Below are 57,671 nucleotides of genomic sequence, written 5' to 3' on the forward strand. Positions count from 1 at the left end.
TCCGACAGGGTCAATACGGCTATTTTATCCGTACCTGACCGGTGGGTCACTTTGTTGCATTTCGTTTGGGAATTGGCGTTGGACTTGATTTAGGGACGTCAGAAATTAAAGCCGTGGTGATTGATGACCGGGGCCAGATTCTGGCCAGTGAAGGCGAACCCTTGACCGTGCAGCGCCCGCATCCTTTATGGTCGGAGCAAAATCCCACTGACTGGTGGCAGGCGACACAACGGGTTATTGGCCGCCTGCGCCATAAAATACCCCAGCGCTGGGGTGAGATCCTCGCGATTGGTCTTTCGGGTCAAATGCATGGCGCGGTGCTGTTGAGCCGCGAGGATCGTATCTTGCGACCGGCTATTTTGTGGAATGATGCGCGCTGTGCCGAAGAGTGTGATGAGTTGACCCGCAATGCCCCACAGTTGCATCAGATTGCCGGAAATCTGGCGATGCCAGGCTTTACTGCACCGAAACTGCTGTGGGTTGCTCGCCATGAGCCGGAGGTGTTCGCACAACTGGCGACGGTACTGCTACCTAAAGATTATCTGCGCTGGATGATGAGTGGCGATAAGGTCAGTGATATGTCTGATGCCGCCGGAACGTTATGGTTGGATGTCGCCAGGCGCGACTGGTCGGACTCTCTCCTGGCCGCCTGCGGATTATCCCGCGATGTGATGCCGCGCTTGATTGAAGGTAATGAACCCAGTGGTTACCTGAAAGCAGATATTGCGCGCGAGTGGGGCTTAGCCGATAAAGTGATTATTGCTGGCGGTGGTGGCGATAACGCAGCCAGTGCTGTTGGGATTGGTGCCATCAATCCTGGTGATGGCTTCATCTCTCTGGGCACGTCCGGTGTATTGTTTGCCGTTAATGATTGCTACCGGCCCAATCCACAATCTGCCGTTCATGCCTTTTGCCATGCTTTGCCGCATCGCTGGCATCAGATGAGTGTCATGCTGACCGCAGCCAGCGCCCTGCGCTGGTTGTGCCAATTGCTGGGAACCAATGAAACCACCCTTCTATCCGAGGTTGCGCAACTCAGTCGCTCAGAGCAGCGGCTGGCACCAATTTTCCTGCCTTACCTTTCAGGCGAACGCACCCCCCATAACGATCCGCTGGCAACCGGTGCGTTTCATGGCATGACTCATGCGACAGACCGTGCGGCGCTGGGATATGCCGTGCTGGAGGGGGTGACTTTCGGTATTGCTGATGGCCTGGCGGTGTTACAGCAGGCCGGTACCCAACTGAGCCAATCATCGTTGATTGGTGGTGGTGCACGCAGTGTGTGGTGGGGGCAATTGATGGCTGACACCCTTAACCTGCCAATTGTCACCCACAGCGGTGGGGAGGCTGGTGGGGCTTTAGGTGCCGCACGTTTAGGGTGGCTTGCCAGCGGCGGTGATGAGCAGGAGGTGTGCAGCAAACCACAAATCGACCAACGCTTCATCCCCGATGTTAACCGGCAAGATGCCTTGTTTGCCCGCCTTGAACGCTATCGACTGCTCTATCAACAGCAGCGGCAGTTACGCCAACAACAGCCGCAATAACCATCTAAAAAATAAAGATATAACAAGCCCGGGCGAGCCTATCGCCCTTTTCTCTGTCCCTATAACCGTTGCTCCTACCAGCAACTCAACCAGCCGGCGCTCAAGCGCCAGAGGAACTTACTATGTAAAAAAAACCTACCCACTGGTTTGGTTTGCCAATGAATTTGTTCTGGGGTTACATTGCCATTGCCATTTTTATGAGCGGCGATGGATTTGAAATGGCCTTCTTATCCAAACATATTACTGATATGGGCTTTTCTCCGGCACAATCAGCCTTTGTGTTTACACTCTATGGCTTAGCTGCTGCCATTGCCGCCTGGAGCTCTGGTGTGGTTGCAGAGATCATCACGCCACAACGCGCCATGCGGATTGGTTTTGTGCTGTGGGTGGTCATGCACTGCTTATTTATGGTATTCGGTTTAGGCATTAAAAGTTATCCACTAATGTTGCTGTTCTATGGTATTCGTGGGTTGGCCTATCCGTTATTTATCTATTCATTTGTTATGTTAATTGTTCAAAATGTCCCTAAACAGCAACTCTCTTCTGCCATGGGTTGGTTTTGGGCGATGTATTCCGTCGGTATCGGTGTCATAGGGAGCTATTTGCCCAGTTTCACCATTCCGGTGATTGGTGAAACCGGTACGTTGTGGTTTGCCATTGTCTGGGTCATGGCCGGCGGTATGATGGCGTTGATATTACTGCGCAATGTTGGCACTGCCAGCCCTAAAGCATCACTCTCAAATAAAGAAAAAATCAAAGAGTTGTCACGGGCCGTCACTATTCTGTTTACCAATAAAAACATCTTCTTATCCTGTTTAATCCGCATCATCAACACCCTGTCATTATTTGGTTTTGCCGTTATTATGCCGCTCCTGTTCGTTGGCCGACTTGGTTTTACCATGTCTGAATGGCTGCAAATCTGGGCGGTGTTCTTCTTCGTGACAATTTTCACCAATATTATGTGGGGGATCTTGGGCGAAAAAATTGGTTGGATGCGGCAGGTGCGTTGGTTTGGCTGTATCGGTTGTGCCCTTTCCAGTCTGGCGTTCTACTATATTCCGGTTCATTTCGGCCATAATTTCTGGGCGGCCCTGATCCCGGCAGTAATGTTGGGGATAACCGTAGCCGCTTTCGTTCCGATGACTGCAGTATTCCCGGTATTAGAACCGGAACACAAAGGTGCAGCCATCTCGATTTATAACTTGTCTGCGGGTCTGAGTAACTTTGTTGCCCCGGCGATTGCCTCGCTGGTGTTACCTTTCTTCGATATTGTTGGCGTGGTGTGGGTTTATACTGCGCTGTATCTGATTGCTGCTGTGCTGACCCTGATTGTTAAAGTTGAGCAACCAGGGCATGCAGATACCTATTATCGCAAAGAATCACTCTATAGCCTCGCTGGGCATCCTGCTACGGCCAGTTTACACCCTGAGCGCTAGCGGGTTATTTTTTAAGCTAAGGCCAATACCGTCGAAATCAATATTTCAGCAACCCGAAGTTTAGACATAAAAAACGCCCGTGCTGAGACGGGCGTTTTCCATAGCGTCATTGATACCATCATCGCAACAATTAGCGCTGCATCCACTGGCCATTAATACCGCGCACATATTCACCGGCAGCCGCACGGTTAACTAACTTTTGCCCTGCCAGCTTGGCAACATCTTCAGTTGAAATATGGTTTTTCTGCGCCACTTCCTGATATTTCTCTGTTCTGGCAATATTGATTTGCTCTACCAACGCCAGTGTCTCAGGATCTTTTTTGACCGGAGCCAAATAACCACTAAGGGTTTCGCCAACCCGCCCTTGCTGCTTTGCCTGTTCCACGGTCAGGGCGAAAGCCATGGCGCTGAACAGCAAACTGCCACTCAATATCGTCCACCCCAACATCACTCGAATCAGCCTTAGCCTGCCACCAATCCAGCCTGAATTTTGCTTTTTCATTGTGGCTCCTTAAAATAGATTGGATTGATTTTTAAGCAAGTTTTCCACATCTTTATCAACTTTTATCTGGATTTCATGCTCAATCTTGACGTTCATATTGATAGTGATCGGTTTTTCCGGTGTCGCTACCTCAAGGCGTAAACAGCCACTGAGCATCAAAACACCCAAAGCTATTGCCACATGTTCCCCTGTCAAGATCTTCATTCCTTCGTCCTCGCCGGTATCACTGTTGGTTGTAAAGAAAGCGTCTGTTGTAGCCACTCTTGTAAATTGTCACCAAAACGCAGGCTACGCCAGAGTTGGAACACATTTTCCTGATGCTGATAATTCAATACTATCTCACGCTTTGAGTTTTTTTGCGTATTCACACCATGAATCTTCGAGCGTAATGTCAATTGCCCCAAATTATCCAGATCCACTTTGGCATAAGATTGATAAATCTCCATATAGCGTAACCAATCAATCGCAGCACCGGCGACAAAGTTACTATCACCGATTGAATTGGCCAGATCTTGATCGAGGCGCAATGTCACCCTGCCATCGTTAGCAATCCAACCATTACGCACCAACCACTGTGGGTTATTGAGATAAAGAGGCAATTCCCCGTTGACCTTCCCCGACATCGCAAACTGTTTCGGTTGTAGCACGGTAAATAGCTCACTCAAGTCAATGGCGGTTAATTTCAGCACGGCGGCGTCGTGTTGCGGTAAGCGTAACGCGGACAAACTCAGATGGCCGTTAAGAATGTCCATACCGACGTTACTCAAAGTTAACGGTGCATCATCAGAATAGGGATAAGTACCTTGTAAATCAGCAGTTATATTCTGCATTTCAAACAAGTTGCTTATTGAGGCGATACGCAACATCACCGAGTCTTTCGCGCCCAACTGCCAGTGGTGATTCTGCAAGCGATACGACATGACAAAATCTAACCCGCTCATTTCTCCGTCTTTCAGCCACATCCCGCCATTCTTCACCACCCAGTGACCACCGGCGGTAAAGCCTTGTTCTCGGGCTGCCGAAAAGGCCGCCTGAGCATACAGCTCTCCATCACGCAGTTTGATGCCTAACTCGGATGCGATAAGCGGCTGGAATACGGTTAACGATTGTTTCGGCCACCAGCCCTCACCCCGTAACCGCTCGCCATCCCAGCGGCCGCGCAGTGGGATCGGCCCGATAGGCTGCGCCTGCAATTGCCCCTGCCACAGAAAGCTGTTTGGTTCCCGACCATTGAGTTGCAAAGATAATTCAGCGGGAGGTAGATAACCGCCCCCGTCGCTGAACGACACTTTTTTCGCCCCTAACGCAAAACCGGCAATAAAGGCTGGGTGATGGTTATCGCGCTGCCAGGTGAGTGGTTTCACCAATGTCAGTCTTGGCGCCTCAACCTTAACCAGGCCATATTGCAACCGATCAAAACCGGTCGAGAGCTGGTCAACGGTGATTAATGTATCGCGCCAACTCCCCTTGCCCGCCATATCCCAGCGAGCAGCCAGTGGCGGCAGGTGACCATTGCCCCAGTAACGCCACTGCCAATAACCTTTATCCGGCCAAAACTCTTGCGCCTGACCATCCAAATGCAGGTTGAAATTACCCCAATAGCTGTCTTGTGCATCAACGATGGCTTGTAGACGCCCGCTAACCCCGGCAGCCGTGACCTTGACACCAGCCAATGGCCAGCGAGCATCTCTTATCCGCAATTCAGGCGTCACATTGCCATGCGCGCGCAGTAACGCCCCCGGGTGCAGCACCCACGTTGGGTTCAACACCGAACCACTGAGCAGCCCTGGAATGGTGGCATTAAGCACCATTTTCTCCAGATTAGCCTGACCACTGAGTTGGAATTTTAAATCGCTGTTTATCATGCTCAGATTACCCGGCCCGAGGGTCAATACGGCATTACCCTTACCACTCTGCCCAGAGGTAATCACATTAATTCGCGCGTCAACTGAGGTCTGATCCAACCCTTGGTCCCAGTCATGTAACGTCAGGTTAATACCGCCACTTAATGGTTGCTGCGCGTATGGCCATTGCCACTGTCCGTTAACTAGCTGAATTTGGTTTACCGCAACACGCCATGGCAACCGTGCGAGCGGCACATCATCGCCACGCTCAGTGAGCGTCAGCACACCTTGCTGCTGTTGCCAACTCAAGTTTAGAAGCAGTGGTTTAGACAGATAACCGGTGGTTAGCATCCCCTGTAATTCACCCTGTTCCGGCCAATCATCCAGTGACAAAGGAATCTTTATTTTTCCACTGAGTTCGAAAGGCTGCGGGGTACCAGGAACCGCAATAGAGAATTGATGCAAACTCAGTTGTTGATCCTGATCAAGGGTCGCGGCAAAGCTCAGTTGCGGCCCCTGATAACGTAACTCTTGAATCAATTTAAGCTTATCGGGCGAGGTGAGGGTCAGTTTACCGGCATATTGCTGCCAGGGCGTAATCTGCAAATTGCTGATATCCAGATCCAATACCGATAACTGCTGTTGCCAGTAAGCTAAATTCAGTGGTGCGCTGTCGCCATTAGTCGGTAATTTACTCAAACAAGCAGTATCCAACGCAACATTACCGGCCGCAAGTTGCCAGCGCCCCTGATGGTAGCCGACACTCAATTGATTCATATTTGCGAGGGTGCAGTCTTGTATCGAATAGCGCAATTGCTTGATACGCAGTGCGCCGTCACGCCATACCGGTGGCGTAGCCAGCGTTATCTGACTCCCCACGGGTAACCAATAATGTGCCACTTTGGGTAACCACTGTGGCAGGGTTTTCCATAATGCCATCAGAGAAATTGCGCTGATTAATAACAACCAACCCACTATTTTTGCGCATTTAGCCATGACTCGCCTTGTTTTATCCCCAACCAGACTTACGGTGTGCTTTAATCAAATCACTGCAAGATACCATAATAGATAACGCTACCCTTGCAACTCAGACAAAACTGTTGCCATTGAAAGTTGGAATAAAAACCTTATCTCTTTGGCATGAAAAAGTTACAAGTGCTCTATTTAACTTATTATTGTGGCAAATTGTATGATTTATTCAAATCTGTTAGATTGATCACAATATTTTAGCGGAGATATCGCGATGAAATTAGCCGTTTACAGTACTAAACAGTATGACCGTAAATACCTCGAATTGGTCAACAAAGATTTTGGCTTTGAATTAGAGTTTTTCGATTTTCTGTTAACGCCAAAAACAGCAAAAATGGCTGCTGGCTGTGATGCGGTCTGTCTTTTCGTCAACGATGATGGTTGTCGTGCGACATTGGAAGAACTGAAAAGTGTCGGCGTCGAGATTCTAGCGTTGCGTTGCGCTGGTTTCAATAATGTGGATCTGGAAGCCGCGAAAGAACTGGGAATTCAGGTAGTTCGTGTCCCTGCCTATTCACCTGAGGCGGTCGCTGAACATGCTGTGGGTATGATGATGAGCCTTAACCGCCGAATTCATCGTGCTTATCAGCGCACCCGTGATGCCAACTTCTCGCTGGAAGGACTGATCGGCTTCAATATGCATAACCGCACTGCCGGGATTATCGGTACCGGTAAAATTGGTGTGGCAACCATGCGCATTCTGAAGGGTTTTGGTATGCGTCTGCTCGCTTTTGACCCCTATCCAAGTGCGCAAGCTCTGGAACTGGGTGCTGAATATGTCGATCTCAAAACGCTATATGCTGAATCTGATGTTATTTCCTTGCATTGCCCGATGACACCGGAAAACCATCATCTGCTTAATAAACAATCATTTGATCAAATGAAAAACGGTGTAATGATCATCAACACCAGTAGAGGTGGTCTGATTGACTCTACCGCAGCCATTGATGCCCTAAAACAGCAAAAAATAGGTTCGCTCGGCATGGATGTGTATGAAAATGAACGTGACCTGTTCTTTGAAGACAAATCCAACGATGTGATTCAGGATGATGTTTTCCGCCGTTTATCTTCTTGTCATAACGTCTTATTTACCGGGCATCAGGCGTTTCTGACCGAAGAGGCGCTGACCAGTATTTCGGCCACCACAATGCAGAATATTGCCCAGTTGAAAAAGGGTGAACCCTGCCCGAATATTATTACCGCCTGATTATTTATACGTTATAACAAGCGGCAGCATGGGATACCCAATAGATTTCGAGCACAGGCAGGCGGCAAACAGAAGTAGCCAATACACCTGAGACTTGAAAGATGGCGGGTATCAACGTGCCGGACAAGCGCCGCGCATTAACGCCCATTCTTCACAACGTTTACCATCGGGTAACTGACACATCCCTACGCTGCCACCATTGAGTTGTTTGGCAATGGTTAATACACCACCGGCATTGGCACAATTGACTGCCGCCGGATTGGCCATATTAATATTATGGTGGACACTGGCGCTGGTGGCTTGTTGCACGGGTTCATAGGCATCAACATTATTTAAAGCTGTATCCGTTGGGTCATTGCTGCTACAGGCGGCTAAAAAGAACACAGCGCCACCCACAAACATTGATAATACTTTCATTCTTCTGCTCCGGCATGAGAAAGGCATAAATCTATTGTTTAATGCAATTTCGTCTACGCTAATTGGCTTATATAATATCTGTTATAATTAAAACACAACATAAATAAGCGCAAATTCGATAATTAAACTTAACCTGTAACAAGGTGAATAGCCGAATTATCAAGGTAGTTTGCTGTTAAAAATTTGGCGAAATAACCAAACCGAGACTAATTAGATAGAGAATCAGTTACCTACGATTTGGATAAAAATAAAACGGGAATAACTATGATCACTGATTTACTGCTACGAATAGCCCTTGCCGGATTGCTGGGTGGGTTAATAGGTATTGAACGTCAATTGCGGTCAAAAGAAGCAGGATTGCGTACTCATATCCTGGTTGGCATCGGCAGTGCCATGTTTATGATTGTTTCAAAATACGGTTTCGAGGACTTACTGACACTGGAACACGTCAGTTTTGACCCTAGTCGAGTCGCAGCACAGGTTGTCAGCGGCATGGGGTTCCTGGGAGCCGGGACGATTATGATTCAAAAGCAGATGGTTAAAGGCCTAACAACCGCAGCCGGTATGTGGGTAACAGCGGCTATCGGCCTGGTGATTGGTAGCGGCCTGTATGAAATTGGCATCTATGGCACGCTAATGACACTGGTGGTACTGGAGATCTTCCGCCAATTGAGTAATCGCCTGCTTGGCCAGCACCATTATGTCTCGATCAAACTGTTACCCGAAAGTGTGCCACTTATTCTGGTCGCATTGCAAAAACTGCGACTGCGACCAATTAACCTGTCAGTGGTACAAAAACGTGAAGAGAAGGATACCGATTGTGAACTGACCATGGAAGTGACTTTGTCACCTAGAAAAAGTCTCGATCAGTTTTATGAGACGTTATTGTCTATTGATGGCATACATCAATTAGACATTAAATAGTTGAAAAGGACGTTGTCCTACCTTTCAGTGACACCGACCATCACTCATTAGCGTGTTATCCCGCCCCACCACGATAACGCGCTAATAGATGAGTTCCGCCTGTATCCTACAGGCGTGATTAATGCATGGGTGTCTTAGACAGCAGATTAATCACCATAACCCCCGCAATGATTAGCGTCATCCCGGCAATGGCTGCCCAATCAAGCTTTTGTTGGTACATAAAGGTAGCGGCGATCGACACCAAAACAATACCCAACCCTGACCAGATGGCATAAGCGATACCTAATGGCATGGTTTTAACCACCTGCGAAAGCCCCCAAAATGCAATGCCGTAGCCAATAACCACCACAATTGAGGGTACCAATCGGGTAAACCCATCAGATGCTTTCAGCATCGTAGTAGCCACCGCCCCATTCCCGAACGAAACGCAACAATTGCCATCATTAAATACATGAAACCGCTCATCATCATTTTCTCATTTCAGTATTGGGTCAACATTATGCCCGTCCCATATTAAATGTTCATTAAATCTAATTCAGTTTCACAATTATTTTACAAAAGCACCCATAGGTATTGCTTCACCAAGCGATATCTGAGCAGTGCAATAAATAGTTTTCTAATTGTAATAATTATTATCCGAATAACATCTATATAAGCTTTGCCTGCGCTACTGGCTTATTTTCTGCATTTTAACTGAAAGCATTTATCCCCCCAGCCACACAAATTCGATAACTGACAAAAATGCACTCTGCTAGAATTTCAGTATTAGTTCAAATAATTCGTTAACCGTCAGAGGCACCCATTACTACTTTGGTCTCTGCGTGACAAGCAATGTGAAGGTATAAATTAATGATTACTACTGACGGTAACAGTGCAGTAGCTTCTGTGGCCTATCGCGCCAGCGAAGTTATTGCTATCTACCCTATTACACCCAGTTCTACCATGGCAGAGCTTGCTGATGCATGGTCAGGTGATGGTAAAGTCAATATTTGGGGAGACGTTCCCCGCCAATTCCCAAACGAAATGCAACAAAGTGACCCACCGGTCAGGTACGGATAAAATAGCCGTATTGACCCTGTCGGAGACCCTGTTGCATGAAGGGAAAACATTTGACTCAGCATGAGCGCTTTTACATCGAAAAACGAAAAGCTGAAGGCGTTAATCAGTCCTGCATTGCCAGAGAACTGGATGTCTCTCGCTCTACCCTGAGCCGGGAGCTCAGACGTAATACGGACCCCGCCTTCAACGGACTTTACTCCTCCAGACGCGCTGATGCCTTAGCCAGACAACGGCGGGGCGACACCTCGGCACACAATGCCTGTGTCCCTCTGTGCCAGCAGACACAAGACTTTCTCCGGCAGGCGCTGGCTGTACATACCTCCCCTGAGGTTATCTGTGGGAGACTGAAAATCCAGTTTGATATCGCCGTCAGCAAAAATACCCTCTACCGCTATATCCGTTCGGACAGACAGGCTGGCGGTAAGCTTTACCTTCAGCTCCCTCACCGGGGTAAACGCTATCGCTATGATACGGGTGAGCCCGGACGCACGCCCATCCCGGACAGGGTTGGCATTGAGCACAGGCCTGCTGAGGCTGAACTCAAACAGGTTCCCGGGCATGTTGAAATCGATACGATTTTTGGCAAAGACCAGAAGTCATTCCTGCTGACGGTCGTGGACAAAGCCACAAAGCAGGTCATTATCCGTAAACTCCCCAATAAGTGCGCTGAGAGCGTCGTGGAAGCGTTCAGGGACATCGTGGCGAATACTTTCTGCGAGTTTAAAACCCTGACGGCAGATAACGGACCCGAGTTTGCGAAACATAAGGACATCACTCAGGTAACGGGCGCAAAGGTTTACTTTGCCCGGCCTTATCATTCCTGGGAGCGGGGGTTGAATGAGCATACCAACGGTCTGATACGGCGGTTTTATCCGAAAGGAACCGATTTTAATGGCGTCAGCGATGAAGATATTGCGAGACTGGAGCACATCCTCAACACTCGGGGGCGCAAATCTCTGGAATACAGCTCACCGAATGAGGTATTTTTAGAGTATCTACTCGCTGCATAACGCATGATGGTTTGTTGCGTTTCGTTCGGGAATGGGGCATAAAGAACAAGCTGAACTGCTTGGATGCAAAAAAGGTATTGCCGCCATGCATATCCTGAACCGAGGCATTTTGCAGGATGGCCGCGTATACACATTCAGTGATATCGTGGATATCGACTATTCCTGCACCTATATTATTCCGTTTAATCAGGATAACCTGAAGTTCCGCCAGAGCTGAATCAGCTCAGACCCACTATGGTGTATGAATTGTTCCGTTAGGCAAACGGCTTTGTGTCCATTCATGAGGCCGATAAACAACCGGGAATTCATCGGCTAAACGAGTATCAAAATCAACACCTATCCCCGCCTGTTCAATTGGATACAAATAGCCTTCTGTCGGCTGAACGGCGCCCGGAAATACACTCAGGGTATTCGCCGGATAGGCCACGAACTCCTGAATTGCTGCATTGTGCAAATAGATATTTAAATGGGTGTTAACCGCAGCACCAATCGGTGTCATATCTGGCGGGCAATGCCATGCCAGGCGAACCCCAAAACTCTGACAGAAGCTGCCAAGTTTTAATGCCGGGGTAATTCCGCCAATCTGTGATACATGACAACGCAGGAAGTCGATCCGGCGATTGATTATCAAGTCTTTCCACTCTGCCGGATTGTTAAATAATTCACCCGTAGCAAGTGGTACCGCGGTTTGATTACGGATCTGTTCCAGCCATTCGTTCTGATTCGGCGGCAAAATATCTTCAATATAATAAGGGCGATAAGCTTCTAACTGCTTGGCGAATTGAACCGCTTGTTGTGGGAATAAGCGCTCATGCACATCATGTAAAATATGGAATTGATTGCCGTATTTTTCGCGTAGCGCTTTAAACATCGCCAACGTGTTATCCATATATTGGTCTTGATCGTAGTATGCGCCGATTGTTGGCTGGCGGGTCGCATGCAGATCCTGAGCATTCCCCCCATAGAACCCCAACTGGCAGCGTATATGCCGATAACCTTGCGCCAGCAAGTTATCCACCTCAACATACAACCCATCCAGTGAGTCACTGGCGGCATGACTATAGGTGGCAATGGCATCTTTAGATTTGCCACCAAACAGTTGGTAGAGCGGCATATCCGCCAGCTTGCCTTTAATATCCCATAATGCCATATCAATCCCGGCAATCGCGTTATTGATCACCGGCCCATTTCGCCAATAGGCATTGACCATCATCATCTGCCACAAATCTTCAATATTATTAGCGTCACGCCCCAGTAATAGTGGCCGGAGATATTCATCCACCATCACTTTAACGGCAAGGGGGCGCTGCTGAAATGTGGCGCAACCCAGGCCAACAATCCCTTTATTAGTTTCAATCTTAACCACAACTAAATTATGGCGATCGGGCCGGGTTATCTGACATTCAATGCCAGTTATCAACGTGGGTTGCATGCAATGCTCCTTTACAACACTCAGATTGCGACTCTTCAACGTGGCAACCAATGATGCATGAATAAATAAATTCGTATGACGTATTCGCTAATTTCACCTTATTTACACTGACCTTGTAAACCTAAAATTCAAATGTTTTTTTTGGTTCGTGAATTACGCAAATTACCGCAAAAAACCATACCAATTAATAGAAAAAGCATCTAAGAACACCCTAACCATCGAATAATGTGATGTAAGCCATGATTTATTGGTTTGTTTTTAACTTTCAGTAAACTTATTATCATTCACAGTGAATAAAAATAATGGCTCAGGTGCGAGGGTTTTATGGGAAGGACTGAGGTATGTCAGTTAATAATTAAACTGGTCGGTGGTCAGGATAATATAAATAAAGTCTGGCATTGTATGACACGGCTGCGTTTTGATTTAATTGATGATAGTAAAGTCGAATGGCAGAAAATCAAACAATTACCCGGTGTATTAGGTGCGCAAAATCAAAGTGATCAAGTACAAATCATTATCGGCCCACAGGTAAATGCCTGGTATCAAGATATTGTTGATAATATGTCACCTGATGAGAATGTTCCCTCAAGCGCGACTACGGCAATAACACCTAAAGCACGGAAAAGTCTGGTTTCACTGTTTATGGATACCGTTTCTGGGGTATTCGGCCCTATCGTTCCGGCGATTGCCGGGGCGGGGATGATTAAAGGCTTACTGGCAGGGTTGATCGCCTTAAAAATCATCTCAGCCAAAAGCGACACCGTGATGATTATCGATTTAATTGCCAGCGGGGTATTCTATTTCCTGCCGTTCTTCCTTGCCGTTTCTGCGGCTAAGATATTTAAAACTAATGAATATCTGGCAGCGGCGGTGGCAGCCTGCCTGATGTATCCCACACTCATTGATGCCGCCAAAGCGCTGGCCACTCATACCCCGGGCGCGGTGAGTGTCATCTATTTTATGGATATCGTGCCGGTATCGGTATTTAACTATTCTGCCAGTGTTATCCCCGTTATTTTCTCAATTCTGGCGCTGAGTTATATTCACCGTTGGGTCGATAAAATTATGCCCGATGTGCTGAAAACAGTATTTACCCCGACACTAACCCTTTTTATCACCGCATTGGTTTCATTGACGTTTATCGGCCCGGCCGGCATTTATTTAGGCAAACTGCTGGCATTCGGTATTCAGGGATTATTTGATATCTCATCGGTATTTGCTGGTTTTATCGTCGGTGCCATTCGCCCGATTGCTATTCTTACCGGAATGCATCACGCCATGACCCCCATTGCATTGCAAAACTTTACCGACAAAGGTTTTGATATGTTAATGCCAATGATGTTTATGGCAAACATGGCCATTGCGGGTTCAACATTTGCTATCTATTTCCATGTCAAAACCCGGCAAGAAAAAACCGTGGTGCTGTCTGCCGCCGTTTCTGGCTTATTGGGCATTACAGAACCCGCACTGTTTGGTGTGCTAACCAAATACAAAAAAGCCTTTATTGCCACGACGATAAGCAGCTCGATTGCCTCTGCATTTATCGCCTTTTTCGGCGTAAGGCTGTACGGCTATATTTTATCAAGTATATTCAGCTTACCGGCCTATATTGGTCCTTACTTTATCTACATCCTATTGGGTGTCACCTTGTCGCTCGGCCTGTCATTTATCCTCACTTATCTGCTGGTAGTGCGCACTGAAAAAAGATTGGTCGCAGTTGAATCGCAATAAATAGTTGAAATTAAAGCCGGCGTCATGGGCGGGCGATATTGTCCGCCCATGTCAATTTGTGATTTATGTCACTTTTTTATGCAACGCAGTGGATATTTTCATTCATTTGTTTTTATAATGTTCTGCACTTTACCTACAAGAATCTACTTCTGATAAAAAGTGAGTGCACAGCATGATTGATCCCTGCCTCCCCCTGACCGACATTCACCGCCACCTTGATGGCAATATCCGTGCGCAAACTATTTTGGACCTGGGTCGCCAATTTAATCTGGCCCTGCCGGCTGATGAACTAGCCGAACTGCGCCCGCATGTGCAAATCACTAAAACTGAGCCAGATCTAGTCAGCTTCCTGCAAAAGCTGGATTGGGGGGTTGCGGTGTTGGCCTCACTTGATGCTTGCCGCCGTGTGGCCTACGAAAATGTCGAAGATGCCGCTAATGCCGGTTTGCATTATGCCGAACTGCGCTTTTCACCCTTCTATATGGCAATGAAACACCAATTGCCGGTCGCCGGTGTGGTCGAGGCCGTCATTGATGGGGTGCAGTCCGGTTGTCGTGATTTTGATATTGATATCCGCCTGATCGGGATCCTCAGCCGCACTTTTGGTGAACAAGCTTGTTTGCAAGAACTTGATGGTTTACTGGCACATCGCGAGGGGATTACTGCGTTGGATCTGGCCGGTGACGAACTGGGCTTCCCTGGCGGTTTGTTCCGCAGTCACTTTAATCGCGCACGCGATGCGGGCCTGCGTATTACCGTCCATGCCGGTGAAGCCGCTGGCCCAGAAAGTATCTGGCAAGCTATCCGTGAGTTAGGTGCTGAACGTATTGGTCACGGTGTGAAAGCCATTGAAGATAGCAAATTGATGGATTATTTGGCTGAACACAACATTGGGATCGAATCCTGCCTGACCTCTAATATTCAGACCAGTACCGTCTCTTCGTTAGCCACTCACCCGCTGGCAACCTTCCTGCGCCATGGCGTAATGGCATCGATCAACACCGATGACCCTGCGGTACAAGGGATTGAAATTGCTAATGAATATCACATTGCCGCACCTGCTGCAGGCCTAACAGCGCAAGAAATCCGCCAGGCACAACAAAATGGCCTGACGATGGCATTTATCACAGAGCAGGAAAAACAGGCACTGCGCGACAAAATCCGTGGCTAAATCGGTCAGGGATTAACTAAAAACGCCGGTATTTCATAGAAGTAGCGGCGTTTTTTATTGCAGATCGCAACCGGCTACTTGGTTTCTGCCCGCGCCGCCGTCGCCAAAGATTCAGTCGCCTCGGCATGCTCTCTGGCGACGCGTTTCGCGTAACGCTGTGCCAGGACGGCACATACCATCAATTGAACCTGATGGAATATCATCAAGGGTAATACCATCACACCGACTACTGAGGCGGGAAACAACACGTTAGCCATCGGGATACCATTGGCGAGGCTCTTCTTCGATCCGCAAAACACAATGGTGATTTCATCGGCAGTATTGAAGCCCAGCCAGCGGGCTGCCATGGTGTTAATGACTAATACCAGTGTCAATAGCACCATCGAACAGACCAGAATTGCCAGCAGTGACCAACCATCAATTTGATGCCAAATCCCCTGCACCACGGCTTCACTGAACGCAACATACACCACTAATAGAATGGATGACCGGTCAGTGATATTAACCAGTTTTTTATGGCGCTCAACCCATTTAGCTATCAGTGGGCGCGATAAATGCCCAACAATGAATGGCACCATCAGTTGCATGATAATAGAGCCTATCGCATGCAACGTGTCGGTATCACCCCCTTGGGTGTGCATCAACATGCCCACCAGCAGCGGTGACAGGAAAACCCCCAAAATACTGGATGCCGAGGCGCTACAAATTGCCGCCGCCACGTTACCTCCCGCGACGGAGGTATAGGCAATAGCTGACTGAACCGTGGCAGGTAACGCGCACAAATAGAGGAAACCCAGATACAGTGTTGGTGTTAACACGCCAGGTACCAACACATTCATTCCCAACCCTAACAGCGGGAATAAGGCAAAGGTGCTGAGAAACACCACCAGATGCAGTTTCCAATGCCCCATGCCTGAAACTATGGCGGCGCGGGATAACTTGGCACCGTGCATAAAGAATAATAATGCAATGGCCGCGGTCGTCAGGTGTTCGAACCACACCTTAACTTCCCCTTCACAAGGGAAAATAGAAGCAATAATAACGACCAGAATCAGCACTAATAAAAATTTATCTATCCGTAAGCGTTGTAACCATGACATGCCACTGTATTCCTTCAATATAACCTTGGTTCTTGACGTTGCAGAGGGGGGAGCGCCCCATTCCCGAACGAAACGCAACAAACCATCATGCGTTATGCAGCGAGTAGATACTCTAAAAATACCTCATTCGGTGAGCTGTATTCCAGAGATTTGCGCCCCCGAGTGTTGAGGATGTGCTCCAGTCTCGCAATATCTTCATCGCTGACGCCATTAAAATCGGTTCCTTTCGGATAAAACCGCCGTATCAGACCGTTGGTATGCTCATTCAACCCCCGCTCCCAGGAATGATAAGGCCGGGCAAAGTAAACCTTTGCGCCCGTTACCTGAGTGATGTCCTTATGTTTCGCAAACTCGGGTCCGTTATCTGCCGTCAGGGTTTTAAACTCACAGAAAGTATTCGCCACGATGTCCCTGAACGCTTCCACGACGCTCTCAGCGCACTTATTGGGGAGTTTACGGATAATGACCTGCTTTGTGGCTTTGTCCACGACCGTCAGCAGGAATGACTTCTGGTCTTTGCCAAAAATCGTATCGATTTCAACATGCCCGGGAACCTGTTTGAGTTCAGCCTCAGCAGGCCTGTGCTCAATGCCAACCCTGTCCGGGATGGGCGTGCGTCCGGGCTCACCCGTATCATAGCGATAGCGTTTACCCCGGTGAGGGAGCTGAAGGTAAAGCTTACCGCCAGCCTGTCTGTCCGAACGGATATAGCGGTAGAGGGTATTTTTGCTGACGGCGATATCAAACTGGATTTTCAGTCTCCCACAGATAACCTCAGGGGAGGTATGTACAGCCAGCGCCTGCCGGAGAAAGTCTTGTGTCTGCTGGCCCAGAGGGACACAGGCATTGTGTGCCGAGGTGGCGCCCCGCCGTTGTCTGGCTAAGGCATCAGCGCGTCTGGAGGAGTAAAGTCCGTTGAAGGCGGGGTCCGTATTACGTCTGAGCTCCCGGCTCAGCGTAGAGCGAGAGACGCCGAGCTCTCTGGCAATGCAGGACTGATTAACGCCTTCAGCTTTTCGTTTTTCGATGTAAAAGCGCTCATGCTGAGTCAAATGTTTTCCCTTCATGCAACAGGGTCTCCGACAGGGTCAATACGGCTATTTTATCCGTACCTGACCGGTGGGTCACTTTGTTGCATTTCGTTTGGGAATTGGCGATAGAGCAAAAACAAAAAAGCCTCCACGATGGGAGGCTTAGGCGTTATTTTTCGTTTCTATTCTTACGCGCAAGCCTCCTGAAATCAGGCGCTAAAGTAAAAAAAGAAGCGAAAAGTAACTGCATGCATCATAAAAGTGACCTTCTTACCAAGAAGATAAAGATTAAAAGAGGGAGACAAGCTCCCTCTTCAATTCTGACTTACGCCAGAGCTACTTTCGCTTTTTCGACCAGTGCAGAGAATGCCACTTTATCGAATACTGCGATGTCAGCCAGGATCTTACGGTCAATCTCAACAGAAGCCTTTTTCAGACCATTGATGAAACGGCTGTAAGACAGACCATTCTGACGAGCAGCTGCGTTGATACGTGCAATCCACAGTTGGCGGAATTGACGCTTCCGTTGACGGCGGTCACGGTAGGCGTATTGGCCTGCCTTGATTACTGCCTGGAAAGCAACACGATAAACGCGCGAACGGGCACCGTAGTAACCTTTCGCCTGCTTTAATATTTTTTTGTGACGTGCACGAGCTACCACACCACGTTTTACGCGAGCCATTTACTTCTCCTATCGTCTTAATTCAAACCAAAATTACTTATGCGTATGGCAGACATGCTACGACCAAACCTAGATCGTTCTTAGATACCATGCCCTTTGGACGTAAATGACGTTTACGCTTAGTAGCTTTTTTGGTCAAAATATGACGCAGGTTGGCATGCTTACGCTTAAAACCACCGGCACCGGTTTTTTTAAAGCGCTTAGCGGCGCCGCGTACTGTCTTAATTTTTGGCATTGAATATATCCACTTCGCATTGTTAATTACAACGAGCTAGCTAGGCGAACAGACCCCTACTCTGCAATCAGAAAGAGGCCTATTACTTGAGTGCCTTACTGTCTCTTCTTAGGTGCGAGCACCATGATCATCTGACGGCCTTCGATACGAGTCGGGAAAGACTCCACGACAGCCAAATCAGAATCTTCAGTCAGATCTTTTTTGACACGGTTAAGGACTTCCATGCCGATCTGCTGGTGCGCCATTTCACGCCCACGGAATCGCAGGGTGATTTTGGCTTTATCGCCATCTTCCAGAAAGCGAATCAGGTTGCGTAGTTTGACCTGATAGTCGCCATCATCGGTACCAGGACGGAATTTGATTTCCTTGACCTGTATGACTTTTTGCTTCTTCTTCTGTTCTTTTGTCGACTTGCTCTTCTCATAGAGGAATTTGCCGTAATCCATGATTCGGCAAACCGGCGGCTCGGCATTCGGACTGATTTCTACTAAATCAACACCAGCTTCCTCAGCTTTTTCAAGAGCTTCATTCAGACTGACAATGCCAATCTGCTCACCATCGACGCCTGTTAAGCGAACTTCTGTGGCGCGAATCTCTTTGTTGATGCGATTAGGACGCGCCGGTTGAACTCGTTTTCCGCCTTTAATACTTTATTCCTCCAGTTGATGAAGACTACGGCTGCGAATTTCTGCTAGCAGCTGGTCTACGACCACGTTGACGTCCAAGCTTCCTAAGTCTTTACCACGGCGGGTACGAACGGCAATTTTGCCTGATTCGACCTCTTTATCGCCACAGACCAACATATATGGAACCCGACGCAACGTATGTTCACGAATTTTAAAGCCAATCTTCTCATTTCTCAAGTCCGCTTTTGCCCTAATCCCTGCATCTTGCAGTTTTTTGGTCACTTGTTGGACATAATCAGACTGACTATCGGTGATATTCATCACCACGACTTGTACCGGAGCTAACCACGTTGGGAAGAAGCCTGCATACTCTTCAGTTAAAATACCGATAAAGCGCTCCATTGACCCCAAAATAGCCCGGTGAATCATTACTGGCACCTGACGATCGTTATTTTCGCCGATGTAAGACGCACTTAAGCGGCCCGGTAATGAGAAATCGAGCTGTACGGTACCACACTGCCACGCGCGATCCAAACAATCATGCAAGGTAAACTCAATTTTCGGACCGTAAAACGCTCCCTCACCCGGCTGATAATCAAATGGAATACCATTTTCAGTCAGCGCAGCGGCCAAATCATCTTCGGCACGGGTCCACAGATCATCACTCCCAATCCGTTTTTCAGGGCGGGTAGACAGCTTAACCACAATTTTCTCGAAGCCAAAAGTGCTGTACATGTCGTACACCATCTTGATACAGCTATTCACTTCATCGCGAACCTGCTCTTCGGTACAGAAAATGTGTGCATCATCCTGAGTGAAACCACGGACGCGCATTAAACCATGCAGTGCGCCTGAAGGCTCATTACGGTGGCAGCTACCGAACTCAGCCATACGCAATGGCAAGTCACGGTATGATTTCAACCCTTGGTTGAAAATCTGCACGTGCCCTGGGCAGTTCATTGGCTTGATGCAATACTCGCGGTTTTCAGACGATGTGGTGAACATATGCTCAGCATAGTTTTCCCAATGTCCGGTTTTTTCCCACAGTACGCGGTCCATCATAAACGGCCCTTTCACTTCCTGATACTGGTACTCTTTGAGCTTGGTCCGCACAAAAGTTTCCAGTTCACGGAAGATAGTCCAACCGTCGTTATGCCAGAACACCATACCTGGTGCTTCTTCCTGCATGTGGTAAAGGTCCAATTGCTTACCAATCTTACGATGGTCGCGTTTGCCCGCTTCTTCCAGACGTTGCAGATAAGCATTTAGTTGCTTCTTATCACCCCAAGCCGTGCCATAAATACGTTGCAGCATTTTATTTTTGCTATCGCCACGCCAATAAGCACCGGATGTTTTCTGCAATTTAAAGTGATGGCAGAAACGCATATTCGGTACGTGCGGGCCACGGCACATATCAACGTATTCTTCATGGTGATACAAACCAGGATGATCATCGCGGCTAATATTCTCATCGAGAATCGCCACTTTATAATCTTCACCACGAGCAGCAAAAGTGTCGCGGGCTTCTTGCCAACTGACTTTCTTCTTAATTACATCGTAATCTTTATCGGCAAGTTCATGCATCCGCTTCTCCAGCAGATCCAGATCTTCCTGCGTCAAGGTGCGGTCGATATCTACATCGTAATAGAAACCGTTGTCGATAACCGGGCCGATGGCCATTTTGGTATCAGGCCAAAGTTGCTTGATTGCGTGCCCCAATAAGTGTGCACAAGAGTGGCGGAGAATCTCCAGACCTTCAGCATCTTTGGTGGTGATAATAGCCAGTTGGGCATCAGATTCGATCAAGTCTCTGGCATCGACCAGTTCGCCATTAACTCGACCAGCAATACAGGCTTTTGCCAAACCAGGGCCGATATCCAAAGCAACATCGAGAGCAGAAACGGCGTGATCGAAATGACGCTGACTGCCGTCAGGAAGGGTAATAACGGGCATTCTAATTCCTTATCTACAGTGGTGACCCACACGACAGATCACATGCAAAATTCTAATACTATTTAAAATCAATATGTTATAAACGCTATCCGACTTTACTTTGCCTGATATATACACTCATATGTACACAACTTGTTTGCACATAGGGTGTGACGCTATAACGGACGAACCATACTAACATCCTCATTATTGGTTTATCCACTCAGAATGATTTCTTTATCAGGCATCCCTGCCCCGTTAAAGAGTGATAATTATCTGATAATTGGTCACTTCACTCAGCGATGTTACTGTCGACGTTACCCTCGGCGAATTTGCCATATTGCGACTAATGAACTGATTAGAGCATGACAAAAACGCGTAGACTACATCGAATCGGGGAACGACCAGCCACACTAGCAACGGCTATCACAGTTAAGGGCAACATCATGCTACGTATCGAAGTGACAATAGATAAGCTAAATATCAATAAATTCCCGGCAGGATACACCGACGCACTCACTGAGGAGTTGGATAAGCGGCTTGGGAGGAAATTTGACCATATTGATGTGAAAGTAAGGTTTGCGGGCGCTGATGGTCTATCAGTTCTAGGTGGTGCGCCAGATGATAAGAAAGCGGTAGAAGAAATTTTACAAGAAACATGGGAAAGTGCTGATGATTGGTTTCAGCCTTAGACTAGACTGGGCAATTACGCCCGGTTTTTGTATTTAGAATGGCAGTACAATCCGCTCCTGGCATGATCGACCCAATGCCAATAAAGAGGATGTATCTCCGCAATCGGTCGTCACGGATAGAATAATACCTAGCGAATAATCTATTAATACTACAGCCAAACGGTGATAATGATCACCGACAAAGTTATCAAGCTCAAACTGCTCTACGATCACTATAATATCAATACCGTACAACTGAGGGTCAACTAGTGCAGCGACAACCTGTTACATCTTCCAGAATTCTGTCGATTGGTTATGATCCTGAAAATCGCATGCTGGAGATACAATTTCGCGAACAAGGGATTTATCAATATCTTGGCGTCCCGGAGCGCGTTCATCAGAATTTTATGTCCGTGGTTTCGAAAGGTCGTTTTTTTGATGGCGTGATTAAGGGTAAGTTTTTGTGCCGGAAAATTGGCTAATTAGAAAAATAACCAATTAAAACAGTCAACTAAATAAATCCGAAACGGTCGCTTCAATGATAAATCTGTGCAGAGAAGCCTACCGTTTTAGAAATCATCTTTCCGCTCCACAGATTATCCCATCAAGTAGCGCCATAAATAGGATATGGGTACCACAAACAATAGCGCGGGCAGGAAATTCACCACCGCGAATATTTTAATTTGTGCAATACGTAACCCCACTGCAATCATAATAATCCCACCGCAGGCGGAAAAATCAGCAAAGGCAATATCATCCATATACGGCATGATCAGTTTAGCCAACAAAACCAATGCAATTTGGATCAACAATTGCGGCACAGCAATAGCCACCAGCGCGATACCGAGCGAGATGGAGAATATCAGCGCGGTGAAAAAGTCCATTAACGCTTTGACAAATAGCTGTAGCGACCCACATTTATAAATTCACAAACCTGCATTTATCGCGTTTCTCGACCCGAATTATCTGCATCTATTCGGAGTGGCAAACCCACAATATCTGCAAATGAACCTGCATTTATTCGCATTGACCCGCATTCCATCTTCACGAACTCACAATAACTGCAACTTAAAAATTTTAGACGGCATAGGGACCCTAAGGGTTCGTACTCGATATGGGACAAGCCAAAAAATAAATAGCTTCAGTGGCCGAATACGTTGGTAGTGAGTTTATGCCTCGACATTATTGATACGCCTTGCTTGTTCATACCGCGCTCCCCAATACTTATTATCGAGTTTTGATATGGTGACGCCCACGCTGCTGGATGCATGAATAAACTTGCCTTCACCGATGTAAATACCCACGTGTCGTGTTTGTCGTGAGGTCTTGAAAAAAACCAGATCGCCTGTATCTATAGCTTCCCTGGTGATCCGAGAGCCTTGTTTCATTTGTTCCTGGGAGCTTCTTGGCAAACTCAGGGAAAACTCATCTTCAAAAACGCGCTGCATGTAAGCAGAACAATCAATACCTTTACGTGTGTTCCCGCCGAGCTTGTAACTGACGCCTTCCCACTTGTCATAATGGGTCAGGATTTTTTTGAGTTTTTGCGTCTCATTGTGCCCAGTAGCGGAGCGGGTTGAGGCTTGCAGAGTAGATGATGAATTAACAACATTCTGATGAGTGCTCGCTGAAGCAGAAAATGCATACAAAGAGGTAATCGCAATCATAACGGGGATTATAGTCTTAAACATAAGGGTATCTGAAATATGAGGTGAATGGCTTTCCTTGGTTAACGCATTGACTAAAATCCTTCTGGAGAGCGACATTCTACACATTAAAGCTCATAAAAGAAGCATAAATAGTACATTTAATGAGCTTTTTTATGGTGCGACAGTCTGACTTTTACTGTAACTCGTTAATGAATATATAAACTTCAGACAATTATTAATTTTGACATTGTTATAAATACCTACATCATTCAATAGTATTAAATACTTATTAAACCTGTGTGGATGTGTTGCATTTCCATTTGTAAGTAGTGGTATTTATATATTTCATATCATTCAAGTCTCCGCTTACATTTTATATCCCGCCCTTTGTCACTCATCATCTATATCATTTGATTTTATGTTGTTGATGATAATAATTATCATCTATATGTCATTTATTCAGAAATCAAGGATAGTTTCACTAGGTTTTAATTTTTAGTATTTTATATTTTTAAGTTTTTTATTTTATGAATTTCATGTTTTTAGGTTTAATAAATCAAGTGAGTAAGTGAGCTTAGTGATTCAGCAAGGTTTTCACTCAGCACTTGACCTTTAAATGTCCCTTAATCGTTATTAAAACGCTTGAATTTTAATTTATTAATTAAAAAACAATATGTTAGATTTTATTCACTGAAAAATAAGCTGGCTAGTTATAGTGTCCTTGCCCTGTAGTGGCTCAATATACAATCACATTCCTACATTTGCGTAGGAATTTTATTTTTAATTTGTAGCCTTAATTACCTAAATAATATTAATATTTTCTTTTCTGTAGTGAAATAGATTATTTTATTCTTTAAATTAAAAACATAATAATCTACTGAAATGATCTAAATCAATATTAACGGTTACTTTTTAAGATAATGACGATCTAAAAATCCTTGTTCTATATCAATTGCAGAATATAATACTGGTAATCAACCATAATTGTAGGCCATTGATCTGTCATATTGCTATTTACTAGATGAATCGATCGCGTATACTTCAATCCATAGCAAGAGAGTACAGCGATAAGGACATTTCAAGTTTCTAAAATGCTTTATATACAGTACGGACATTGTGAATATTAGAAACCCGCTTTACTCCTACTATTAAAAGATATTTAAAGTATCGTTTTCGCTACCAAGCATACACATTGAGTTTCGACATTTATTGGATTGTTAAAAGAACTCATCAACTGGTCTTATTGCCCAGCAGCGATAAATAAATATCTAATGGATTCTTGTGCGCCAATTCCCAAACGAAATGCAACAAAGTGACCCACCGGTCAGGTACGGATAAAATAGCCGTATTGACCCTGTCGGAGACCCTGTTGCATGAAGGGAAAACATTTGACTCAGCATGAGCGCTTTTACATCGAAAAACGAAAAGCTGAAGGCGTTAATCAGTCCTGCATTGCCAGAGAACTGGATGTCTCTCGCTCTACCCTGAGCCGGGAGCTCAGGCGTAATACGGACCCCGCTTTCAACGGACTTTACTCCTCCAGACGCGCTGATGCCTTAGCCAGACAACGGCGGGGCGCCACCTCGGCACACAATGCCTGTTTCCCTCTGGGCCAGCAGACACAAGACTTTCTCCGGCAGGCGCTGGCTGTACATACCTCCCCTGAGGTTATCTGTGGGAGACTGAAAATCCAGTTTGATATCGCCGTCAGCAAAAATACCCTCTACCGCTATATCCGTTCGGACAGACAGGCTGGCGGTAAGCTTTACCTTCAGCTCCCTCACCGGGGTAAACGCTATCGCTATGATACGGGTGAGCCCGGACGCACGCCCATCCCGGACAGGGTTGGCATTGAGCACAGGCCTGCTGAGGCTGAACTCAAACAGGTTCCCGGGCATGTTGAAATCGATACGATTTTTGGCAAAGACCAGAAGTCATTCCTGCTGACGGTCGTGGACAAAGCCACAAAGCAGGTCATTATCCGTAAACTCCCCAATAAGTGCGCTGAGAGCGTCGTGGAAGCGTTCAGGGACATCGTGGCGAATACTTTCTGCGAGTTTAAAACCCTGACGGCAGATAACGGACCCGAGTTTGCGAAACATAAGGACATCACTCAGGTAACGGGCGCAAAGGTTTACTTTGCCCGGCCTTATCATTCCTGGGAGCGGGGGTTGAATGAGCATACCAACGGTCTGATACGGCGGTTTTATCCGAAAGGAACCGATTTTAATGGCGTCAGCGATGAAGATATTGCGAGACTGGAGCACATCCTCAACACTCGGGGGCGCAAATCTCTGGAATACAGCTCACCGAATGAGGTATTTTTAGAGTATCTACTCGCTGCATAACGCATGATGGTTTGTTGCGTTTCGTTCGGGAATGGGGCCTAACCGTCTTTTATTAACAGTATTTTCAGCCTTGTTCTTGATTCTATTTGTCGGACGCTCTGTTCAGGCCAGTGTGGTTATTACCGGCACCCGGGTAATTTATCCGGAAAAACAAAAAGAAGTGACGGTAAAGGTTAATAACACCGGCACCGGCCCGGTGGTATTACAAAGCTGGATTGACAACGGGGATGTGAATGCCCGCCCGGAAACATTAAAAGTGCCTTTTGTACTGACACCACCGATTAACCGGGTTGAGCCGAATAAAAGCCAGACACTGCGCATCAGTTATACCGGTGCGGCGTTACCAAAAGATAAAGAATCTGTTTTTTGGTTAAATGTATTAGAGATACCGGCTAAAGCGGATGCGGGTAGCAGCCAGAACTATTTACAGATGGCCTACCGCTCCCGTATTAAATTGTTCTTCCGTCCTACCGGTTTGGTCGGTAATCCTAATGATGCCGCACAATCTTTAGTCTGGACCAAAGTCCCCGGCGGACTTAAAGCCACCAATCCGACACCGTTTCATGTTTCTTTGGTCACGGTGGGGATAACGGGCAGTAAAACAGCGCCGGTTGAAGGCCAAATGATTAGCCCTAATAATTCGCTGACCTTTTCGTTACCGGGAAATACCGCCGGCAATAGCGTTGATTTTGAATTTATTAATGATTATGGCGCACTCAATAAACTGAGTCAGCCCATTAAACCTTAATTTAATTTATCAATAACAGCCCTACATAGCGTCCGCTGATGACCACATTTATTTCGTGGGGGCGGAATACGTCTGTACACTACGGAATAATTGAATAATGAAACACCCTGCAATCACATTCTCTGCAGAATTGTCTGCCCGTAGTGGTCGTTTAACGCCCGTGGCGGCTGCCCTTATTGCTGCTTTTTTATCGCCGACTGTTTTGGCTGTTGAGAGCGTTGAGGCCAACGCCTCCCCTCAGACTGGCCATTCCCAGTCGGCCGAGTTTGACAGTATCTTTCTCAATACCGAACACGGTGGTTCCGGCATTGATTTAAGCCGCTTCTCGAAAGGGGGCAGCGTGTTACCCGGCACTTACCGGGCTGACATTTATTTAAACAATACCCTGATTGGCAATGAGAATGTGGAATTTAAGGCCCGCGACGATAAAAGTGTCCATGCCTGCTTATCCTCGTCGGTCATTGCCAGTCTTAATCTCAAGACAGAAGCATTGCCGCCTGAATCACTGGCCCCGCTGAAAAAAGAGGACGGCTGTGTTGATCTGGCGTCGCTGCTCCCCGATGCCCAGGTGGCTTTTGACAGCGGCGAACAACGGCTGGATATCGCTATTCCCCAGGCATTGTTACTCCGTACCGCCCGTGGCACCGTCAACCCCGCGTTGTGGGACAGCGGCGTGACGTCAGGGATGTTGGGCTATTCACTCAATGGCTACAGCTCCTCCGCCAACGGACAGACATTTAACTCGGCTTTTGCCGGGATTAACACCGGGGTAAACCTCGGCTCATGGTATTTCCGTCATAACGGCTCGTATAACTGGCAAGAAGACGGTGACAGCAAATACACCAGTATTAACAGTTATGTGCAGCGGGATGTCCCGGCTGCGCTGGGCCGGGTGTTGCTGGGACAATCCAATACCACCGGGCAGTTATTCGATACCGTGCCTTTCACTGGAGCACAATTCAGCACCGATGACCGCATGTTGCCAGAGTCCCTGCGTGGCTATGCGCCGGAAGTGCGCGGGATTGCCCGCACCAATGCGCTGGTGACCGTGCGCCAGAGTGGTCAGGTATTGTATGAAACCACGGTTTCGCCGGGCGAATTTATCATTGATGACCTCTATCCGACCGGTTACGGCGGCAATCTGGATGTCACGGTGCGTGAAGCCGACGGCAGCACACAGAATTTCCAGGTGCCGTTTGCGGCAGTGGCGCAATTGCTGCGCCCCGGTTCGCAGCGCTACAGCCTGACGGTGGGTAAAGTGCGCAATGATTCGCTCTCCTTTACCCCGGGTCTTTATCAGGGAACCTATCAGCGTGGTCTGAATAACAGCATTACCGGTTATACCGGGGCGCAGGCCAGTGAAGACTACTATGCCGTGCAGGTCGGGACTGCGTTCAGTACCCCGATTGGGGCGGTGGCGGTCGACGTGACCCAGGCCAATACCCGCCTGCGTAACGGCAATGAAAGTGGCCAGAGCTATCAGGTCAGTTACAGCAAGGTGATTGCTGAAACCAACAGTAACCTGAGTGTGGCGGCGCACCGCTTTTCGACTCAGGGCTATCTCGATTTCGCCACGGCGATGCAAACCCTTGATGCCGAACGTCAGGGCTATGACGCCAACAGTATCTACCGGGCAAAAAACCGCTTAACCGTGACCGCCAATCAGGGGTTACCGGACGGCTGGGGCCAGATGTATATCAGTGGTTCTTTGCAGGATTACTGGAATAAAGGTGGCAGTGACCAGCAGTATCAGGTGGGTTACAGCAACAACTATAAAAGCATGACCTACGGCGTCAGCGTGAACCGCAGCCGCTCCGGGTTTGGCGAGATGCAAAATACTTATCTGGTCAGTATGAGTTTCCCGTTGGGGCGTAATGACCAGCAGAACGTGCCGCAAATGCGACTGGAAATGAACCGCAATGGTCAGGGCAACTGGGGCGAACAGGCATCGGTTTCAGGCAGTGCTGGCGAGCAAAGCCAGTTCAGTTATGGGGCAACCGCCATGAACAGCAACGGCGGCTCGGGGGCCAGTGGCAGTGTCAATGGTCAGTACCGCGGTTCTAAAGCCACCAGTATGGCGTCTTACGGTGGCGGTCGCGACTATCAGAGTGGCTCGGTCGGCATTTCAGGCAGCATGATTGCCCACCCCGGTGGCGTGACATTAACGCCGTACAGCAGTGAGACCTTTGCGGTGGTGGAAGCTAAGGGCGCTGAAGGGGCCGAAGTGTCCGGTTACTCCGGCGTGAAAATTGATTCACGGGGTTATGCCGTGGTGCCGTATCTGAGTGCCTATCAGATGAATGAGATAACCATCGATCCGAAGGGGACCTCTTATGACGTGGAGCTGGAATCCACCAGTCAGAAAGTGGCGCCGAATGCCGGTGCGGTGGTGATGGTGAAATATAAAAGTACCAAAGGGTATCCAATTTTGGTCAATGCCACCCAGTCAGATGGCGAGCCGGTGCCGTTTGGCGCACAAGTATTAGACACCAAAGGCCAGGTGGTGGGTTCTGTCGGTCAGGGTGGTCAGATTTATGCGCGGGTGAGCGAGGAGCGTGGCCGTTTGCAAGTCAGTTGGGGTGAAGGTACCGGCCAGCAATGTTACCTGAACTATATTCTGCCGCCACAGTTAGCCAACGGTAAAGTCACGGCGATGATGCGTTTTACCTCAACCTGTGTGCCTCAGGGCCAGGCTGACGAGCGCCGGGCCACGACCATAAAAAGTGAGTGATATCATGAAAAAGCTCCTGTTGGTTTGTCTGGTTTTGATGCCAATAAAATCAGTTTACGCATTGACTTGCACCTATATCACGGGCAGGGAGGCGATAAATACTACCATTCAGCTTCAGGGTGCCAATATTACTGTAGGCCCTGACATGCCAGACGGCACTGTGCTGTACCGACAATATTTCAAGCCATCGTTTCAACCTGCGATCAATTGCGATGGTGGCCATACTTTTACGGTAAATGATGTGATAAGGCTGGCACCCAGACCATTATCATCCTGGAATGGAAACCCTTATCCCGGGCAAATATATGAAACCGGTGTTCCAGGTATTGGCTTTGTTGCCTGGTACTCTGGCACTCCGTTTCCGAGGTTAAGAACCCAGGGAACTGCCCCTGGTTCCGTCACCCGCAGCTTTGCACCTGAATTCGACATCTCTTTAGTCAAGATAGGACCGGTAACCCCCGGTATTCTGCTTGGGTCTAATCTCCTCACGGTTGGGGTTGATTATAATGTGCAGGGTGTACCTACCATGCCAATATTGACGGCAAACTTTGGTGGTTCTATCAATATAGTTTCACGTACCTGCACAACACCCAGCAATATCAATGTTCAACTGGGCAGTCATAATATAAATACCGAATTTAAAAGTGTCGGCAGTGTGACACCGTGGATAGATGCGAGTATTAAATTTACGGATTGCCCCTATTTTTATGGGACGAAAGAGGATGGCCGGAATTTCTTTTACTCAAACGATGGCACTCAGGGTACCGGAGCCTCTAAAGCGAATACCATTACAGTTTCACTGACACCATCAAACCCTATTATTAATTCTGCCAGTGGCATTATGGCGGTCAACTCATCGACACAAATGCCCGCAGCTCAAGGTGTAGGGATTCAATTAGGTTCGGGGAATAATACCGAAACACCGGTGCCATTTAATTTTGGTGCTACCCCGAGATTTACACCAGCGAATGATGGTACACCGACGTTTAAAATTCCATTATCCGCACGGTATTACCAAACCAGTGCGACAGTACAGCCCGGCAGAGCCGATGGAAGGCTAACGTTTACCATTAATTATTATTAGAAACAGTGCCTAAGCGATTACAAATATTCTCACTTTATTTTCATCACGGTGAGATGAGTTAATAAGTAAACATTGGAATTTACACCTGCTTCGATGATCACAAAGCGAGTAATAATATGAATAAGCTTAATAAATTAATTTTGCTAAGTGCGTTATTGAGTTGCAGCCAATATGCATTGGCACTGGCGACGTGCACCACTAAAATTACACCGGCGCGGACCTTTGTTGCCACCCTGTCGCCCGCCAGTATTACTGTCGGGCCTGATATGCCGAATGGAACGGTGGTGTATCGGCTTGATTTCAGAGATCCGGGTACCGCGACAGATGCGTTTACTTGCGGTGCGGGGTCTTTTAACGCGCCTCAAACTCTTGAATATACCAGTACACCCACGATAGCCAATTGGAGCGGTACTCCTTTCCCTAATCGTGTTTATCAGACCCAGGTTCCTGGTATTGGGGTTGTTGTGTCGAGCGATTTGAGCAACCAAGCATTACCAACGGTCGCCTACACAACGACTTATTCCGGAGATTCTTTCTTCAATTTTAACGTCAGAATCAATGCGGTACTGTCTCTGATAAAAATAGGCCCTGTTTCTCCTGGTACGATTAACGGTGCTCTTTTGCCGCGCGTGAGATTAAATCTTTCGACGGACCCGACGCTTACAAATAGTACACCGATACCGATTTATAACCTCAGTTTTGGTGGTAGCTTGAATATTGTGTCTCAAACCTGCACTACCCCCGATGTGAATGTTGCGATGGGGTCTTTTGAGGTGAGTAAATATTTTACCGGGATTGGATCGACCACACCGTGGAAAGATGCATCAATTAACCTGACGAACTGTCCCGTTTTCCATGGGTATTTTAATAATAGCTCCTACAATACCTCGCCGGGAAGTGGTGTTACGACAGTGGGTCAGCCTATCAATAATACGTTAAGTGTCAAATTGACCCCAGCGACAGCAATATTGAATTCGAGTAATGGTATTTTTGCTATCGACAGTTCTAATGCTTCAGCTGCAAAAGGCGTCGGAATACAATTGGGTTATGGTGCGACAAGTTCACCGTCTCTTTTGGATTTTTCCAAAAATATCACAGTATCTCTCACCAGTAGTCAACAATCAGTGAAGATACCGTTATCTGCACGATATTATCAAACAGCATCGACAGTCTCGCCAGGAAGAGCCGATGGGAAAGTGGTATTTTTGATTAACTATTATTAATAAATTACGTTAAATAGTGTTATTAGCCTCGCCATAGGGAAAGTGAATTTCTCCATGACATTATGGATAAATCACCTTGAACTTAATACACATATGGTTTGAGGCTGTTGAGCATTACTGTTATTTTTTATTGTTCTAAAGGGTAGTTATTTTCACGATTAACCACTATTAAACCAGGATGGATAAAGAGACCAGGGACGGTCTCAACGCATACTCTTTGATCCACACCAGATATTTTATTTGCGTTTAACTGTTTGTTTATTCGATTAATCGTTAGATAATCCAAATGTAAAAGGTGATTTATGAGATATGTTATTATATACAGTGGTAGTGATTTAATTCGGTTTGCTTTAAGGCAAATTTCCGAGCCTATTATTTTTACCCAGCAGAGCGAGTTCAGCGTTACCCTTAAAGTCTGTACCACGTTACCTGAATTTGAATCTCTGGTTTCAAACTCTTTCAATCCCGTAGTCATTTTTGATATTGATAATGTCTCTATGTTAGATCAATTTCGTATTTTTAAATTGATTGACAAGGCAGTAAAGAAAAAAAACTGATTCTTTATTCTAAAGAGTGTGGGTTTTCAGTTAATTATTTTTTTTCAAAAAAAACAGATGTTGTCTATCTCTGTAAAACCACAGACGTTCTAGAAATAGAATGCGCAATCTACAATTGTCTCTATTGTCAAGGTTCTTTATTGAATGAGCTACCGACTATTTATCAAAATCCTAAATTGAAATCATCAAAACTCACAAAGAGAGAAAAAGAGATTTTTCCGTGTTTATTGTCTGGCATGTCGAATGAAAACATGTCGATGATATTTGATATCAGTAAAGGAACGATAAGTACTCACAAGATGAATATATTCAAAAAATACTGTGTAACCAGTCTGACTCAACTCTACTATAGATATAAGTGTCAGAGTGTGACGGAATAAATACGATGACCTTTGGGGGTATCTTGGGAATTTTCATTATCCGTATATGACACCATCATTAACTGATGGTGTTTCAATTTAGTCAGGGGCATACGCTTTGCCTGTTACTAGAATGAAGATTTTTAACTTATCATCACCATCTATTGGCAACCGCCCCTATTGTTCCAATGAAAAAATTCCATATCATTCAAATAAATAACATGACCCGCACCTTTCGTGACAGCAAAATTAATAAAATTTCAACATGCCGTTATTTATAACTAATCTGAGTAACTGCGAAAGTTTTTTCTTTATTAAGGTAATTAGTATTAACGTTAAATAACTTATTTTCTATATAATAAATGGCATTTTTAGTTTTACTTAATCGGTTAAGGATTTTCGGATTTTTTCCAATATCATTAGTTCGATATGTGGACTCAGTTATTGTACCTACAAATTTAATATTCCCATTCGCATAGGCTAAATTTACACTAACCAAAATGAAAATTGCCATGATTAATTTTAACATCATTGAACACCTTCCATTGTTTACAGGATGATAAACGTTAGTTAATAAAACCCTACAATTGAAACATAGAGCAGACAACAAAAAGCGTCAATTGACTATTTTATACTTTAAAATAAAAAATCATAAAATCTGATAACTAAATACATCACTATTGAAAACAACGAAGAAGTCCAAAAAACGGTCGTTTATTGGACTTCATTCATGACGTTCTCCAATTAACCCGGAACCCGCATTGCAGGAGTTCACTTTCTCATTCCACTATTCATTTTCCATCTATACTCAAATTTTAAGACTTAGTGGAATGAATAGCATGTTGATCGGTTACGCCCGTGTTTCCACCGATGACCAAAATCTCGACCTCCAGCGGGATGCTTTAACACAAGCAAAGTGTGAGCGGATTTTTGAAGATACCGTCAGTGGTGCCTTTTCGGAACGCGAGGGATTGACACGACTGATCGACACCCTTCGACCTGGAGACACCGTCGTGATATGGCGACTGGACCGACTTGGACGATCACTCAAAAACCTGCTGCAGTTGATTGAACGTTTGGAAAAAATTCAAGTGGGGTTACACAGTCTACAGGAGAATATCGATACCACCTCCAGTGGGGGGCGGTTGGTGTTTCATCTGTTTGGTGCATTAGCCGAATTTGAGCGGAACCTCACTCGTGAACGGACTCAGGCAGGGTTATCTGCGGCCCGTGCCAGAGGGCGGCAAGGAGGAAGGCCCGCCATGCTTAATCCCGCCAAACGAGCACTGACACTGAAGTTACATCAGGAACGGAAGCATACCGTTGAGGAAATCTGCAGCATGATGGGGATCTCAAAATCAACGTTGTATAACTACCTGAGTAAGGCGGATAAAGATGGCATCGGAATGGCGTAAACATATTCCGGTTGATGCATTATTACAGTTGCGACAGCGGCTGGATCGTTTGCCGCGCAAAAGTACTGAAAGAGCGGCTCAGATAGCTGCAATGTCTAACCTATATGGTCTGTCACCAACATCGGTTTACCGAGCGCTAAATGACCTTCTCAAACCCCATGCAGCTCACCGTATTGATCACGGGCAACCACGGGTCATGCCTAAGCCTGATCTGGAGAAATACTGCGAATTGGTCGCCGCGCTTAAATTCAGAACCACGAATAAACAGGGACGCCATCTTTCAACACGCCGGGCTATTGAATTACTGGAGGACTACGGTGTTGATACTGAGCAGGGACACATTCAGGCTCCAAAAGGAATATTGACCCGGAGTACCGTAAATCGGTATTTATCCCGCTGGCATCTGGATCAACCGCCCCATTCCCGAACGAAACGCAACAAACCATCATGCGTTATGCAGCGAGTAGATACTCTAAAAATACCTCATTCGGTGAGCTGTATTCCAGAGATTTGCGCCCCCGAGTGTTGAGGATGTGCTCCAGTCTCGCAATATCTTCATCGCTGACGCCATTAAAATCGGTTCCTTTCGGATAAAACCGCCGTATCAGACCGTTGGTATGCTCATTCAACCCCCGCTCCCAGGAATGATAAGGCCGGGCAAAGTAAACCTTTGCGCCCGTTACCTGAGTGATGTCCTTATGTTTCGCAAACTCGGGTCCGTTATCTGCCGTCAGGGTTTTAAACTCGCAGAAAGTATTCGCCACGATGTCCCTGAACGCTTCCACGACGCTCTCAGCGCACTTATTGGGGAGTTTACGGATAATGACCTGCTTTGTGGCTTTGTCCACGACCGTCAGCAGGAATGACTTCTGGTCTTTGCCAAAAATCGTATCGATTTCAACATGCCCGGGAACCTGTTTGAGTTCAGCCTCAGCAGGCCTGTGCTCAATGCCAACCCTGTCCGGGATGGGCGTGCGTCCGGGCTCACCCGTATCATAGCGATAGCGTTTACCCCGGTGAGGGAGCTGAAGGTAAAGCTTACCGCCAGCCTGTCTGTCCGAACGGATATAGCGGTAGAGGGTATTTTTGCTGACGGCGATATCAAACTGGATTTTCAGTCTCCCACAGATAACCTCAGGGGAGGTATGTACAGCCAGCGCCTGCCGGAGAAAGTCTTGTGTCTGCTGGCCCAGAGGGACACAGGCATTGTGTGCCGAGGTGGCGCCCCGCCGTTGTCTGGCTAAGGCATCAGCGCGTCTGGAGGAGTAAAGTCCGTTGAAGGCGGGGTCCGTATTACGTCTGAGCTCCCGGCTCAGGGTAGAGCGAGAGACGCCGAGCTCTCTGGCAATGCAGGACTGATTAACGCCTTCAGCTTTTCGTTTTTCGATGTAAAAGCGCTCATGCTGAGTCAAATGTTTTCCCTTCATGCAACAGGGTCTCCGACAGGGTCAATACGGCTATTTTATCCGTACCTGACCGGTGGGTCACTTTGTTGCATTTCGTTTGGGAATTGGCGACCTCATCTACATCGACCTCCTGCAGCGGTTCGTTTTCAAGCTGAGTGCAGTAATGACTGCTGGCAGTTTGACATGTCACCTTCCGACCTTAAGCACATCGACGTACCTGATTGGGTCGATCCAAACAAAGGTGAGCCGACATTGATGCTGTTCAGTGTGGTTGATGATCGCAGTGGCGTAGCCTATCAGGAATATCATTGTGTTTACGGTGAGGACGCCGAATCTGCATTGAGATTTCTTTTTGCGGCAATGGCATCTAAAGCCGAAGATATATTCCCTTTCCAAGGGCGGCCGCAGATGATTTATCTCGATAATGGTCCCGTGGCCAAAAGTCGCGTTTTTCAGAATGTGATGTTGGCGCTAGGTATTGAATGGTTGACACACCTCCCCGCAGGGAAAGATGGTGAACGTGTGACCGCTCGGTCCAAAGGAAAAGTGGAACGCCCGTTCCGCACCGTTAAAGAAGCTCATGAAACGCTGTACCATTTTCATAAGCCCGAAACAGAGCAGCAGGCAAATGCCTGGCTGTGGCGCTATTTACACCACTACAACGGTCAGCCTCATCGTTCTGAATCGCATTCACGGCTTGAAGACTGGTTGGATAACGTCCCCGCCAACGGGATCCGTGAAATGTGTACCTGGGAACAGTTTTGTCGTTTTGCCAGAGAGCCTGAGCGACGCAAAGTCGGTATCGATGCACGAGTTACGGTGGAAGGTACTGCTTATGAAGTTGAATCGGATTTGGCTGGGGAGACCGTGATACTCCTGTGGGGACTGTTTGACAATGAACTCTATGTTGAGTTTGAAGGTGAACGGACAGGGCCGTATTATCCTGTTTCTGGGCCAATTCCACTTAATCGTTACCGGGCATTTAGGCAAGGTAGGATTAGTCAACGCGCTGATCGTATTCGCACATTGGCCCAGCAGCTCAAGTTACCCATAGCGGCGTTAACAGGGGAAAGCATTCAGTTAGTTACTCAATTGCTCCCGAACGACCTTCCCAAACAAGCTTTCCCAGTAATACATGAAGAATGTTATGCCAACGTTATCGTTGCTAAGTTAGCGATCGCCAGCGAATTAGCCACTCCATTGGCAAAATTGGCAGCTCCCGAGCGGCATTTTATTGACCAGATACTGAGTGAAACACTCATACGCCGCATTGTACTGGCCCGCGTACGAGATTATTTTCGTAAAAAGAAACAGGAAGAAGATCATGCGAGTTGAGGTCATGCAATATTATGGTCTGGTAAACCCACTGAGTCAGGCCGGCTATTATGAAACAGAAAGCCATAAACAACTGACGAAAGATATCAAAGCCGCTATTTTTGAAGGGCGGCTTATCGCACTTTGCGGTGTCGTAGGGTGCGGTAAAACAGTCACATTGCGACGACTTCAGCAAATTCTCAAAGATGAAAACCGTGTGACGGTGGCCAAATCACTGTCGGTGGAGAAAAGCAGCATTAAGCTGGCTACGCTGATTTCTGCTCTGTTCTATGATTTGGTTCAGGATAAAGCGGTACAAATTCCCAAGCAAGGCGAACGTCGGGAACGAGAATTGCAGGAGTTGATTAAGAAAAGTAAGCGTCCCGTCGCTCTGTTTGTGGATGAAGCGCATGATCTTAATGGTCATACCCTCATCGGTTTAAAGCGTTTGATGGAAGTCGTGGAGGACGGTGGCGGGCGGTTATCCGTTATCCTGGCCGGTCATCCTAAATTGAGAAATGACTTACGTAGGCCGACGATGGAAGAAATCGGCTACCGGACAGAGATTTTCACTCTGGACGGCATTGCTGGTAGCCAGCGAGAGTATATCCAATGGTTGCTGAATATCTGTGCTTCCCCTGTGGCCGATGGGGAGCCAATTTTGACAGAAGATGCTATCGATATCTTGGCAACAAAGTTACGTACACCACTACAGGTGCAACAACATCTGACATTGGCGCTAGAAGCTGGCTATCTTACCGGAGAACGTCCTGTTACAGCTCAATTGGTCGACAGTATCCTGTCGCGGAAACTGGATGATCTGGAACCTACATTGACACGCCACGGCTATCGTTTGAAAGATATGGTCGAACAGTTCGATGCCAAACCTGCCGAGATCAGGGCTTTATTTAATAATCAGTTGGATCCGACACGTACGGCAGAGTTACGTGATCGTATTTTGGCTGCCGGATTACCTATTTAGTATCAAAAATTGACCATCTCATAGCGAATGATTACCTTCGAGTGCATCTGGCGTTTAAAATTTTAGAGTTGCAGTTATTGTGGGTCCATGAAGATGGAATGCAGGTCAGCCCCATAAAATGCAGGTTCATTTGCAGATATTGTGGGTTTATATCCACCGATAGTTGCAGTTAGTGTGAGCCGAAAAACGCAATAAATGCAGGTTTGGCGGATTTCAAACGCAGGTTGCTACAAATAGCAGTTGAAAATCACCAGTAATGCCTTCAGTCAACGAACCGACAACTCCCAGTCCACTAGCACAAAACAGCACAATCATCGCGGTGAAACTCTGCGCAAACTCCTGCGGCGGCAATGTACTGCGTGATGGAATAACTCGTTCCAACATTATACGGGTTTTATTTGCCCCCCATTTTACCCCCTGCTCAAGGGATAATAACTCCCCCACGGCTGTCCCGATAATCAACGCCAAAATAACCGCTGGCATAAAATGTACTTTTACCACCATCACAATACCGATGGAGATAGAAGCTAGCGCAAACGTAGCCGGTAACCCTTCCTGTAAACGCTTAGGGACATGACGCGCTAGTAATACGCCAACTATCCCCCCCAGGATAATGCCTGCACTGTTAATAAATGGGCCAACCATACCGTGCTCCCAATGGCTAAAACGCGTTCTGCTGATAAAAAATGTGTCTGTTTTAGAATTAGGAATTTCGATAATAGCTAAAGACAAACAACTGATATGAGGTATCCCGACCACTGGAATCCCCCATACAGACAAATTATATGTTACGGTGTCACAAACCCCAATTCCTGCGAAATTCGCTGGGCCGTAGCCAGAATAGGTTTAATTAGGGTTTTTACCCCCACCTGTTGCAGTTTGGCTGTGGGCAGGGAAACTGAAACGGAGTACGGTACCCGTTGCTGAATATCAAAAACAGGAGCCGCCACACAAGATACACCTAGCTCATTCTCTTCACGGTCCATCGCCAGCCCCGCTTGACGAATATCTGCCAGCTCCTGGTACATTTTGGGTAATTCGGTGATGGTATTGTGCGTCAGCGGCTGAATCTCATGCTGATGGCTCTGCCAATAATCATCTGGATAGTCACTTTTACCGTACGCCATAAATATCTTACCCATCGCCGAGCAGTACAGTGGCATATGCTGCCCGATATAAGCGCGGGTGCGCATCATGCCAGTGGTAGGTTCTAACTTATAAATCAGGATAACGTGGTCATCTTCGCGGGTTGAAAAATTGACTGTCTCACCAAGCTCAAGATTGAGTTGTTCTAAATGTGGGGCCGCGACATGGATAATATTCAGTGATGACAGTGCTTTTTGGCCAATTGAGATGAACTTGGTTGTCAGCCGATAACTGCCTGGAGAAGGCGCCTGAGTGACATAGCCACAGGTATGTAGCCCTTGCAATAACCGATGAACGGTACTTTTGTTCATCCCGGCCAATTCAGATAGATGCGCCAATGGGCAGCCATTAGGGTAATTACTTAATATCTCAATCAGTTGCAGCCCGCGGAACAGACTTTGGCTGCCTAACGGCTTATCTTTCTTGTCATCTGTGAGTATAAGGGCCATAGACGATATCCTTGTTGTTTAGCATGAAATGGTACTCCAAAGCCGCAGTCTGTGTGAAGCACGAAACAGTGTTTCGTTATCATCCCTGGCGCTGTATCTCGCAACATTTATCCAACATAAGAAGTGCGTAGTTCGTCACATTTCCACAAACAAATAAATAAGTACTTGTTTTTTATAGCAACTTAATTCATCACTTCTTTTGCTTTAGCGAAGATATCAGCATATTATTTTTGAAATCAGATTTCGCATGTTGAAATATAAAGTCTAGTTTATGCTCGATAACCACTAAATCGCGAATGCTTTCACTCAAGACATTCACCGGATAAGGGGCGTCACACTGATGAATACCACTGAATTGGGCCAACCCATTCTCTCGATGCGCCATATCATCAAAGGATTTGGCGGCAATATTGCGGTCAACGATGTCAGTCTTGATGTTATGCCAGGCGAAGTACTGGCATTGCTCGGCGAAAACGGCGCAGGAAAATCCACTCTAATCAAAGTATTGGCGGGCGTCTACCCACGGGACAGTGGCGATATTCTGTTCCAGGGAAATAACATACGTTCTGCCGCAGAAATTAAAAGTGATACTCGTCAGCCTATTGCTTTTATCCATCAGGATTTAGGGCTAATTGACTGGATGACCGTTGCCGAAAATATGGCGTTGGTGGTGGGGTTTCCGCGTCGATTCGGTCTGATTAATTGGTCAGCTATTCGCCTGCAAGCCAGTCGGGCTTTACAGGATATCGGCATTGACCTCTCACCTGATGCGCGCGTGTTTGAACTGTCGCGCACTGAAAAGTCATTATTGGCCATTGCCCGCGCCGTTGCGGTTAATGCCGAACTATTGGTGTTGGATGAGCCGACCGCCTCTCTACCCGCCAACGATGTCCGCCATTTATTTGAAGTGATTAACCGCCTGAGGGATAAACATGTTGGCATGATTTATGTCACTCATCGTTTGGATGAAGTGATTGAAATTGCCGACCGGGTGTGTGTGATGCGGGATGGACGCTATGTTGCGGGTGGGAATACCGCCGATTACTCATTGCGTGATCTGGTGCAAATGATTGTTGGTGAAGCCATGGGCGACTCCCAGCGTGAACCGTTACCTGAAGCCAGTAAACCTGTATTACAGCTTAACGCGGTGGTGGTAGGTGAGATTGGCCCGGTTACTTTCAGCCTACAACCAGGCGAAATGCTGGCACTAGCGGGGCTAAGAGGAGCGGGCCAAGAAGAGTTAGGCCGCCTGCTATTTGGTTTACGCCATTGTGATCAGGGTGAAATTATTTTCCGCGACCGCCCCTATACCGCCGCCTCACCGCAGCAAGCTATGGCAGCAGGTGTTTCCCTGGTGGCCGGTGACCGCACCGGTGAAAGTCTGGTGATGTCGATGTCGGTGCGCGAAAACCTATTCATTAACCCAATTGCCAGCGGTCACAAATTACTTTCCCGTTATAGCACCCGCAGCGAAATGGGGGAAAGTTGGTGGAAAGTGCAGTTATTCGATGTCCGACCTAAAGACGTAAATATTGATATCAGTGCCCTTTCCGGCGGTAACCAACAAAAAGTGGTCATGGCACGCTGGATGCACCTGGGCGCGCCATTACTGATCCTTGAAGATCCAACTGCTGGCGTGGATGTTGGCGCGCGTGCTGAAATTTATCACTTATTAAACAAATCATTAGCAGAAGGTGTGGCGGTTTTGGTGATTTCCAATGATTTAGAGGAGATCGCACATATCTGTAATCGGGCATTGGTGTTTAACCGTGGCGAAGTGGTTGGTGAACTGCGTAACCAGCAGGTCTCGTTCGCTAATTTATTGGAGTTGGCGTCTGCCAGCACCGGGGAAGTTACATCCGTTTAAAACAGCGACCTGTGCTAATGGTTACATCGCCCCTCGCGGTGTCATTGTGGTGCTCAGGTTTCGGAGAGTGTTATGTCTAAAACATCCATAAAATCGACAGCGCTTGAACAACGAGTCAGCCTGAGTGAACACGGTTTCGGTGCCTGGTCCATGCAGGCCATGACGCGCTACGGCTTACTATTATTGTGTATTTTATTGGTGCTGGTGTTCTCACTGACCACCCCGTCGTTTGCTTCCATGCTCACTTTGCAGGCCATTTTGTCCAGTAAATCAAAAATTGCTTTGCTGGCACTGGCCGCCACTATTCCGATGATTGTCGGCAAGATCGATTTAAACGTCGGTTTCGGTATTGTGCTCTGGCACATTCTGGCGATAACCCTGCAAGTGCAATACGGTTTTTCTTGGCAGGCTGCCGTCATAACCGTATTGATAATTTCGGCACTTTACGGGCTATTAAACGGCATATTGGTAGCATTAGCCGACATTGATAGCTTTGTGGCGACCTTAGGCTCCGGCACCGTGCTTTACGCCATCGCGTTATGGCACTCAGGTGGTCGTCAGATAGTCGGTGATCTTCCTGATGCTTTTATTGCACTGCACCATACCGAGATATTCGGCATTCCTATTGTTGCGTTCTATGTATTGATTATTGCCGTGGTGCTGTGGCTCATTACCGAACATACCCCGCTTGGCCGCTGTATGTATGCCGTAGGTGGGAATCCCGCGGCCGCCCGGCTTAACGGGATTTCGGTCAACCGTTTTACTGTCGGTGCATTTATCACCTCCAGCGTGTTGACCGGATTCAGTGGTGTGCTCATCGCCTCGGAGCAAGGGGTTGGCCAGGCCAGTGTCGGTATGGACTATCTGTTACCAGCACTGGTCGGTGCCTTCCTCGGCAGTACCACCATCCGCCCAGGCCGGGTCAATGTATGGGGAACGGTAGTAGGGATTGCGATTCTGGCAATTGGTATTGCAGGTATTCAGCAATTCGGTGGCGAGTTCTGGGTTGAACCCTTGTTTAACGGTGCCACATTGCTGCTTTCCATCACCTTAGCCGGTTATGCCCAACGGCGCAGATTATTGAATCAAAAAGCCGTCAAGCCCAGCCAAACGCCGGGCAACACTAAAAAAGCTACAAATTCTTAACCTCACCAAGGAACAGAATATGAAACGCAATTTGATACTACAGGGCTTAGTTTTTACCACGCTATTTACCACAGCATTACCCGGCTGGGCTGACAGCTATCTTGATGAAGCCAAGGCCGCAGTCAGTAAGGCCACATCAACGGTGACTGAATGGGATGGCCCCACCAGTGGCCCAGCACTGCAACCCAATAAGCATATTATTTTTATTGCTTCTGATATGAAAAACGGCGGCGTGCAAGGAGTACAAGAAGGCTTATCACAAGCGGCCAAAGCCGCTGGCTGGAAGCTGGAAACACTTGATGGCGGAGGCTCGGTTAAAGATCAGTTATCATCATTAAATCAGGCGATTGCACAAAAACCTGACGGTATTGTTATCGGTGGTTGGAATCCCAATGTCGCGAAAATACCACTCAAAAAAGCCATTGCACAAGGTATTGTGCTGACCGCCTGGCATGCCGTCCCAGAGCCGGGTCCGGTGAAGAATTACAATATTTTTTATAATGTTACCTCCGACTCCAATGATGTAGCCCGTATTGCTGCACTGTATGCCGTAGCAAAATCAGAAGGTCAGGCCAAGGTACTGATTTTCACTGATTCGCTGTATCAAATCGCGTTGGACAAAGCCAATGTGATGAAACAAACCATTGAGAAATGCACCGGATGCCAGGTGATTGAATTTATTGATACCCCGTTGGCAGATACCGCCAACCGTATGCCAGCAATGACTTTCAGCCTGTTACAAAAATACGGTGATAACTTCCAATACGCTTTAGCAATTAACGACCTCTACTTTGATTTTATGGCCCCTGCCCTGAAAACGGCTGGTAAAGGTGGCAAGAACGCGCCTTACAATATTTCGGCGGGGGATGGCTCTATTTCTGCCTATCAACGCATCCGCTCTGGCGACAGCCAGTCAGCTACGGTGCCGGAGCCGTTGAAGCTGCATGGCTGGCAACTACTGGATGAATTTAACCGTGCATTCGCCAAACAGCCTCCCTCTGGCTACGTGACTCCTGCTCATTTGGTTACCCGCGACAATATAAGCAGCGACGGGGGTGATAAACAGATGTTTGACCCACAGAACGATTATCAGGGTCACTATAAAGCTATTTGGGGCGTGAAATAAGTCAGGCGTAAATACGCCGTCGGAGGCAGCAACCATGACCACATTAACGCTGGCTGAGACAGGTATTGGTGAATTATCGGCGGTGTTGGCCGCCGATAGCCCACTGGAATGTTTATGCTCCCCAGCTATCTGGGCGGAAGGGCCGGTCTGGTTACCACAAGAAAATGCGGTGGTATTCAGTGATGTAAAAGGGAACCGGATGTTTCGCTGGTGTCGCGACGGCGAACTCAGCCTCTACCGGTCACCGTCCAACTTTGCTAATGGTAATGCCCGTATGGCTAATGGCTCGATTGTCAGTTGTGAGCATGGCCGACGCGGTATCAGCCAGACTGATATACAAGGCAATATCACGCTATTAGTTGATCGTATCGACGGCAAGCGTTTTAACTCGCCCAACGACATTGTAGTGAAATCAGACGGTACCTTATGGTTTACCGATCCGCCTTATGGCATTACCGGCGACGACGAGGGCTATAAATCAGAAAGTCAGGTTATTGGCTGCTACTTGTACTGTTTCGATCCTAAAGATAGCTCACTACGTATCGCCGCTTGTGACTTACAGCGACCAAACGGGCTGGCTTTTTCGCCAGATGAACAACTGCTGTATGTGGCGGATATGTCAATTGTCGATTTCCCCACCCTCGGCCGGCGGCAGTTGCGGGTTTACCCCGTAATTGGGTTACAACTGGGTGATGGCCGTGTTTTTGCAGAAATATCACCGGGCTTCCCTGATGGATTCTGTGTCGATCATGCGGGCAATCTATTTTGCAGTTGTGCGGATGGTGTGCTGGTTTTTACCCCACAAGCAACATTACTGGGTAAGATTTCAGTTCCTGAGCGGGTATCAAATTGCACTTTTGGCGGACCGAACGGTGATGAACTTTATATCACTGCCGGTACTTCACTGTATCGCATCAGAGTGAATACTTATGGCTGAGAAAAACCCATAACCCAGCCCCCTATCCATGCCGGATTCATCCGGCATTAACCCTCGTAACCCCATAATAAAACAGGATTATCCTGCGTACGACCACGTCGTGTCTGTGCGCCACACTGCCTAAATAATCAACAAAACGAGGTGGTGATCACATTTTGACTAAAAACAATATAACTGATTGTTTTTAAAAAATATTTAACTACGGCGCTGCTTTGACTTCACTTCTGTGGAGGTATAGCATTAATTTGAAATGTGATTTTGCATATTGAAATTTAGCGCATCAAAAAAATACACTTCAATTTTTAAATTATTCAGGGGAGCTCGCAATGAGAGTCAGTTACCAGCAGTTAAAGGCAGAGTTTAAACGGGTACTATTGGCGCGAAAAGTGAGTGAAGTTACCGCTGATGCTTGTGCCGAGATGTTTGCGCAATCCACTGAATACGGTGTTTATTCCCACGGCGTAAATCGATTCCCACGTTTTATTCAACAATTGGAAGCCGGTGATATCGTGCCTGATGCTATTCCAACGAAGGCATTAGCACTCGGGGCTATCGAGCAATGGGATGCTCATCAGGCTATTGGCAATTTAACCGCCAAACAAATGATGGATCGTGCCATGGTATTAGCGGATCAGCATGGTATTGGGGTGGTGGCCTTGCGCAATGCTAACCATTGGATGCGCGGTGGTGCCTACGGCTGGCAAGCGGCAGAACAAGGTTATATTGGCATCTGCTGGACAAACTCAATTGCTGTAATGCCGCCGTGGGGAGCCAAAGAGTGCCGTATCGGCACCAATCCTCTGATCATTGCCGTTCCCGGTGAAACCATCACTATGGTCGATATGTCTATGTCGATGTTCTCTTATGGCATGCTGGAAGTTAACCGATTGACGGGCAATACATTGCCCGTGGATGGTGGTTTCGATAATGACGGCAATCTCACGCGGGATCCGGCCATTGTTGAGAAAAACCGGCGCATCCTGCCAATGGGTTATTGGAAAGGTTCTGGTTTATCCATTGTGCTGGATATGATTGCCACCCTGCTCTCTGGCGGTTTATCCGTTGCCGAAGTCACGCAAGACAAATCAGATGAATTCTGTATCTCACAAGTGTTTATTGCCATTGAAATCGACCGTCTGATTGATGGCAAAACTCGCGATGAAAAATTAAAACGCATTTGTGATTATGTCACTCAAGCTGAGCGCGATAACCCTGATGTCGCTATTCGTCTACCAGGGCATAAATTCCCACGCGTTAAAGCGGAAAATCAGCGCGATGGTATTCCCATTAATGACCAGGTTTGGAAAAAAATCTTAGAAATGTAATTAAAATCAATAAAATTCAGCAGGATACTTATTTTTATCTTGAAGGAGAATTAAGAGCAGTGAGTCCTTAAAATATTTAGCCAATGGATTAACCTCGAGAGTTTAAATAAATATCCAGCGGAATAATCTCGGATGAAAAATTAATCATCTTTAAATTTAAACATTAATAATAAATAGGAAAGGCGTCTTTTTATATAAATATACTTGATATTTATATCACTAGCTGTCGCCTCCTTATTGGCACTGTTGCTGCCCAAAATAGACAAAAAAGCTGACCGGAGGCTGAAATGGAATATTGGTTGGGTATCGATTGTGGCGGCACCTTTATTAAAGCGGGTCTGTATGACCGAGACGGTAACGAATGCGGGATCGCGCGGCAAAATTTAGCCATTATCAGCCCCCAGCCGGGATGGGCTGAGCGCGATATGACTGTGCTATGGCAGGCAATGAGTGCGGTGATTCGCCAACTGTTAGCCCGCCACACGATTCCCCCCAGCAGTATTCAGGGCGTGGGCATTTCTGCTCAAGGTAAGGGACTGTTTTTACTTGATAAAAAAGGTGAGCCATTAGGCAATGCCATATTATCCTCTGACCAACGGGCGCTGTCATTGGTTAAACAGTGGCAACGAGATGGCATCCCACAAATGCTCTATCCAATCACCCGCCAAACATTGTGGACCGGGCACCCGGTATCCTTGCTGCGCTGGTTGAAAGAACATCAACCCAGCCGTTATGAGCAGATTGGCAGCATTCTGATGGCCCACGACTATTTGCGTTACTGCCTGACCGACCAATTAGGTTGCGAAGAGACCAATATCTCAGAATCTAATCTCTATCCGATGGCCGAAGGTGGCTATCAACCCGCACTGGCACAACTGTTAGGTATCCCTGAAGTTATGGCAGCCCTGCCACCGATTGTGGGTTCGGCACAAATTGTCGGCACCATCACTCAGGCTGCCGCCAATGCCACCGGTCTGCCGGTTGGCCTCCCCGTTGTCGGCGGTTTGTTTGATGTGGTCTCTACCGCCCTCTGTGCTGGCCTGAAGGATGAAAGCCGATTAAATGCAGTGATGGGGACCTGGTCGGTGACCTCGGGAATCACCGACCAGCTTAAAGCTGATGTTGAATATCCCTTTGTTTATGGCCGTTATGCCGAAGCAGGTAAATACATCGTGCATGAAGCCAGCCCGACCTCTGCGGCCAATCTGGAATGGTTTACCCACCAATGGTTTGGTGCTGAGGGCGGGAAAACAGACTACCAACAGCTTAATCAATGGGTAGCACAGTTACCCAAAGCAGGTAGCCAGCTACTGTTTGTGCCGTTTTTATATGGCTCCAACGCTGGATTAGGAATGTGTGCCGGATTTTATGGCATGCAATCTTTCCACCAGCGCCAACATCTGGTGCAAGCCATCTACGAAGGGGTGGTATTCAGCCATATGACCCACCTCAACCGAATGCTGAAACGCTTTTCGGCCGTCAGCGCACTACGGATTACCGGCGGACCGGCTCAATCACTGCAATGGATGCGGATGTTTGCCGACATCAGCGGGTTACCGGTAGAGCTGCCGCAAGTTGAGGAGACGGGTTGCCTGGGCGCATCACTGGCGGCAATGGTTGGCACGGGGCGCTTTGTCGATTTCAGTGATGCTCAGCAGGCCTTAACCCCGCAACTGCATACTCTGCAACCCGATCAGCACGCCCGACAAGCATATCAGGAGAAATATCTCCGCTATCAGGCACTGGTTGCTGCTCTTGGCACTTTGCAATGAGCTTCTATTGCTCAGGCAAGGTTGCGGCACCGACTCTATTTAGGACATTGATACTATGACAACTCAGCACCTCAGGCCGCAATTACAACTCGCACTGGACCATACCCGGCTTGATGCCGCACTGGCGACCACCGCGTTGCTGCACCGCCATGTCGATATCATCGAGGCCGGTACCATCCTGTGTATCAGTGAAGGTATTCAGGCGGTCAAAACTCTACGTCAACGGTATCCACAACATACGCTGGTCGCTGATCTTAAAGTGGCTGACGCGGGCGCCACACTGGCGCAGCAAGCATTTTCTGCCGGCGCAAACTGGATGACGGTGATTTGCGCAGCCCCTCTCGCCACCATGGCAGCCGCATTGGAGGTGGCAAAGCAACATGATGGCGATATCCAGATAGAACTGTTTGGCCACTGGACGCTAAATGACGCTAAAAACTGGCGTGACTTAGGGTTAACTCAAGCCATTTATCATCGTGGCCACGATGCTCAAGCCAGCGGACAAAGCTGGAGTCAGGCTGATCTAGAGAGGATGCAGACACTGTCCGACTTAGGAATCGAACTGTCGGTTACCGGCGGTATCACTCCTGCTGATTTACCCCTCTTCCACACCATTGCGGTACGTGCCTTTATTGTCGGCCGTGCACTGTCTGAAGCCGAACATCCCGTAGCCACCGCCACCGCGTTCCACCATGCCATTGACGCTATTTGGGGGAAATAATATGCGCCAACATCCATTAGGTATTTATGAAAAAGCATTGCCTAAACACTTGAGCTGGCCTGAGCGTTTAGCCTTAGCCAAAGCATGTGGTTTTGATTTTGTTGAAATGTCTATCGATGAAACAGATGAAAGGTTAGCGCGGCTCAGTTGGAGCAAAGCACAGCGTTTATCTCTGGTTGATGCCATGTTAGAAACCGGGATTGCAATCCCTTCCATGTGCTTGTCGGCTCATCGCCGCTTCCCTTTTGGCAGCCATGATGACGAGTTGAGAAAGCAGGCCTACCTTTTGATGCAACAAGCGATTCAATTGGCGAAAGACGTGGGTATCCGCACCATTCAGTTGGCGGGCTATGATGTCTATTACGAAGAGCAGGATGCTGGCACTCTAAAGCGCTTTACCGAAGGGCTGCAATGGGCAGTACAACAGGCAGCCGCCGCGCAGGTTATGTTGGCGGTCGAAATAATGGACACGCCGTTTATCAATTCGATCAGTAAATGGAAGGTCTGGGATAACTGCCTCGCTTCACCGTGGTTCACGGTTTATCCTGATGTCGGCAACCTGAGTGCCTGGGGTAATGATGTCAGTAATGAGTTATCGATAGGAATTGACCGTATTGCAGCCATTCATCTGAAAGATACTTATCCAGTCACTGACCAGTCACCAGGGCAATTTCGTGATGTGCCTTTTGGTGAAGGATGCGTGGATTTCGTCAATGTTTTTAAGACACTTAATCAACTCAATTATCGCGGCGCATTCCTGATTGAAATGTGGACGGAGAAAGCAGAGGAACCGGTGGCGGAAATTGTTCAGGCTCGCCGCTGGATTGAACAACGAATGCAACAAGGGGGACTCACCCCCTAATTTAACGTTGGCTGCATTACGGTATTGGCAAAGAAACGAATTGGGAACAAAAAACCTACAGAGACGGCTGACATTGGTTGTGTAAAGGTGTTTATCACCACCAACAATGATTTACATTATGATCTATTGCTTTTGAGTAGCGCTGGGTGTATTGCTATTTCTACAGGATGTGCTCATAATCAATTTCCGTTTCCGTGTAGCAATGGTTACTGGAACGCCGCCCCGATTGTTCATGCAATCGGGGCGTTTTATTTGGTCGCTATCCACCATTTCTCGCGCCAAAAACGCGCAACCGCCCCCCTACCGTGCATCTCTCACTATTTAGCTTTTACCCTGACAATGATAAATACGGAACAAAATAATACTTTCCATCCGTTTTTCTTCCGTATTTTGTTGCCTATGATTTGTTCACCGGTCAACGAGGGGGAGAAATATAATGCAAAAGATTACAGACGATCTGTCGGATCTCGAACGCTACTTCCAACAAACACACCAGCAATGCACCGCCAAAACACCTTGGTTTACGCGTTGGTTATATCTTCCGGTAGCAGAAAGAATGCAAATACTGGATGACTTACTGCTGCCATATTCAGAGAAGCCCCAGCAGAAGCAATAAGCGCTGTGAGTGAATGCAGATAGTTGACCTCATGAAGAGAGGCCCAGACGGGAGGTGGCTGCAACGGGCTCACTCAGATGTGTGCGTTTTAGCCAACTCTATGGCAGCTTGAATCGCTGAGCGCGCTTGCGGGCTATTCTTCCAACAAGTAGAACCCACCATGGCCGCCGCACTGGTGACAATTTCACCCATATCCGCCTGACTGAGTTGCGCAAGGGAGGTAAAACCGAGTTGTTCCAGGCGGGTGACTACCGTTGGCCCGACCCCTTTGACGGCTAACAGCGCATTGCGTTCATCGGCGTTAAAGGCCATATCAGCTTACTCCACATTTAACTATTAGAGCCGTTTTCTGGCCGCATTCTCCGCACTGAAGAACCAGAGTTCTGGCATACGGTTAGGATAAAAACGAATTTCGTAAGTATCTTTCAGGGGGGCTAAACGCCAACGCGGCCGGGCTTCACGCTTAGGTTTTAAAAAACGTAACCGACCACGCGCACGCGCGGCCTGCGTATCTAACACCCATGCAGCAGAAGCCGATAGTGGCTGACGAGTATATTCGTCTTCAACGCTGATATCACAAATGCACAAAACCGTATTCCTTGCAGAAATTAATGCTGACATGATTATTCTGGATCTACCCTATTGAACCAACTGTTGCTCGCCAGAGATTTGATCTATATCACATATAAGTTACCGTAGCGTTGGCAGCATTTATTCACTCAACCCGCTCACTTACCAGTGATTCATCAGCCACAAGTTAATCCCCGATAGCCTTTTGCCTGACGTATCGCGTAGAGTGGCAAAGTAGGGAATAATGCACTGTTGCAATATATTTACCCAATGTACGACTAATTGCCTGATATGCTTTACTTTCATCGGGGCGTTTGATGTTATTTTCGGAGTAAGACTGATGCAAGATATTTTCGAATTATGTAAAGCCATTGGTTTAGGCTTGGTATTACTGCTGCCACTGGCAAACCCGTTGACAACGGTAGCCCTATTACTTGGGTTATCTGGCAACATGACCAGCGAGGAGCGCAATCAGCAATCGAAGATGGCATCAATCTATGTCTTCTTTATTATGACCATCGCTTATTATGCCGGTCAGGTTGTGATGAATACCTTCGGCATATCTATTCCCGGTTTGCGGATTGCCGGTGGGCTAATTGTGGCGTTTATCGGTTTTCGTATGCTTTTTCCGCAGCAATCAGCTGAAGATACGCAATTAGAAGCAAAATCGCAGGATTTAAAGAAGCGAAAATCTATTAATATCGCCTTTGTGCCACTGGCGATGCCAAGTACCGCTGGGCCAGGTACTATTGCCATGATAATCAGTTCTGCCGCATCAATGAAAGGCCATGCTGTATTCAGCCCATGGGTCGTTACGGTTGCCCCAGTGCTGATTTTTCTTTGTGTTTCATTGATTTTATGGGGTTCACTGCTCAGTTCCGGGGCCATTATGCGCTGGGTGGGCAAAAGCGGCATTGAAGCCATTTCACGCTTGATGGGGTTCTTGCTGGTGTGTATGGGCGTACAATTTATTATAAACGGCATCCTGGACATTATTGCCAACTACCATCCAGCACTTGCATAACCAAGAGTGAGATTGAAGAGGGAAACGCTAGCCGATGTTTATACTGATAACAGTTACGGCGCCTATAAGACTACATCGGTTAGCGTTTTAATATTACTCTGACATTGCCCGGTACGCGGTATCTACTTTCCACAAATAGCGTGGTGCTTGTGCGGCCGGATGTTTCTTTTGTATATGCTGATAAAACTCGTTCGGGCTAAGACTATTTATTTTATTTACTGCCAGACGTTTATCTGATGAAAAAGTCCGTAGCATCGCCCCCGCACCATTGGCATAAGAAACGATGGTGGCATAACGCAATGTTTGCGGATCACTTATCCCCGCTAACTGCTGGTTTTGCAAAATATTGATATACGCCGCGCCAATATCAATATTCTTCACCGGATCTTTTAATTCACCTGAACTCGGTTGACCATCGCGCCCTTTCATTCGGTAGGCATCTCGACCAGCGGTAGAGGCTTTAATCTGCATCAAACCCACAGCATTCGAGGTGCTCACCACATCAGGATTGTAACCAGACTCCACCTGAATAATGGCTTTAATCAACGTTTCATCAACGCCGTAATGGCTAGCTGCTTGTTTAATTACATCGCTATAGGCAACTGTACTTGAACCGCCGCTGCTTTTCGGTGCGTTAAGGAAACCACCCTGTGGCGCTTTCTTCAGCCACCCGTTATTTGCTTGTGGTGACGGAGTTTGTTTAGCACACCCCGCCAGCAATAAAATTGCCATTAGGCAACCGACTTTTGGATTCACAGTATTCCCCGTGCTGATAAGCCGTTTTGTAGCATATACAAGTTGTCACCTCGTCCAAATAGATTTTTTGGCCTAGCTTGACCATTATCAACATAATGATCAGGCTATATTCAGTAACTATCGGTAAGTTTTAGTTTATTGTATGGCAAGGCTTGACTTCATCGCTAATGATATTGATAATCATTTTCATTTAAAGAAAGGGAACATCGCCATGTTTATTAAGCAAAAAATACCCTACCTGCACTCAATTAGCCGTATTACACCCCGTTTTTTACCTGCCATTACCCTATTGGCTCTTGTTGCATTCTCCTCGATGATCAGCAACTCAGCCTTGGCAGAAAATAAACCCAGCGACTCTGATAAAAAATTCAAAATTGTGACTACATTCACAATTATTCAAGATATTGCGCAGAATGTCGCCGGTGATGCTGCCATTGTTGAGTCAATCACCAAACCCGGCGCAGAAATTCACGACTATCAGCCCACGCCACGAGATATCGTGAAGGCACAATCAGCAGACTTGATTCTCTGGAATGGGATGAACCTGGAGCGCTGGTTTGAGCGTTTCTTTGAAAATATTAAAGATGTCCCTTCGGCTGTGGTTACAGATGGCATCACCCCCCTGCCTATCCGTGAAGGGCCATATAAAGGTATTCCGAATCCACATGCCTGGATGTCACCATCAAACGCTTTAATCTATATTGAGAATATTCGTAAAGCACTGGTGGAGCACGATCCCACCCATGCTGAAACCTATAATCGTAATGCCAAAGCTTATGCTGAAAAAATTGCCGCCTTGGATGCCCCGTTGCGTGAGCGTTTATCTCGCATCCCCGCACAGCAACGGTGGCTAGTGACCAGTGAAGGTGCCTTCAGTTATCTGGCAAAAGATTATGGTTTTAAAGAAGTTTACTTGTGGCCAATTAATGCGGAAGAGCAAGGTTCCCCGCAACAAGTGCGCCACGTGATTGATACCATGCGCGCAAATAAAATCCCGGTGATATTCAGTGAAAGTACTATTTCCGATAAACCGGCGAAACAAGTTAGCAAAGAAACCGGTGCACAATATGGTGGTGTGTTATATGTAGATTCTCTGTCGAATGAAAAGGGGCCGGTCCCCACTTATATCGATCTGATTAACGCCACTGTACAAACTATCGCGAAAGGATTTGGTCAATGAGCCATGCTGTTTTTGTCCGCCCGGAGCTGGTAGTGGATAATGTCACTGTCACTTATAACAACGGGCATACTGCTATCTATGACGCCAGTTTCTCACTGACCGGTGGCACAATTTGCGCCTTGGTCGGTGTGAATGGTAGCGGTAAGTCGACACTGTTTAAAAGTATTATGGGGTTAGTTAAACCCAGTGTCGGGAAAGTAGAGCTGAGTCATAAACCCATCAGCCATGCCTTAAAACAAAATACCATCGCTTACGTGCCGCAGACCGAAGATGTCGACTGGAATTTCCCAGTGTTGGTGGAAGACGTGGTCATGATGGGCCGTTATGGCAAAATGAATTTTCTGCGCATCCCGAGCCGGGAAGATAAAACCATTGTCGATAAAGCCATTGAGAGAGTCGGCTTGACGGCATTACGGTCACGTCAGATCGGTGAGCTATCGGGGGGGCAAAAGAAACGGGTGTTTCTGGCCCGCGCGTTGGCACAGCAAGGCTCAGTCTTGTTATTGGACGAGCCGTTCACCGGCGTTGACGTCAAAACAGAAAATGCCATTATTGATTTATTGCGGGCACTGCGCGATGAAGGTCATCTGATTCTGGTTTCCACGCATAACCTCGGTAGCGTGCCAGAATTTTGTGACCACGTGATTCTGATTAACCAAACCGTGCTAGCCGCCGGGCCGACCGAAACCACCTTTACCCAAAAGAATCTCGAAATGACTTTTGGTGGTGTTCTGCGCCATATCAATCTCTCCGGTACGGCACTGCACGATGATAATGACCCACGCACCGTCACGGTCATTACCGATGATGAACGTCCTGCGGTATTTTATGGTCACACCAAGAATGACCCGCCGGCACAGAGTCAGTCAAAGGAGAATAACCCCTGATGCTGGAACTGTTACTGCAACCGTTTAACTACAATTACATGGTCAAGGCTATCTGGGTCAGTGCGATTGTTGGTGCCGTCTGCGCATTCTTATCGGCATATCTGATGCTGAAAGGTTGGTCGCTGATGGGGGATGCGCTATCGCACTCCGTCGTTCCGGGGGTTGCTGGCGCTTATGCTCTTGGGCTGCCTTATGCCGCTGGTGCATTCTTTACCGGCATGCTCGCCGCATTGGCGATGACATTAGTGCGCCATATCACTCGTCTGCGTGAAGATGCCATCATTGGTTTCATCTTCTCGACCTTTTTTGCTGTTGGTTTATTAATTGTTTCGCTCAACCCTACCTCGGTCAATGTCCAGTCGATCATTTTCGGTAATATTCTGGGGATAGCAGACGAAGATGTATTGCAGGTAGAGATCATAATTTTGGTTTCGTTTGTGATTCTATGTCTGATCTGGAAAGACTTGCTGGCGGTGTTTTTCGATGAAAGCCACGCTATGTCGATAGGACTATCACCCCTGCGCCTGAAAATTTTGTTCTTTACCCTGTTAAGTGCCTGTACTGTCGCGGCTTTACAGACTGTTGGCGCGATCTTAGTTATTGCCATGGTGGTGACCCCCGGGGCGACTGCTTACCTACTCACAGACCGTTTCAGCCGCTTACTGATGATAGCGATTGCCATTGGTGCCTTTACCAGTGCCTTTGGTGCATATCTCAGCTTCTATCTGGACGGCGCAACAGGCGGGGTCATTGTGACCTTACAAACACTGGTCTTCCTCTTAGCCTTTTTCTTCGCGCCGAAACACGGATTACTGGCGACCCGTTTTCGTTCGCGGCAAAAACGCCGTCACCCACTACCCCACCTGCCAGAGGATAATGTATGAATACATTGTTTAGTCTGGTCAGCGAACCCTTCGCCTACCCCTTTATGCAACGGGCGATAGTGGCCGCGATTATTACCGGTGTGGTGTGTGCAGTCTTGTCTTGTTATCTGGTGTTAAAAGGCTGGTCATTAATGGGGGATGCTATCTCTCATGCCGTGCTACCAGGCATTGTGCTGGCCTTTTGGCTCGGTATTCCGCTGGTTATCGGTGCCTTTGTCTCAGGTATATTCTGCGCGATTGCCACCGGTTATTTAAAAGATAATAGCCGGGTCAAAGAAGATACCGTTATGGGGATTGTGTTCTCCGGTATGTTCGCATTTGGCCTGGTGCTATTTTCCCGCATGGATACAGACCAGCACCTCAGCCATATTTTATTCGGCAATATGCTGGGTATTTCATTAGCGGAACTGAAACAGACATTGTGGATTGCCGGCTTCACTCTGTTGGTGGTGCTATTAAAGCGTAAAGATTTCATGCTCTACTGCTTTGATCCAAACCATGCCAGGGTGATTGGGCTGCCGGTCAAATTGCTGCACTATGGCTTACTTTGCCTGCTGGCATTGACCATCGTGGCATCATTGCAGGCGGTTGGGGTTATTCTGGTTATCGCCATGTTAATCGCCCCCGGTATTATCGCCTTTATGGTTTGCCGTAGTTTTGATCAAATGCTGATTGTTGCCACACTGGTGTCAGTGGTGGCCTGTGTGCTGGGCACCTTAATCAGTTTCCATATTGATGGTGCCACGGGTCCCTGTATTGTCATTATTCAGGCACTGTTCTTTGTGGTCGCCCTGATTTATAGCCATATAAAACCCGTAAAGGGCCGAAAAATATCCCCTCAGGCCAAAGCTGCTAGCGCTAAAAACCTGCCGAAAGGTAACCTGCTATAATCAATTAAGTCCCAATAAATATGCCGGATGGCCATTACGCTGTACGGCATATTTATTATTCAGATTCAGCCAGCAGCAAGTTTTTTACCATGCCATTTTTGTCGTAATATGAGCAAAACAGCGAAACGACTAACACTTTACCAGTAGAATCAGTCTTTTGTTTGATCCGGCACGGGTATCCCTGTGCGCCAGCTCTTGTTCTTCGCAGCATAAAGACGCTAACCTAATGATCTGTAGCCAGAGTCATTGGACTTGCAGGTAGCAGCGAATGTCAAATCGGCCGGGAGTCGATTTAAATAGCATTAATGCTAGCCCGCAGGATGAGCCTTATGGATTAGGCTCATTAATCCTGATGCGCTAATGTAGTCGAGTGATTAGGATAAGTTAACGTCGCTAACAACCCTGTAATTTCAAGTTCACAGGGTTTAACTGGCAGCTAATAGGGGGTGAATCATGTGGCAAGCAGTGAATCGTCTGTTAGGTGAATATCTCGGTCCCGCCGAAATTCGGGAAAGGACTGAATTACCGGGCGGAGATATTCATGAAGCCTGGCGTCTCAGTTATGGTGAGACTGAGGTTTTCGTAAAATGCGATACCCGTGAGATGTTACCCATATTTACCGCCGAAGCTGATCAACTCGCTTTATTATCCCGCAGCAAAACAGTCCAAGTCCCTGAAGTCTACGGCGTGGGCAGCGATCGCGATTACAGTTTTCTGTTACTAGAGTATCTCCCCCTAAAGCCACTCGATGCGCATAACGCCTATTGTCTGGGCCAGCAATTAGCCCATCTGCATCAATGGAGCGAACAACTGCAATTCGGGCTGGATTTTGATAATGATCTGGCCACCACACCGCAGCCTAATAGCTGGCAGCGCCGCTGGGGGCAATTCTTTGCTGAGCAGCGTATCGGTTGGCAATTGCAATTAGCGGCGGAAAAAGGCATGTCTTTTGGTGATATCGACCAGATAACTGACTTAGTTCACGCACGTTTACAAGGCCACCAGCCACAGCCCTCACTCCTACACGGTGATTTATGGCCAGCTAACTGTGCTGCCAGTGCCCAAGGGCCAGTAATTTTTGATCCCGCCTGTTATTGGGGAGATCGCGAGTGCGACCTTGCGATGTTACCGCTCTACCCTGCCTTACCCGCCCAAATTTATGATGGTTATCAGCGTGTTTGGCCGCTGCCTGCCGATTTTATTGAGCGCCAACCTATTTATCAGCTTTATTATTTATTGAACCGCAGTAATTTATTTGGTGGACAACACTGGATTAACGCGCAGAAAGCCGTTGAGCATTTGCTGCACCCCGAACGTTTTTAGTGAGATACCCGCTCGCTGGTTAGCACGAATAACCCGCCTATTATAAATAGCACCCCCAATTATTGGCTAGCCAACCAATAAGGGTGCTTTTTTTATGACCAACATCTCATAACGAAAGACGCCTTTCCTAAAAAAACATGAACAAAACCACAGATTAGATGCATTTCCACTGACTAATAATGACGTGACACCCTGTTCTTTTTTGCCAGCGACAACCCACGGCAAAAAGCGCTTACTTAAATAAAATCAAAAGCCTTCGTCGAGGAATATCTCATAACCTTCGATAGGCATTCTATTGCCAGTAATTGGGAGCAAGACAAATGGTGGATATGCGTGAGTGGGAAAACCTCGCTAATAAAGAATTAAGCAAACGAGGAAAAAAAATAGAAGATTTGATCAGCAAGACGCCCGAAGGTATTGCGGTAAAAGCACTTTATACCGCCAGTGACCTTGATGGATTAGAGGTTACTGGCTCATTCCCCGGTCTTGCACCCTACGTCAGGGGGCCAAGAGCCACAATGTATGCCGCTCAGCCCTGGACAATTCGCCAATATGCTGGTTTTTCAACCGCTAAAGAATCAAATGCCTTTTATCGCAAAAACCTGGCTGCGGGGCAAAAAGGTCTTTCTGTAGCATTTGATCTTGCCACTCATCGTGGTTATGACTCAGATAACCCACGCGTTTCTGGTGATGTGGGTAAAGCAGGTGTGGCAATTGATAGCGTTGAGGATATGAAGGTTCTGTTCGACCAAATACCACTCGATAAAATGTCTGTTTCGATGACGATGAAT

General features: G+C 47.3%; 50 protein-coding genes, 8 pseudogenes and 1 other annotated feature (1 of these 59 cut by a window edge). Of the genes and pseudogenes, 37 read left to right on the forward strand and 21 right to left on the reverse strand.

From position 1 onward, the window contains the following. The first annotated feature begins 71 nt into the window (after nucleotides 1-71). Entirely contained in the window at nucleotides 72-1,544 is a 1,473-nt protein-coding gene (gene xylB / locus ACWJJO_RS11960; RefSeq protein WP_481091583.1) for a xylulokinase, read from the forward strand. A 158-nt stretch (nucleotides 1,545-1,702) separates the two neighbouring features. Beyond that, nucleotides 1,703-2,980, forward strand: coding sequence for an MFS transporter (locus ACWJJO_RS11965; protein WP_481091053.1), 1,278 nt, complete (start codon nucleotides 1,703-1,705; stop codon nucleotides 2,978-2,980). Nucleotides 2,981-3,110: 130 nt separating this feature from the next. On the opposite strand, the gene ACWJJO_RS11970 is transcribed toward ACWJJO_RS11965, so the two are convergent. From ACWJJO_RS11970 to ACWJJO_RS11980, 3 genes are read right to left on the reverse strand one after another with little or no spacing between them, the layout of a single operon-like run. Continuing rightward, complete coding sequence (locus ACWJJO_RS11970; protein WP_083158786.1) at nucleotides 3,111-3,482, reverse strand: YdbL family probable chaperone protein; 372 nt, start codon at nucleotides 3,480-3,482, stop codon at nucleotides 3,111-3,113. Nucleotides 3,483-3,491: 9 nt separating this feature from the next. Then, on the reverse strand, nucleotides 3,492-3,686 hold the full coding sequence (locus ACWJJO_RS11975; protein WP_193784655.1) for a YnbE family lipoprotein: 195 nt from the start codon (nucleotides 3,684-3,686) through the stop codon (nucleotides 3,492-3,494). Continuing rightward, nucleotides 3,683-6,322, reverse strand: coding sequence for a YdbH family protein (locus ACWJJO_RS11980; RefSeq protein ID WP_481091054.1), 2,640 nt, complete (start codon nucleotides 6,320-6,322; stop codon nucleotides 3,683-3,685). The genes ACWJJO_RS11975 and ACWJJO_RS11980 overlap by 4 nt, the downstream gene beginning before the upstream one ends. A gap of 247 nt (nucleotides 6,323-6,569) precedes the next feature. Here ACWJJO_RS11980 and ACWJJO_RS11985 point away from each other — a divergent pair, with 247 nt between their 5' ends. Continuing rightward, on the forward strand, nucleotides 6,570-7,562 hold the full coding sequence (locus tag ACWJJO_RS11985; protein WP_083158784.1) for a 2-hydroxyacid dehydrogenase: 993 nt from the start codon (nucleotides 6,570-6,572) through the stop codon (nucleotides 7,560-7,562). A 111-nt stretch (nucleotides 7,563-7,673) separates the two neighbouring features. Here ACWJJO_RS11985 and ACWJJO_RS11990 read toward each other — a convergent pair whose 3' ends face one another. After that, nucleotides 7,674-7,979 carry a putative hemolysin gene (locus ACWJJO_RS11990; RefSeq protein WP_083158783.1) on the reverse strand — a complete coding sequence of 102 codons (306 nt, stop codon included), beginning with the start codon at nucleotides 7,977-7,979 and terminating at the stop codon, nucleotides 7,674-7,676. A gap of 264 nt (nucleotides 7,980-8,243) precedes the next feature. On the opposite strand from ACWJJO_RS11990, the gene ACWJJO_RS11995 reads away from it, so the two are divergent. Beyond that, nucleotides 8,244-8,903 carry an MgtC/SapB family protein gene (locus ACWJJO_RS11995; RefSeq protein WP_083158782.1) on the forward strand — a complete coding sequence of 220 codons (660 nt, stop codon included), beginning with the start codon at nucleotides 8,244-8,246 and terminating at the stop codon, nucleotides 8,901-8,903. 118 nt (nucleotides 8,904-9,021) lie between these two features. Here the strand turns inward: ACWJJO_RS11995 and ACWJJO_RS12000 are convergent. Continuing rightward, nucleotides 9,022-9,368: pseudogene (locus ACWJJO_RS12000) on the reverse strand (DMT family transporter). Nucleotides 9,369-9,752: 384 nt separating this feature from the next. Here ACWJJO_RS12000 and ACWJJO_RS12005 point away from each other — a divergent pair. The 3 genes and pseudogenes from ACWJJO_RS12005 to ACWJJO_RS12015 form a co-directional block, all read left to right on the forward strand. Beyond that, a pseudogene (locus ACWJJO_RS12005) lies at nucleotides 9,753-9,911 on the forward strand (hypothetical protein); the annotation flags it as partial. An 86-nt stretch (nucleotides 9,912-9,997) separates the two neighbouring features. Next, nucleotides 9,998-10,972 (forward strand): IS30 family transposase, encoded by a 975-nt coding sequence (locus ACWJJO_RS12010; protein ID WP_481091055.1) that lies wholly within the window; start codon nucleotides 9,998-10,000, stop codon nucleotides 10,970-10,972. A gap of 40 nt (nucleotides 10,973-11,012) precedes the next feature. Then, a pseudogene (locus ACWJJO_RS12015) lies at nucleotides 11,013-11,189 on the forward strand (GntR family transcriptional regulator); the annotation flags it as partial. Nucleotides 11,190-11,204: 15 nt separating this feature from the next. On the opposite strand, the gene ACWJJO_RS12020 reads toward ACWJJO_RS12015, so the two are convergent. Next, nucleotides 11,205-12,404 carry an enolase C-terminal domain-like protein gene (locus ACWJJO_RS12020; RefSeq protein WP_083158866.1) on the reverse strand — a complete coding sequence of 400 codons (1,200 nt, stop codon included), beginning with the start codon at nucleotides 12,402-12,404 and terminating at the stop codon, nucleotides 11,205-11,207. A 324-nt stretch (nucleotides 12,405-12,728) separates the two neighbouring features. Here ACWJJO_RS12020 and ACWJJO_RS12025 point away from each other — a divergent pair, with 324 nt between their 5' ends. Both ACWJJO_RS12025 and add read left to right on the forward strand, forming a co-directional pair. Next, nucleotides 12,729-14,135 carry a PTS transporter subunit EIIC gene (locus tag ACWJJO_RS12025; protein ID WP_083158867.1) on the forward strand — a complete coding sequence of 469 codons (1,407 nt, stop codon included), beginning with the start codon at nucleotides 12,729-12,731 and terminating at the stop codon, nucleotides 14,133-14,135. A gap of 172 nt (nucleotides 14,136-14,307) precedes the next feature. Beyond that, on the forward strand, nucleotides 14,308-15,306 hold the full coding sequence (gene add / locus ACWJJO_RS12030) for an adenosine deaminase (protein ID WP_481091056.1): 999 nt from the start codon (nucleotides 14,308-14,310) through the stop codon (nucleotides 15,304-15,306). Between the two features lie 74 nt (nucleotides 15,307-15,380). Here the strand turns inward: add and ACWJJO_RS12035 are convergent, their stop codons facing one another. The 7 genes from ACWJJO_RS12035 to thrS form a co-directional block, all read right to left on the reverse strand. After that, nucleotides 15,381-16,406 (reverse strand): bile acid:sodium symporter family protein, encoded by a 1,026-nt coding sequence (locus ACWJJO_RS12035; RefSeq protein ID WP_083158869.1) that lies wholly within the window; start codon nucleotides 16,404-16,406, stop codon nucleotides 15,381-15,383. Between the two features lie 92 nt (nucleotides 16,407-16,498). Beyond that, nucleotides 16,499-17,473, reverse strand: coding sequence for an IS30 family transposase (locus ACWJJO_RS12040; RefSeq protein ID WP_481090692.1), 975 nt, complete (start codon nucleotides 17,471-17,473; stop codon nucleotides 16,499-16,501). Nucleotides 17,474-17,572: 99 nt separating this feature from the next. Next, nucleotides 17,573-17,695: a sequence feature (Phe leader region), on the reverse strand. Next, complete coding sequence (gene pheM, locus ACWJJO_RS12045; RefSeq protein ID WP_152414234.1) at nucleotides 17,647-17,694, reverse strand: pheST operon leader peptide PheM; 48 nt, start codon at nucleotides 17,692-17,694, stop codon at nucleotides 17,647-17,649. (Overlaps the previous feature by 48 nt.) A 67-nt stretch (nucleotides 17,696-17,762) precedes the next feature. After that, complete coding sequence (gene rplT / locus ACWJJO_RS12050) at nucleotides 17,763-18,119, reverse strand: 50S ribosomal protein L20 (protein ID WP_004706556.1); 357 nt, start codon at nucleotides 18,117-18,119, stop codon at nucleotides 17,763-17,765. Between the two features lie 37 nt (nucleotides 18,120-18,156). Next, nucleotides 18,157-18,354 carry a 50S ribosomal protein L35 gene (rpmI, locus tag ACWJJO_RS12055; protein ID WP_004713020.1) on the reverse strand — a complete coding sequence of 66 codons (198 nt, stop codon included), beginning with the start codon at nucleotides 18,352-18,354 and terminating at the stop codon, nucleotides 18,157-18,159. A 95-nt stretch (nucleotides 18,355-18,449) separates the two neighbouring features. Then, the gene (gene infC, locus ACWJJO_RS12060) at nucleotides 18,450-19,001 is read right to left on the reverse strand and encodes a translation initiation factor IF-3 (protein WP_011816226.1); all 552 of its coding nucleotides are present in this window, start codon (nucleotides 18,999-19,001) and stop codon (nucleotides 18,450-18,452) included. 3 nt (nucleotides 19,002-19,004) lie between these two features. Then, entirely contained in the window at nucleotides 19,005-20,933 is a 1,929-nt protein-coding gene (gene thrS, locus ACWJJO_RS12065; protein ID WP_083158695.1) for a threonine--tRNA ligase, read from the reverse strand. Between the two features lie 425 nt (nucleotides 20,934-21,358). Between thrS and ACWJJO_RS12070 the strand changes: the two genes are divergently transcribed. Together ACWJJO_RS12070 and ACWJJO_RS12075 are read left to right on the forward strand one after the other, a co-directional pair. Continuing rightward, entirely contained in the window at nucleotides 21,359-21,604 is a 246-nt protein-coding gene (locus ACWJJO_RS12070) for a DinI-like family protein (protein ID WP_083163607.1), read from the forward strand. A gap of 248 nt (nucleotides 21,605-21,852) precedes the next feature. Then, nucleotides 21,853-22,065, forward strand: coding sequence for a KTSC domain-containing protein (locus ACWJJO_RS12075; protein ID WP_005161573.1), 213 nt, complete (start codon nucleotides 21,853-21,855; stop codon nucleotides 22,063-22,065). 114 nt (nucleotides 22,066-22,179) lie between these two features. Here the strand turns inward: ACWJJO_RS12075 and ACWJJO_RS12080 are convergent. After that, nucleotides 22,180-22,485: pseudogene (locus ACWJJO_RS12080) on the reverse strand (DUF554 family protein); the annotation flags it as partial. Nucleotides 22,486-22,752: 267 nt separating this feature from the next. Then, entirely contained in the window at nucleotides 22,753-23,349 is a 597-nt protein-coding gene (locus tag ACWJJO_RS12085) for an NlpC/P60 family protein (protein WP_481091057.1), read from the reverse strand. Between the two features lie 1,256 nt (nucleotides 23,350-24,605). Between ACWJJO_RS12085 and ACWJJO_RS12090 the strand changes: the two genes are divergently transcribed. From ACWJJO_RS12090 to ACWJJO_RS12125, 8 genes and pseudogenes are all read left to right on the forward strand, one after another. Continuing rightward, nucleotides 24,606-25,580, forward strand: coding sequence for an IS30 family transposase (locus tag ACWJJO_RS12090; protein WP_481090514.1), 975 nt, complete (start codon nucleotides 24,606-24,608; stop codon nucleotides 25,578-25,580). A 31-nt stretch (nucleotides 25,581-25,611) separates the two neighbouring features. After that, entirely contained in the window at nucleotides 25,612-26,328 is a 717-nt protein-coding gene (locus tag ACWJJO_RS12095) for a fimbrial biogenesis chaperone (RefSeq protein WP_481091058.1), read from the forward strand. A gap of 97 nt (nucleotides 26,329-26,425) precedes the next feature. Continuing rightward, the gene (locus ACWJJO_RS12100; protein WP_481091059.1) at nucleotides 26,426-29,059 is read left to right on the forward strand and encodes a fimbria/pilus outer membrane usher protein; all 2,634 of its coding nucleotides are present in this window, start codon (nucleotides 26,426-26,428) and stop codon (nucleotides 29,057-29,059) included. Further along, nucleotides 29,052-30,143, forward strand: coding sequence for a fimbrial protein (locus ACWJJO_RS12105; protein ID WP_481090520.1), 1,092 nt, complete (start codon nucleotides 29,052-29,054; stop codon nucleotides 30,141-30,143). The genes ACWJJO_RS12100 and ACWJJO_RS12105 overlap by 8 nt, the downstream gene beginning before the upstream one ends. Before the next feature lie 116 nt (nucleotides 30,144-30,259). Continuing rightward, on the forward strand, nucleotides 30,260-31,366 hold the full coding sequence (locus ACWJJO_RS12110) for a fimbrial protein (RefSeq protein WP_481091060.1): 1,107 nt from the start codon (nucleotides 30,260-30,262) through the stop codon (nucleotides 31,364-31,366). Between the two features lie 733 nt (nucleotides 31,367-32,099). Then, nucleotides 32,100-32,303 (forward strand): helix-turn-helix domain-containing protein, encoded by a 204-nt coding sequence (locus tag ACWJJO_RS12115; RefSeq protein ID WP_481091584.1) that lies wholly within the window; start codon nucleotides 32,100-32,102, stop codon nucleotides 32,301-32,303. Between the two features lie 818 nt (nucleotides 32,304-33,121). Then, entirely contained in the window at nucleotides 33,122-33,697 is a 576-nt protein-coding gene (locus ACWJJO_RS12120) for a recombinase family protein (protein ID WP_481091585.1), read from the forward strand. After that, nucleotides 33,678-34,157: pseudogene (locus tag ACWJJO_RS12125) on the forward strand (IS481 family transposase); the annotation flags it as partial. The gene ACWJJO_RS12120 and the pseudogene ACWJJO_RS12125, both read left to right, overlap by 20 nt. On the opposite strand, the gene ACWJJO_RS12130 reads toward ACWJJO_RS12125, so the two are convergent. Then, complete coding sequence (locus tag ACWJJO_RS12130; protein ID WP_481090692.1) at nucleotides 34,150-35,124, reverse strand: IS30 family transposase; 975 nt, start codon at nucleotides 35,122-35,124, stop codon at nucleotides 34,150-34,152. The pseudogene ACWJJO_RS12125 and the gene ACWJJO_RS12130 overlap by 8 nt on opposite strands. A gap of 84 nt (nucleotides 35,125-35,208) precedes the next feature. Here ACWJJO_RS12130 and ACWJJO_RS12135 point away from each other — a divergent pair. Together ACWJJO_RS12135 and ACWJJO_RS12140 are read left to right on the forward strand one after the other, a co-directional pair. Then, nucleotides 35,209-36,438 (forward strand): annotated as a pseudogene (locus ACWJJO_RS12135) (transposase family protein); the annotation flags it as partial. Then, entirely contained in the window at nucleotides 36,428-37,399 is a 972-nt protein-coding gene (locus ACWJJO_RS12140; protein ID WP_481091061.1) for an ExeA family protein, read from the forward strand. The pseudogene ACWJJO_RS12135 and the gene ACWJJO_RS12140, both read left to right, overlap by 11 nt. A 228-nt stretch (nucleotides 37,400-37,627) precedes the next feature. Here the strand turns inward: ACWJJO_RS12140 and ACWJJO_RS12145 are convergent. Further along, a pseudogene (locus ACWJJO_RS12145) lies at nucleotides 37,628-38,044 on the reverse strand (DUF554 family protein); the annotation flags it as partial. A gap of 143 nt (nucleotides 38,045-38,187) precedes the next feature. Continuing rightward, the gene (locus ACWJJO_RS12150) at nucleotides 38,188-38,994 is read right to left on the reverse strand and encodes an IclR family transcriptional regulator (RefSeq protein ID WP_102970400.1); all 807 of its coding nucleotides are present in this window, start codon (nucleotides 38,992-38,994) and stop codon (nucleotides 38,188-38,190) included. A 340-nt stretch (nucleotides 38,995-39,334) separates the two neighbouring features. Between ACWJJO_RS12150 and ACWJJO_RS12155 the strand changes: the two genes are divergently transcribed. The 9 genes from ACWJJO_RS12155 (at nucleotide 39,335) to ACWJJO_RS12195 (ending at nucleotide 49,366) form a co-directional block, all read left to right on the forward strand. Continuing rightward, complete coding sequence (locus tag ACWJJO_RS12155) at nucleotides 39,335-40,861, forward strand: sugar ABC transporter ATP-binding protein (RefSeq protein WP_481091062.1); 1,527 nt, start codon at nucleotides 39,335-39,337, stop codon at nucleotides 40,859-40,861. A 72-nt stretch (nucleotides 40,862-40,933) separates the two neighbouring features. Continuing rightward, nucleotides 40,934-42,007, forward strand: a complete 1,074-nt coding sequence (locus tag ACWJJO_RS12160; RefSeq protein WP_372559151.1) for an ABC transporter permease — start codon at nucleotides 40,934-40,936, stop codon at nucleotides 42,005-42,007. Nucleotides 42,008-42,026: 19 nt separating this feature from the next. Continuing rightward, nucleotides 42,027-43,133, forward strand: a complete 1,107-nt coding sequence (locus ACWJJO_RS12165) for an ABC transporter substrate-binding protein (RefSeq protein ID WP_083158690.1) — start codon at nucleotides 42,027-42,029, stop codon at nucleotides 43,131-43,133. A 34-nt stretch (nucleotides 43,134-43,167) separates the two neighbouring features. Next, nucleotides 43,168-44,070, forward strand: a complete 903-nt coding sequence (locus ACWJJO_RS12170) for an SMP-30/gluconolactonase/LRE family protein (RefSeq protein WP_227746531.1) — start codon at nucleotides 43,168-43,170, stop codon at nucleotides 44,068-44,070. Between the two features lie 326 nt (nucleotides 44,071-44,396). Beyond that, nucleotides 44,397-45,395 carry a 3-dehydro-L-gulonate 2-dehydrogenase gene (yiaK, locus tag ACWJJO_RS12175; RefSeq protein WP_481091063.1) on the forward strand — a complete coding sequence of 333 codons (999 nt, stop codon included), beginning with the start codon at nucleotides 44,397-44,399 and terminating at the stop codon, nucleotides 45,393-45,395. A gap of 287 nt (nucleotides 45,396-45,682) precedes the next feature. After that, nucleotides 45,683-47,167, forward strand: a complete 1,485-nt coding sequence (locus ACWJJO_RS12180) for an FGGY-family carbohydrate kinase (protein ID WP_481091064.1) — start codon at nucleotides 45,683-45,685, stop codon at nucleotides 47,165-47,167. 55 nt (nucleotides 47,168-47,222) lie between these two features. Next, nucleotides 47,223-47,888: a 3-keto-L-gulonate-6-phosphate decarboxylase UlaD gene (gene ulaD / locus ACWJJO_RS12185; RefSeq protein WP_481091065.1), complete on the forward strand. Its 666-nt coding sequence runs from the start codon at nucleotides 47,223-47,225 to the stop codon at nucleotides 47,886-47,888. A gap of 1 nt (nucleotide 47,889) precedes the next feature. Beyond that, nucleotides 47,890-48,750: an L-ribulose-5-phosphate 3-epimerase gene (locus ACWJJO_RS12190; RefSeq protein ID WP_083158686.1), complete on the forward strand. Its 861-nt coding sequence runs from the start codon at nucleotides 47,890-47,892 to the stop codon at nucleotides 48,748-48,750. 436 nt (nucleotides 48,751-49,186) lie between these two features. Beyond that, entirely contained in the window at nucleotides 49,187-49,366 is a 180-nt protein-coding gene (locus ACWJJO_RS12195; protein ID WP_083163601.1) for a hypothetical protein, read from the forward strand. A 69-nt stretch (nucleotides 49,367-49,435) separates the two neighbouring features. Here ACWJJO_RS12195 and ACWJJO_RS12200 read toward each other — a convergent pair whose 3' ends face one another. Further along, nucleotides 49,436-49,678, reverse strand: coding sequence for a Pathogenicity locus (locus ACWJJO_RS12200; RefSeq protein ID WP_083158685.1), 243 nt, complete (start codon nucleotides 49,676-49,678; stop codon nucleotides 49,436-49,438). Nucleotides 49,679-49,702: 24 nt separating this feature from the next. Further along, entirely contained in the window at nucleotides 49,703-49,954 is a 252-nt protein-coding gene (locus tag ACWJJO_RS12205) for a hypothetical protein (RefSeq protein ID WP_193784813.1), read from the reverse strand. A gap of 322 nt (nucleotides 49,955-50,276) precedes the next feature. Between ACWJJO_RS12205 and ACWJJO_RS12210 the strand changes: the two genes are divergently transcribed. Then, nucleotides 50,277-50,960, forward strand: a complete 684-nt coding sequence (locus ACWJJO_RS12210) for a MarC family NAAT transporter (protein ID WP_083158683.1) — start codon at nucleotides 50,277-50,279, stop codon at nucleotides 50,958-50,960. Nucleotides 50,961-51,053: 93 nt separating this feature from the next. On the opposite strand, the gene ACWJJO_RS12215 is transcribed toward ACWJJO_RS12210, so the two are convergent. Further along, complete coding sequence (locus tag ACWJJO_RS12215; protein ID WP_083158682.1) at nucleotides 51,054-51,716, reverse strand: transglycosylase SLT domain-containing protein; 663 nt, start codon at nucleotides 51,714-51,716, stop codon at nucleotides 51,054-51,056. A gap of 211 nt (nucleotides 51,717-51,927) precedes the next feature. On the opposite strand from ACWJJO_RS12215, the gene yfeA reads away from it, so the two are divergent. The 6 genes and pseudogenes from yfeA to scpA form a co-directional block, all read left to right on the forward strand. Continuing rightward, a complete protein-coding gene (gene yfeA, locus ACWJJO_RS12220) occupies nucleotides 51,928-52,896 on the forward strand; it encodes an iron/manganese ABC transporter substrate-binding protein YfeA (protein ID WP_083158681.1) in 969 nt (322 codons plus the stop codon). Continuing rightward, nucleotides 52,893-53,783, forward strand: coding sequence for an iron/manganese ABC transporter ATP-binding protein YfeB (gene yfeB / locus ACWJJO_RS12225; protein WP_083158680.1), 891 nt, complete (start codon nucleotides 52,893-52,895; stop codon nucleotides 53,781-53,783). The genes yfeA and yfeB overlap by 4 nt, the downstream gene beginning before the upstream one ends. Next, nucleotides 53,783-54,667, forward strand: a complete 885-nt coding sequence (gene yfeC, locus ACWJJO_RS12230) for an iron/manganese ABC transporter permease subunit YfeC (protein ID WP_083158679.1) — start codon at nucleotides 53,783-53,785, stop codon at nucleotides 54,665-54,667. Before yfeB ends, yfeC begins: the two co-directional genes overlap by 1 nt. Further along, entirely contained in the window at nucleotides 54,664-55,557 is an 894-nt protein-coding gene (gene yfeD, locus ACWJJO_RS12235) for an iron/manganese ABC transporter permease subunit YfeD (protein WP_083158678.1), read from the forward strand. The genes yfeC and yfeD overlap by 4 nt, the downstream gene beginning before the upstream one ends. Nucleotides 55,558-56,010: 453 nt before the next feature. Beyond that, nucleotides 56,011-56,880 (forward strand): fructosamine kinase family protein, encoded by an 870-nt coding sequence (locus ACWJJO_RS12240; protein WP_083158677.1) that lies wholly within the window; start codon nucleotides 56,011-56,013, stop codon nucleotides 56,878-56,880. Between the two features lie 320 nt (nucleotides 56,881-57,200). Beyond that, nucleotides 57,201-57,671, forward strand: a pseudogene (gene scpA / locus ACWJJO_RS12245) (methylmalonyl-CoA mutase); it runs 1,673 nt beyond the window's last position.

The sequence above is a fragment of the Yersinia antarctica genome, assembly GCF_056636475.1.

Bases quoted from the DNA above. Each gene is read 5' to 3' on its own strand.
- add (WP_481091056.1), top strand. From the start codon at position 14,308: ATGATTGATCCCTGCCTCCCCCTGACCGACATTCACCGCCACCTTGAT.
- ACWJJO_RS12170 (WP_227746531.1), top strand. From the start codon at position 43,168: ATGACCACATTAACGCTGGCTGAGACAGGTATTGGTGAATTATCGGCG.
- ACWJJO_RS11990 (WP_083158783.1), bottom strand. From the start codon at position 7,979: ATGAAAGTATTATCAATGTTTGTGGGTGGCGCTGTGTTCTTTTTAGCC.
- ACWJJO_RS12210 (WP_083158683.1), top strand. From the start codon at position 50,277: ATGCAAGATATTTTCGAATTATGTAAAGCCATTGGTTTAGGCTTGGTA.
- ACWJJO_RS12010 (WP_481091055.1), top strand. From the start codon at position 9,998: ATGAAGGGAAAACATTTGACTCAGCATGAGCGCTTTTACATCGAAAAA.
- thrS (WP_083158695.1), bottom strand. From the start codon at position 20,933: ATGCCCGTTATTACCCTTCCTGACGGCAGTCAGCGTCATTTCGATCAC.
- ACWJJO_RS12140 (WP_481091061.1), top strand. From the start codon at position 36,428: ATGCGAGTTGAGGTCATGCAATATTATGGTCTGGTAAACCCACTGAGT.
- ACWJJO_RS12110 (WP_481091060.1), top strand. From the start codon at position 30,260: ATGAATAAGCTTAATAAATTAATTTTGCTAAGTGCGTTATTGAGTTGC.
- ACWJJO_RS12160 (WP_372559151.1), top strand. From the start codon at position 40,934: ATGTCTAAAACATCCATAAAATCGACAGCGCTTGAACAACGAGTCAGC.
- rpmI (WP_004713020.1), bottom strand. From the start codon at position 18,354: ATGCCAAAAATTAAGACAGTACGCGGCGCCGCTAAGCGCTTTAAAAAA.
- ACWJJO_RS11980 (WP_481091054.1), bottom strand. From the start codon at position 6,322: ATGGCTAAATGCGCAAAAATAGTGGGTTGGTTGTTATTAATCAGCGCA.
- rplT (WP_004706556.1), bottom strand. From the start codon at position 18,119: ATGGCTCGCGTAAAACGTGGTGTGGTAGCTCGTGCACGTCACAAAAAA.
- ACWJJO_RS12200 (WP_083158685.1), bottom strand. From the start codon at position 49,678: ATGGCCTTTAACGCCGATGAACGCAATGCGCTGTTAGCCGTCAAAGGG.
- ACWJJO_RS12165 (WP_083158690.1), top strand. From the start codon at position 42,027: ATGAAACGCAATTTGATACTACAGGGCTTAGTTTTTACCACGCTATTT.
- ACWJJO_RS12195 (WP_083163601.1), top strand. From the start codon at position 49,187: ATGCAAAAGATTACAGACGATCTGTCGGATCTCGAACGCTACTTCCAA.
- ACWJJO_RS12190 (WP_083158686.1), top strand. From the start codon at position 47,890: ATGCGCCAACATCCATTAGGTATTTATGAAAAAGCATTGCCTAAACAC.
- ACWJJO_RS12025 (WP_083158867.1), top strand. From the start codon at position 12,729: ATGGGAAGGACTGAGGTATGTCAGTTAATAATTAAACTGGTCGGTGGT.
- ACWJJO_RS11975 (WP_193784655.1), bottom strand. From the start codon at position 3,686: ATGAAGATCTTGACAGGGGAACATGTGGCAATAGCTTTGGGTGTTTTG.
- ACWJJO_RS12070 (WP_083163607.1), top strand. From the start codon at position 21,359: ATGCTACGTATCGAAGTGACAATAGATAAGCTAAATATCAATAAATTC.
- yiaK (WP_481091063.1), top strand. From the start codon at position 44,397: ATGAGAGTCAGTTACCAGCAGTTAAAGGCAGAGTTTAAACGGGTACTA.
- ACWJJO_RS12040 (WP_481090692.1), bottom strand. From the start codon at position 17,473: ATGAAGGGAAAACATTTGACTCAGCATGAGCGCTTTTACATCGAAAAA.
- ACWJJO_RS12130 (WP_481090692.1), bottom strand. From the start codon at position 35,124: ATGAAGGGAAAACATTTGACTCAGCATGAGCGCTTTTACATCGAAAAA.
- ACWJJO_RS12090 (WP_481090514.1), top strand. From the start codon at position 24,606: ATGAAGGGAAAACATTTGACTCAGCATGAGCGCTTTTACATCGAAAAA.
- ACWJJO_RS12100 (WP_481091059.1), top strand. From the start codon at position 26,426: ATGAAACACCCTGCAATCACATTCTCTGCAGAATTGTCTGCCCGTAGT.
- ACWJJO_RS11995 (WP_083158782.1), top strand. From the start codon at position 8,244: ATGATCACTGATTTACTGCTACGAATAGCCCTTGCCGGATTGCTGGGT.
- ACWJJO_RS12155 (WP_481091062.1), top strand. From the start codon at position 39,335: ATGAATACCACTGAATTGGGCCAACCCATTCTCTCGATGCGCCATATC.
- ACWJJO_RS12095 (WP_481091058.1), top strand. From the start codon at position 25,612: ATGGGGCCTAACCGTCTTTTATTAACAGTATTTTCAGCCTTGTTCTTG.
- yfeD (WP_083158678.1), top strand. From the start codon at position 54,664: ATGAATACATTGTTTAGTCTGGTCAGCGAACCCTTCGCCTACCCCTTT.
- ACWJJO_RS12085 (WP_481091057.1), bottom strand. From the start codon at position 23,349: ATGTCGCTCTCCAGAAGGATTTTAGTCAATGCGTTAACCAAGGAAAGC.
- ulaD (WP_481091065.1), top strand. From the start codon at position 47,223: ATGACAACTCAGCACCTCAGGCCGCAATTACAACTCGCACTGGACCAT.
- yfeA (WP_083158681.1), top strand. From the start codon at position 51,928: ATGTTTATTAAGCAAAAAATACCCTACCTGCACTCAATTAGCCGTATT.
- ACWJJO_RS11970 (WP_083158786.1), bottom strand. From the start codon at position 3,482: ATGAAAAAGCAAAATTCAGGCTGGATTGGTGGCAGGCTAAGGCTGATT.
- ACWJJO_RS12240 (WP_083158677.1), top strand. From the start codon at position 56,011: ATGTGGCAAGCAGTGAATCGTCTGTTAGGTGAATATCTCGGTCCCGCC.
- ACWJJO_RS12180 (WP_481091064.1), top strand. From the start codon at position 45,683: ATGGAATATTGGTTGGGTATCGATTGTGGCGGCACCTTTATTAAAGCG.
- yfeC (WP_083158679.1), top strand. From the start codon at position 53,783: ATGCTGGAACTGTTACTGCAACCGTTTAACTACAATTACATGGTCAAG.
- ACWJJO_RS12020 (WP_083158866.1), bottom strand. From the start codon at position 12,404: ATGCAACCCACGTTGATAACTGGCATTGAATGTCAGATAACCCGGCCC.
- ACWJJO_RS12120 (WP_481091585.1), top strand. From the start codon at position 33,122: ATGTTGATCGGTTACGCCCGTGTTTCCACCGATGACCAAAATCTCGAC.
- ACWJJO_RS12150 (WP_102970400.1), bottom strand. From the start codon at position 38,994: ATGGCCCTTATACTCACAGATGACAAGAAAGATAAGCCGTTAGGCAGC.
- ACWJJO_RS11985 (WP_083158784.1), top strand. From the start codon at position 6,570: ATGAAATTAGCCGTTTACAGTACTAAACAGTATGACCGTAAATACCTC.
- ACWJJO_RS11965 (WP_481091053.1), top strand. From the start codon at position 1,703: ATGAATTTGTTCTGGGGTTACATTGCCATTGCCATTTTTATGAGCGGC.
- yfeB (WP_083158680.1), top strand. From the start codon at position 52,893: ATGAGCCATGCTGTTTTTGTCCGCCCGGAGCTGGTAGTGGATAATGTC.
- ACWJJO_RS12035 (WP_083158869.1), bottom strand. From the start codon at position 16,406: ATGTCATGGTTACAACGCTTACGGATAGATAAATTTTTATTAGTGCTG.